General features: G+C 40.7%; 52 protein-coding genes and 1 pseudogene (2 of these 53 only partly in view). 45 read left to right on the forward strand and 8 right to left on the reverse strand.

Features of this window, described 5'->3' with window-relative positions; all coding sequences use genetic code 11:
• From AC3KZC_RS02705 to AC3KZC_RS02735, 7 genes are all read left to right on the forward strand, one after another.
• A protein-coding gene (locus AC3KZC_RS02705) for an ABC transporter permease subunit (protein ID WP_490578154.1) crosses the window boundary here: on the forward strand, positions 1–1,976 show its 3' portion. The gene continues 259 nt to the left of window position 1, outside the view; 1,976 of the gene's 2,235 nt are visible here — the last part of the coding sequence; the start codon falls outside the window, past its left edge; the stop codon is at positions 1,974–1,976.
• 15 nt (positions 1,977–1,991) lie between these two features.
• Positions 1,992–3,638 (forward strand): phosphate ABC transporter permease PstA, encoded by a 1,647-nt coding sequence (pstA, locus tag AC3KZC_RS02710; RefSeq protein WP_490578153.1) that lies wholly within the window; start codon positions 1,992–1,994, stop codon positions 3,636–3,638.
• Between the two features lie 32 nt (positions 3,639–3,670).
• Entirely contained in the window at positions 3,671–4,498 is an 828-nt protein-coding gene (pstB, locus tag AC3KZC_RS02715; RefSeq protein WP_490578152.1) for a phosphate ABC transporter ATP-binding protein PstB, read from the forward strand.
• Between the two features lie 109 nt (positions 4,499–4,607).
• Entirely contained in the window at positions 4,608–5,315 is a 708-nt protein-coding gene (gene phoU, locus AC3KZC_RS02720; RefSeq protein ID WP_490578151.1) for a phosphate signaling complex protein PhoU, read from the forward strand.
• 166 nt (positions 5,316–5,481) lie between these two features.
• Complete coding sequence (locus tag AC3KZC_RS02725; protein WP_490578150.1) at positions 5,482–6,159, forward strand: TIGR00153 family protein; 678 nt, start codon at positions 5,482–5,484, stop codon at positions 6,157–6,159.
• 38 nt (positions 6,160–6,197) lie between these two features.
• Complete coding sequence (locus tag AC3KZC_RS02730) at positions 6,198–7,466, forward strand: inorganic phosphate transporter (RefSeq protein WP_490578149.1); 1,269 nt, start codon at positions 6,198–6,200, stop codon at positions 7,464–7,466.
• Between the two features lie 143 nt (positions 7,467–7,609).
• Positions 7,610–8,521: a hydrogen peroxide-inducible genes activator gene (locus AC3KZC_RS02735; RefSeq protein ID WP_490578148.1), complete on the forward strand. Its 912-nt coding sequence runs from the start codon at positions 7,610–7,612 to the stop codon at positions 8,519–8,521.
• A 362-nt stretch (positions 8,522–8,883) separates the two neighbouring features.
• Here the strand turns inward: AC3KZC_RS02735 and AC3KZC_RS02740 are convergent, their stop codons facing one another.
• The 3 genes from AC3KZC_RS02740 to AC3KZC_RS02750 all read right to left on the reverse strand — a co-directional run bounded on the left by AC3KZC_RS02740 (position 8,884) and on the right by AC3KZC_RS02750 (position 12,954).
• Positions 8,884–9,756 (reverse strand): HDOD domain-containing protein, encoded by an 873-nt coding sequence (locus AC3KZC_RS02740; RefSeq protein ID WP_490578147.1) that lies wholly within the window; start codon positions 9,754–9,756, stop codon positions 8,884–8,886.
• A gap of 343 nt (positions 9,757–10,099) precedes the next feature.
• A complete protein-coding gene (locus tag AC3KZC_RS02745; protein WP_490578146.1) occupies positions 10,100–10,300 on the reverse strand; it encodes a hypothetical protein in 201 nt (66 codons plus the stop codon).
• A 146-nt stretch (positions 10,301–10,446) separates the two neighbouring features.
• Complete coding sequence (locus AC3KZC_RS02750) at positions 10,447–12,954, reverse strand: two-component system response regulator (RefSeq protein WP_490578145.1); 2,508 nt, start codon at positions 12,952–12,954, stop codon at positions 10,447–10,449.
• A gap of 171 nt (positions 12,955–13,125) precedes the next feature.
• On the opposite strand from AC3KZC_RS02750, the gene queA reads away from it, so the two are divergent.
• The 8 genes from queA to AC3KZC_RS02790 all read left to right on the forward strand — a co-directional run bounded on the left by queA (position 13,126) and on the right by AC3KZC_RS02790 (position 22,203).
• Complete coding sequence (queA, locus tag AC3KZC_RS02755) at positions 13,126–14,163, forward strand: tRNA preQ1(34) S-adenosylmethionine ribosyltransferase-isomerase QueA (RefSeq protein ID WP_490578144.1); 1,038 nt, start codon at positions 13,126–13,128, stop codon at positions 14,161–14,163.
• 221 nt (positions 14,164–14,384) lie between these two features.
• Positions 14,385–15,506 (forward strand): tRNA guanosine(34) transglycosylase Tgt, encoded by a 1,122-nt coding sequence (gene tgt, locus AC3KZC_RS02760; protein ID WP_490578143.1) that lies wholly within the window; start codon positions 14,385–14,387, stop codon positions 15,504–15,506.
• Between the two features lie 39 nt (positions 15,507–15,545).
• A complete protein-coding gene (gene yajC / locus AC3KZC_RS02765) occupies positions 15,546–15,881 on the forward strand; it encodes a preprotein translocase subunit YajC (protein ID WP_490578142.1) in 336 nt (111 codons plus the stop codon).
• 24 nt (positions 15,882–15,905) lie between these two features.
• Entirely contained in the window at positions 15,906–17,762 is a 1,857-nt protein-coding gene (gene secD / locus AC3KZC_RS02770) for a protein translocase subunit SecD (protein WP_490578141.1), read from the forward strand.
• A 9-nt stretch (positions 17,763–17,771) separates the two neighbouring features.
• Positions 17,772–18,716 carry a protein translocase subunit SecF gene (gene secF / locus AC3KZC_RS02775; protein ID WP_490578140.1) on the forward strand — a complete coding sequence of 315 codons (945 nt, stop codon included), beginning with the start codon at positions 17,772–17,774 and terminating at the stop codon, positions 18,714–18,716.
• Positions 18,717–18,842: 126 nt separating this feature from the next.
• Positions 18,843–19,364: a hypothetical protein gene (locus AC3KZC_RS02780; protein WP_490578139.1), complete on the forward strand. Its 522-nt coding sequence runs from the start codon at positions 18,843–18,845 to the stop codon at positions 19,362–19,364.
• 196 nt (positions 19,365–19,560) lie between these two features.
• Positions 19,561–21,324 (forward strand): GGDEF domain-containing protein, encoded by a 1,764-nt coding sequence (locus AC3KZC_RS02785; protein WP_490578204.1) that lies wholly within the window; start codon positions 19,561–19,563, stop codon positions 21,322–21,324.
• 81 nt (positions 21,325–21,405) lie between these two features.
• Positions 21,406–22,203 carry a substrate-binding periplasmic protein gene (locus AC3KZC_RS02790; protein WP_490578138.1) on the forward strand — a complete coding sequence of 266 codons (798 nt, stop codon included), beginning with the start codon at positions 21,406–21,408 and terminating at the stop codon, positions 22,201–22,203.
• A gap of 72 nt (positions 22,204–22,275) precedes the next feature.
• Here the strand turns inward: AC3KZC_RS02790 and suhB are convergent, their stop codons facing one another.
• Positions 22,276–23,079: an inositol-1-monophosphatase gene (suhB, locus tag AC3KZC_RS02795; protein WP_490578137.1), complete on the reverse strand. Its 804-nt coding sequence runs from the start codon at positions 23,077–23,079 to the stop codon at positions 22,276–22,278.
• A gap of 215 nt (positions 23,080–23,294) precedes the next feature.
• On the opposite strand from suhB, the gene trmJ reads away from it, so the two are divergent.
• The 13 genes from trmJ (at position 23,295) to AC3KZC_RS02860 (ending at position 36,257) form a co-directional block, all read left to right on the forward strand.
• Positions 23,295–24,044, forward strand: coding sequence for a tRNA (cytosine(32)/uridine(32)-2'-O)-methyltransferase TrmJ (gene trmJ / locus AC3KZC_RS02800; protein ID WP_490578136.1), 750 nt, complete (start codon positions 23,295–23,297; stop codon positions 24,042–24,044).
• A gap of 23 nt (positions 24,045–24,067) precedes the next feature.
• On the forward strand, positions 24,068–24,910 hold the full coding sequence (gene cysE / locus AC3KZC_RS02805) for a serine O-acetyltransferase (protein ID WP_490578203.1): 843 nt from the start codon (positions 24,068–24,070) through the stop codon (positions 24,908–24,910).
• Positions 24,911–25,077: 167 nt separating this feature from the next.
• Positions 25,078–25,566: a Fe-S cluster assembly transcriptional regulator IscR gene (iscR, locus tag AC3KZC_RS02810; RefSeq protein WP_490578135.1), complete on the forward strand. Its 489-nt coding sequence runs from the start codon at positions 25,078–25,080 to the stop codon at positions 25,564–25,566.
• A 23-nt stretch (positions 25,567–25,589) separates the two neighbouring features.
• Positions 25,590–26,804 carry an IscS subfamily cysteine desulfurase gene (locus tag AC3KZC_RS02815; protein WP_490578134.1) on the forward strand — a complete coding sequence of 405 codons (1,215 nt, stop codon included), beginning with the start codon at positions 25,590–25,592 and terminating at the stop codon, positions 26,802–26,804.
• Between the two features lie 66 nt (positions 26,805–26,870).
• Complete coding sequence (gene iscU / locus AC3KZC_RS02820) at positions 26,871–27,254, forward strand: Fe-S cluster assembly scaffold IscU (RefSeq protein WP_490578133.1); 384 nt, start codon at positions 26,871–26,873, stop codon at positions 27,252–27,254.
• 9 nt (positions 27,255–27,263) lie between these two features.
• Positions 27,264–27,587 (forward strand): iron-sulfur cluster assembly protein IscA, encoded by a 324-nt coding sequence (gene iscA / locus AC3KZC_RS02825; protein ID WP_490578132.1) that lies wholly within the window; start codon positions 27,264–27,266, stop codon positions 27,585–27,587.
• An 87-nt stretch (positions 27,588–27,674) separates the two neighbouring features.
• Complete coding sequence (gene hscB, locus AC3KZC_RS02830; RefSeq protein WP_490578131.1) at positions 27,675–28,202, forward strand: co-chaperone HscB; 528 nt, start codon at positions 27,675–27,677, stop codon at positions 28,200–28,202.
• Between the two features lie 21 nt (positions 28,203–28,223).
• Positions 28,224–30,086: a Fe-S protein assembly chaperone HscA gene (gene hscA / locus AC3KZC_RS02835; RefSeq protein WP_490578130.1), complete on the forward strand. Its 1,863-nt coding sequence runs from the start codon at positions 28,224–28,226 to the stop codon at positions 30,084–30,086.
• Between the two features lies 1 nt (position 30,087).
• Positions 30,088–30,426, forward strand: a complete 339-nt coding sequence (gene fdx / locus AC3KZC_RS02840; RefSeq protein WP_490578129.1) for an ISC system 2Fe-2S type ferredoxin — start codon at positions 30,088–30,090, stop codon at positions 30,424–30,426.
• A 162-nt stretch (positions 30,427–30,588) separates the two neighbouring features.
• Entirely contained in the window at positions 30,589–32,055 is a 1,467-nt protein-coding gene (locus AC3KZC_RS02845; RefSeq protein WP_490578128.1) for an NAD-dependent succinate-semialdehyde dehydrogenase, read from the forward strand.
• A gap of 113 nt (positions 32,056–32,168) precedes the next feature.
• A complete protein-coding gene (locus AC3KZC_RS02850) occupies positions 32,169–33,059 on the forward strand; it encodes an NTP transferase domain-containing protein (protein WP_490578127.1) in 891 nt (296 codons plus the stop codon).
• 23 nt (positions 33,060–33,082) lie between these two features.
• Positions 33,083–34,150 (forward strand): phosphotransferase enzyme family protein, encoded by a 1,068-nt coding sequence (locus AC3KZC_RS02855; protein ID WP_490578126.1) that lies wholly within the window; start codon positions 33,083–33,085, stop codon positions 34,148–34,150.
• 154 nt (positions 34,151–34,304) lie between these two features.
• Positions 34,305–36,257 (forward strand): LTA synthase family protein, encoded by a 1,953-nt coding sequence (locus AC3KZC_RS02860; protein WP_490578125.1) that lies wholly within the window; start codon positions 34,305–34,307, stop codon positions 36,255–36,257.
• Between the two features lie 288 nt (positions 36,258–36,545).
• On the opposite strand, the gene AC3KZC_RS02865 is transcribed toward AC3KZC_RS02860, so the two are convergent.
• Positions 36,546–36,791 (reverse strand): YfhL family 4Fe-4S dicluster ferredoxin, encoded by a 246-nt coding sequence (locus AC3KZC_RS02865; RefSeq protein ID WP_490578124.1) that lies wholly within the window; start codon positions 36,789–36,791, stop codon positions 36,546–36,548.
• 2 nt (positions 36,792–36,793) lie between these two features.
• A complete protein-coding gene (trhP, locus tag AC3KZC_RS02870) occupies positions 36,794–38,170 on the reverse strand; it encodes a prephenate-dependent tRNA uridine(34) hydroxylase TrhP (RefSeq protein ID WP_490578123.1) in 1,377 nt (458 codons plus the stop codon).
• Between the two features lie 305 nt (positions 38,171–38,475).
• Here trhP and ndk point away from each other — a divergent pair, with 305 nt between their 5' ends.
• The 10 genes from ndk (at position 38,476) to AC3KZC_RS02920 (ending at position 49,429) form a co-directional block, all read left to right on the forward strand.
• On the forward strand, positions 38,476–38,907 hold the full coding sequence (ndk, locus tag AC3KZC_RS02875) for a nucleoside-diphosphate kinase (RefSeq protein ID WP_009837787.1): 432 nt from the start codon (positions 38,476–38,478) through the stop codon (positions 38,905–38,907).
• A gap of 184 nt (positions 38,908–39,091) precedes the next feature.
• On the forward strand, positions 39,092–40,270 hold the full coding sequence (rlmN, locus tag AC3KZC_RS02880) for a dual-specificity RNA methyltransferase RlmN (RefSeq protein WP_490578202.1): 1,179 nt from the start codon (positions 39,092–39,094) through the stop codon (positions 40,268–40,270).
• 114 nt (positions 40,271–40,384) lie between these two features.
• On the forward strand, positions 40,385–41,869 hold the full coding sequence (gene pilW / locus AC3KZC_RS02885) for a type IV pilus biogenesis/stability protein PilW (protein ID WP_490578122.1): 1,485 nt from the start codon (positions 40,385–40,387) through the stop codon (positions 41,867–41,869).
• The gene (locus AC3KZC_RS02890) at positions 41,866–42,894 is read left to right on the forward strand and encodes a RodZ domain-containing protein (RefSeq protein WP_490578121.1); all 1,029 of its coding nucleotides are present in this window, start codon (positions 41,866–41,868) and stop codon (positions 42,892–42,894) included. Before pilW ends, AC3KZC_RS02890 begins: the two co-directional genes overlap by 4 nt.
• Positions 42,895–42,900: 6 nt before the next feature.
• Positions 42,901–44,019 carry a flavodoxin-dependent (E)-4-hydroxy-3-methylbut-2-enyl-diphosphate synthase gene (gene ispG, locus AC3KZC_RS02895; RefSeq protein ID WP_490578120.1) on the forward strand — a complete coding sequence of 373 codons (1,119 nt, stop codon included), beginning with the start codon at positions 42,901–42,903 and terminating at the stop codon, positions 44,017–44,019.
• A gap of 157 nt (positions 44,020–44,176) precedes the next feature.
• Complete coding sequence (gene hisS, locus AC3KZC_RS02900) at positions 44,177–45,451, forward strand: histidine--tRNA ligase (RefSeq protein WP_490578119.1); 1,275 nt, start codon at positions 44,177–44,179, stop codon at positions 45,449–45,451.
• Between the two features lie 9 nt (positions 45,452–45,460).
• Entirely contained in the window at positions 45,461–46,096 is a 636-nt protein-coding gene (locus tag AC3KZC_RS02905) for a YfgM family protein (RefSeq protein ID WP_490578118.1), read from the forward strand.
• A 10-nt stretch (positions 46,097–46,106) separates the two neighbouring features.
• Positions 46,107–47,282, forward strand: coding sequence for an outer membrane protein assembly factor BamB (bamB, locus tag AC3KZC_RS02910; protein ID WP_490578117.1), 1,176 nt, complete (start codon positions 46,107–46,109; stop codon positions 47,280–47,282).
• 131 nt (positions 47,283–47,413) lie between these two features.
• Positions 47,414–48,892 (forward strand): ribosome biogenesis GTPase Der, encoded by a 1,479-nt coding sequence (gene der, locus AC3KZC_RS02915; RefSeq protein WP_490578116.1) that lies wholly within the window; start codon positions 47,414–47,416, stop codon positions 48,890–48,892.
• Between the two features lie 135 nt (positions 48,893–49,027).
• A complete protein-coding gene (locus tag AC3KZC_RS02920; RefSeq protein ID WP_490578115.1) occupies positions 49,028–49,429 on the forward strand; it encodes a VOC family protein in 402 nt (133 codons plus the stop codon).
• 44 nt (positions 49,430–49,473) lie between these two features.
• On the opposite strand, the gene argE is transcribed toward AC3KZC_RS02920, so the two are convergent.
• Entirely contained in the window at positions 49,474–50,619 is a 1,146-nt protein-coding gene (argE, locus tag AC3KZC_RS02925) for an acetylornithine deacetylase (RefSeq protein ID WP_490578114.1), read from the reverse strand.
• Positions 50,620–50,804: 185 nt separating this feature from the next.
• Between argE and argC the strand changes: the two genes are divergently transcribed.
• The 7 genes and pseudogenes from argC to AC3KZC_RS02960 all read left to right on the forward strand — a co-directional run bounded on the left by argC (position 50,805) and on the right by AC3KZC_RS02960 (position 57,378).
• Positions 50,805–51,821 (forward strand): N-acetyl-gamma-glutamyl-phosphate reductase, encoded by a 1,017-nt coding sequence (gene argC / locus AC3KZC_RS02930; protein ID WP_490578113.1) that lies wholly within the window; start codon positions 50,805–50,807, stop codon positions 51,819–51,821.
• Entirely contained in the window at positions 51,814–52,575 is a 762-nt protein-coding gene (gene argB, locus AC3KZC_RS02935; protein WP_490578112.1) for an acetylglutamate kinase, read from the forward strand. Before argC ends, argB begins: the two co-directional genes overlap by 8 nt.
• A gap of 8 nt (positions 52,576–52,583) precedes the next feature.
• Entirely contained in the window at positions 52,584–53,504 is a 921-nt protein-coding gene (locus tag AC3KZC_RS02940) for an ornithine carbamoyltransferase (RefSeq protein ID WP_490578111.1), read from the forward strand.
• A gap of 9 nt (positions 53,505–53,513) precedes the next feature.
• On the forward strand, positions 53,514–54,722 hold the full coding sequence (locus tag AC3KZC_RS02945; RefSeq protein ID WP_490578110.1) for an argininosuccinate synthase: 1,209 nt from the start codon (positions 53,514–53,516) through the stop codon (positions 54,720–54,722).
• Positions 54,723–54,789: 67 nt separating this feature from the next.
• Positions 54,790–56,154, forward strand: a pseudogene (gene argH, locus AC3KZC_RS02950) (argininosuccinate lyase); the annotation flags it as partial.
• A 487-nt stretch (positions 56,155–56,641) separates the two neighbouring features.
• On the forward strand, positions 56,642–56,842 hold the full coding sequence (locus tag AC3KZC_RS02955; protein ID WP_490578109.1) for a hypothetical protein: 201 nt from the start codon (positions 56,642–56,644) through the stop codon (positions 56,840–56,842).
• A 20-nt stretch (positions 56,843–56,862) separates the two neighbouring features.
• On the forward strand, positions 56,863–57,378 hold the full coding sequence (locus tag AC3KZC_RS02960; protein ID WP_490578108.1) for a hypothetical protein: 516 nt from the start codon (positions 56,863–56,865) through the stop codon (positions 57,376–57,378).
• Between the two features lie 28 nt (positions 57,379–57,406).
• Here the strand turns inward: AC3KZC_RS02960 and AC3KZC_RS02965 are convergent, their stop codons facing one another.
• Positions 57,407–57,671 carry the 3' end of a capsule assembly Wzi family protein gene (locus AC3KZC_RS02965; RefSeq protein WP_490578107.1) on the reverse strand. The gene runs 1,184 nt beyond the window's last position, so the window shows 265 of its 1,449 coding nt (coding positions 1,185–1,449); the start codon falls outside the window, past its right edge; the stop codon is at positions 57,407–57,409.

Below are 57,671 nucleotides of genomic sequence, written 5' to 3' on the forward strand. Positions count from 1 at the left end.
TGATGGCATCGGGCGAAGTTTCATTTTATCAGGTTAAGGGTACTGAGCTGGGTGTTAAGTTAAGCAGCGTTGCTCTTGATGTGAATAAAACACCTGTTAGCTTTGCCAAATCGGCTCCTCATTTAGGGTTGTACGCCTATGGTTTTGACGATGGTCAAGTTGCTATCTTAAAGCCTTCTTTTAGAGTGACTTTTCCGGGCAATAAGCGAGTTATTACCCCTGAAATTAGCTATCCTGCAGGAGAGACGCTTTTTCAAGTAGATGAAAAAGAGCAAGCACTAAAATCATTTGCTTTTAGTCGCACAGATGAAAGCATTGCAGTGCTTGCGTTAACTGCAGACCGTCGAGTCGTTTTTACTCGTTTTATGGCTGAAGAAAACTTTATGTCTGGCGAATTAGAATGGGTGCCTGTTTATAACGAGCTTGAAGTCGATGGTAGGATCGATGAATTATTATTATCGCCGGATAATTCTCGTGCATTTGTGCGCTCAGCTAACCAAATATACATATTCAATACCCGTAATTCAGATGACATTGAGCTTATTCAGGTTTTAGCGGCTAATGCTGAAAATGCGAATTTAGTGACATCAAGTTTACTTGCTGGCGCTAACTCATTAATGCTTGCTAGTGATAATGGTGAAGTATCTCAGTGGTTTGAAGTGAACACTGACGCAGGTCGCGAGTTTAAAAAAGTGCGTTCATTTGCGACGCAAGATAAAAACATTGTGGGTATTTATCCTGAATATTACCGTCGTAGTTTCTTCACCGTAAATAAAACGGGTGACTTAGGTATTTATTACACTACCAGCCAAGCAACTCTGTGGCAGGGCAATATTGCTAGCGAAAAAATTAGTCATTACGCCATGTCGCCTCGTTCAAATGCAGCGATTTTAGTGGCGGGTAAAACGGTTAGTATTATTGATATTACTAATGAGCATCCTGAGGTCACTTGGTCATCGTTGTGGCAAGAAGTGTGGTATGAAGGTTACCCAGAGCCTGGTTATGTTTGGCAGTCTACTTCTGCAAGTGATGACTTTGAATCTAAATTCTCATTAGTGCCCATCTCATTTGGTACTTTAAAAGCAGCATTTTATGCCATGTTATTTGCAGTTCCAATTGCGCTTTCTGCAGCTATTTATACTGCTTATTTTATGTCACCTGCTTTGCGTAAAGTGGTTAAGCCGACAGTTGAAATTATGGAAGCATTACCGACGGTAATTTTAGGCTTTTTAGCGGGCCTTTGGTTAGCGCCTATTTTTGAAGAGCATTTGCCTGCGGTTATCGTGCTATTAATTGCCTTACCATTAAGCATGTTATTAACCGCTTATGGTTGGACTAAGTTACCTGAAAAAGTGCGTCATGTTGTGCCTGAAGGGTCGCATTCAATTTTACTTATTCCTGTGGTGTTATTAGTTGGTTTTGCTTCATTTGCTGTCAGCCCTACGATTGAAATTTGGATGTTTGGTGGCAATGTTCGTAAATTTTTAACTAACGAATTAGGTTTAACGTTCGATCAACGTAACTCTTTAGTTGTAGGTGTTGCGATGGGGTTTGCGGTTATTCCAACTATTTTTTCTATTGCTGAAGATGCGGTGTTTAGTGTGCCTAAGCATTTATCTAATGGTTCACTTGCATTAGGTGCAACCCAGTGGCAAACCTTAGTACGCGTTGTTTTACTTACTGCAAGCCCAGGTATTTTCTCAGCCATTATGATGGGATTAGGTCGTGCAGTAGGTGAAACCATGATTGTACTGATGGCAACGGGAAATACGCCGATTATGGATTGGAGTATTTTCCAAGGAATGCGTACTTTGGCGGCAAATATTGCAGTTGAAATGCCAGAATCAGAAGTGGGTAGTACTCACTACCGTATCTTGTTTTTAGCGGCGTTTGTCTTGTTTATTTTCACTTTCGTTTTCAACACAATTGCAGAGTTTGTTCGTCAGCAATTGCGTGAAAAATATAGTTCACTGTAATTAGGAGGCATGACAATGAAGTTATGGTTTAAGTCAGGTTCTCCGTGGATCTGGATGACAGGTGGCGCGGTCAGTATCAGTTTAATCTCGGTATTGGGGTTGTTAGTTTTAATTGCATGGCGTGGTTTAAGCTTTTTTTGGCCATCACCCGTGTACCAGTTTGAATTAGAATCAGCGGCGGGTGCTAGCAAAGTTATCGGTGAAATTTATGACCGTGAGCAAGTGCCAACATCGCGTTTAGTTGAGGCTGGAATTGACTTAAAAGGTCATACAGAAGAAACAATCGAGCGTGTTTTAATTAAAACAGGTAACCGTGAGTACGTAGATTTAGATTTTCGCTGGTTACTGAGCAGCGACATAATGAAACAAACAACGCCTGCAGGTTTGGGGATGTTTGAGCGCAGTAAAAATGGTAATTTTTACGGTTATGTTGAAAGCGTGGTTGAGCAAGGTCAGGTTGTTACAACCGATGTTAATGACAAGCTTGCAGAACTAGTAGAGCGTGCTGTTGCGTTAAACGATGAAGCCCTTGATTTACAAAACGGCGACATTGGCCATATCAATTATGAGCTTGAACGTATGCGCTTAAAAGAGCGTTCATTAGAGCTTAAAGATGAATTAACACCAGAGCGTATAGCAGAGTTTAAAGCAGAGCGTGAGCGCCTAGCGCAAGAATATGCTGTACTTGAAAAACAGTTGTTTGCGTTGCGTGCGCAGGCGAATCGTGATCAAGTTATTGTGCGTGATATGCGCGATGAACTTGTTACCATACCGCTTTATCAAGTACTCGATGTTACATTTCCAAATGATATGAGCTTGTTTGCTAAGCTTGGCCATTATTTTGTGCAACTCGGTAAGTTTGTATCGGATGATCCGCGTGAAGCTAATACTGAAGGCGGGGTATTTCCTGCTATTTTTGGTACAGTATTCATGGTAATGCTAATGGCAGTCATTGTTACGCCATTTGGTGTTGTAGCTGCGATTTACTTACATGAGTATGCGGCAAAAAATGCGGTAACAAAAATGATCCGCATCGCAGTGATTAACCTCGCCGGTGTACCATCGATTGTATATGGTGTATTTGGCTTAGGTTTTTTTGTTTATATGCTCGGTGGCAGTATTGACCAATTGTTTTATCCAGAGGCATTACCAGGCCCAACCTTTGGTACGCCAGGGGTGATTTGGTCTGCGCTAACGCTCGCTATTTTAACTTTACCTGTGGTTATTGTATCGACAGAAGAAGGCTTATCTCGTATTCCAAGTGCGGTGCGCCATGGTTCACTTGCTTTAGGTGCTACACAAGCGGAAACCTTGTGGCGTATTATTGTTCCTATGGCAAGCCCTGCTATTATGACGGGTTTAATTCTAGCAGTAGCGCGTGCGGCCGGCGAGGTTGCACCGTTAATGCTCGTGGGGGTGGTCAAAATGGCGCCTACTTTGCCAGTCGATATGAATTTTCCATTTATTCACGTAGACCGTAAATTTATGCACTTAGGTTTTCATATTTACGATGTGGGCTTTCAAAGTCCAAACGTTGAAGCTGCGCGTCCATTGGTTTACGCGACCGCTTTTTTACTGGTCTCAGTGATTATTGCATTGAATATAACGGCTATCGGTATTCGTAACCATTTACGCGAAAAGTTTAGAGCGCTTGAGCACTAAGCTAGTATCAAATTTGAAACAGGTATTAAATAATGATTACAGTTGCACCCCATGTTACTCAGTCGGCATCTAGCTTAAAATTAGACCTAGAAAACCTGACACCAGAGCAAATGGCATTACAAATTAAGAATTTAGATCTTTTTTATGGTGATAAACAAGCACTCAATAAAGTATCTATGATGATCCCTAAAGGCCAAGTAACCGCATTTATCGGTCCATCAGGTTGTGGTAAATCCACCTTGTTGCGTTGTATTAACCGCATGAATGATTTGGTTGATAATTGCCGAATTGAAGGTGAAATTCTGCTTCAAGGTGAAAATATTTATGATAAACGTGTTGATGTAGCGGCACTTCGCCGTAATGTTGGCATGGTATTTCAGCGCCCTAACCCATTTCCAAAATCAATCTATGAAAATGTGGTGTACGGTTTGCGCTTACAAGGGATTAAAGATAAACGTCAATTAGATGAAGTGGTTGAAAAATCACTTCGTGGGGCTGCGATTTGGGATGAAGTAAAAGACCGTTTGCACGACAGTGCCTTTGGTTTATCCGGTGGTCAGCAGCAGCGTTTAGTGATTGCCCGCTCAATTGCGATTGAGCCTGAGGTCTTATTACTCGATGAACCCACTTCTGCGCTTGACCCAATCTCAACATTGGTGATTGAAGAGTTAATTAATGACTTAAAAGATAAGTACACCGTAGTGATTGTAACGCATAACATGCAGCAAGCAGCGCGAGTCTCTGATCAAACAGCATTTATGTATATGGGTGAGTTGATTGAATATTCAGATACCAATACACTTTTCACTACACCAAAAAAGAAAAAAACCGAAGATTATATTACCGGTCGCTACGGCTAAAATAGGCCTAAAGCGCTACACTATTTAAGTAGTTGACTCCACGCATTAAGCTTCATAAATAAGCTTAATCGGTATGATGGAAAGCAGACAATTTTAATGAGAGTTGTAAATGGAACATAATATTAATAGGCACATATCAGGTAACTTTAACCAAGAGCTTGAAAATGTCCGCAATCACGTACTGAGCATGGGTGGTTTAGTTGAGCAGCAATTAAATTCGGCTCTTGATGCTGTACTCAATAACGATGCAGACTTAGCCCGAAAAGTACAAGAAGATGATATTAAAGTTAATGCGATGGAAGTCAGCATTGATGAAGAATGTACTCGTATTATCGCTAAGCGCCAGCCTGCCGCCAGTGATTTACGTTTAGTGGTGGCCATAGCGAAAACTATCGCTGATTTAGAGCGTATTGGTGATGAAGTGCGTCGTATTGCAAAAGTAGCATTAGATTCATTTACGAATGATCAGCAAGATTTATTAGTAAACATCGATAATATGGGTCGCCATGTATCAAAAATGCTACACGATGTGCTTGATGCGTTTGCTCGTATGGATGTTAATAGTGCTTTTATTGTCCATAAAGAAGATGCCAAAGTAGATCGTGAATACGAAGCGCTAACTCGCCAGATCATGACCTATATGATGGAAGATCCGCGTTCTATACCTAAAATAATGAATTTGATTTGGTCGGTGCGCTCACTCGAGCGTATCGGTGATCGCTGTCAAAATATCTCTGAATACGTTATCTACTTTGTTAAAGGCAAAGATATACGACATGTATCGCAAGCCGATATCGAAAAGGATTTACTCGGCTAACTCTATAAAAAGTAACAAATTAATGCATTGATGTCGATTGTGTACTAAATTAGGTGAGTCGTAATAATCGTTTATTGTGATCTAACAGTAAGAAAAGTCGTTCACAATCAGCATTTATACTGTAAAATTCGTGGTTGCGAAACTACTAGTAACTAAAGGGTAAGTTATGCCTGGTAATGCTTTTTTAGGTGTGTTTGCAAAATCACCTATTCAGCCAATAGAAGAACATATTCAAAAAGTGTATCAAGCCAGCGAGGTTTTGATTAATTTCTTTGAGCATGTTTTTAATAAAGAGTGGACTCAAGCCGAAGAGGTTCGTATTCAAATCAGAACACTAGAACGTGAAGCTGATGTGATGAAGCGTAATATTCGATTGCAGTTACCTCATGGTCTATTTTTACCTGTTGCCAGAACTGATTTATTAGAATTGGTAACTCAACAAGATAAAATAGCAAATAAAGCCAAAGATATCGCAGGCCGAGTTGTTGGTCGTGAAATGGATATTCCTTTAGAAATTCAAACGGATTTTATTGCATATCTCAGACGTTGTGTTGACGCAACTCATCAAGCTTCTAAAGCGATTAACGAATTAGACGAACTGCTAGAAACCGGATTCCGCGGTCGAGAAGTGACTTTAGTTGAAAAAATGTTAGTTGAATTAGATGCTATAGAGCAAGATACGGATGATATGCAGATTTCATTGCGCCGTAAACTTCGTCAAATTGAAGCTAGTTTAAATCCGATTGATGTGATGTTTCTATACAAAATCATTGAGTGGGTTGGTGAGTTAGCTGATATTGCAGAGCGTGTGGGTTCTCGTTTAGAACTTATGTTAGCGCGTTAATCCAACCCGTTTTAATTTAAAAGTAAAAAGGTTATTCAATGGATATCATTGCATCCTACGGTACTACTTTAATTATTATAGCCGCAGTTGTTGGCTTTATAATGGCTTATGGTATTGGCGCTAATGACGTTGCCAATGCGATGGGAACATCAGTAGGCTCCAAAGCATTAACGATTAAACAAGCAATTTTAATTGCTATGGTATTTGAATTTGCTGGCGCATATTTAGCTGGTGGTCAAGTTACCTCTACCATTCGAAATGGCATTATTGATTCTGCCGCATTTATAGATATTCCCGAATTATTAATACTGGGTATGATTTCGGCGCTACTTGCTGCTGGTACTTGGCTATTAGTTGCTTCGGCACTTGGTTGGCCTGTATCTACTACTCACTCAATTATCGGTGCCATTATCGGCTTTGCATTAGTTGCTGTGGGTTCTGAGGCTGTTCAGTGGGATAAAGTAATGGGTATTGTCGGAAGCTGGATTATTACACCGGCAATTTCTGGCTTTATTGCATATTTAATCTTTATGAGTGCGCAAAAACTGATCTTTGATACTGACGAACCATTAAAAAATGCAAAACGCTACGTGCCATTCTACATGGGCTTAGCGGGCTTTGTGATGTCGTTAGTGACCATCAAAAAAGGCTTAAAACACGTAGGTATACACCTTGGTTCAGTTGAAGGTTACTTATTATCTATCGCTATTGCTGTAGCTGTAGCTGTAATAGGTGCCATTGTTATCTCTAGAATGAAGATGGACCCACAAGCAGATCGCAAAATGCAATTTACTAACGTAGAACGTGTTTTTGCTGTGTTAATGATATTAACAGCGTGCTGTATGGCTTTTGCTCACGGTTCTAATGATGTTGCAAATGCAATTGGACCTTTGGCCGCTGTGGTAAGTATTGTTCAGCATGACGGTGAAATTGTTAAAAAAGCTGAGTTAGTATGGTGGATTTTACCGCTAGGTGGTTTAGGTATTGTTGCTGGTTTAGCTATTTTAGGTAAGAAAGTAATTAAAACCATTGGTGAAGGTATTACACACTTAACCCCAAGTCGCGGTTTTGCTGCTGAATTAGCTGCAGCGTCTACCGTTGTAATCGCATCAGGAACTGGTTTGCCAATTTCAACCACGCAGACTTTAGTTGGCGCGGTATTAGGTGTGGGTATGGCACGTGGTATTGCAGCACTTAACATGGGTGTTGTGCGTAATATTGTAATCTCTTGGGTTGTTACCTTGCCAATTGGCGCAGTATTAGCTATTTTTATCTACTATATTTTAACCGCTATTTTTGGCGTTTAATTAATACAACAGACTTTTAGCTTGAAAAGACCTCATTATTTATATTAGTGGGGTCTTTTTTTATGCTTAAGTGTTTAGTTCTTGCTTTTTACCCTGCTTTTTGTTTTTATCGTTTGAATATTACTTTTGTATCTAATTAAGCGATGAATCACCTTCCAAGTATCAAACAACTCCAATATTTATTGGCCGTACATCAACATCAGCATTTTGGCCGCGCAGCTCAGGCGTGTTTTATTGGCCAGTCGACTTTAAGCAGCGCAATTCAAACATTAGAAGAAACCTTAGGGTGCCAGCTGATTGAGCGAGAAAACCGCAGTTTTATGTTCACAGCAATAGGTGAAGAGGTGGTTGAAAAAACTAGAAAAATTATTGATGACACTATGAGCTTAAAAGAACTTACGCAAAGTTTTTTAACGCCACTAAATGGCACGTTAACGCTTGGGTTGATCCCTACAATTGCTAGTTTTATTGCTGCTGATTTGTATTGTTTTTGTCAGGAGCAGTTTCCTGATTTAGAGCTTATTTTAATTGAAGATACCAGTGAGCGATTACTTAATAAGCTAGAAAAAGGAGATGTTGATTTAGCCATTCTTGCGCTTCCTTTTAATACAGATAAATTTCATACCCAAGTATTAGCACACGATAGATTTAGTTTAGTAATGCACGAGGGTTACGATTTAGGGCAGGATGTTCATGACTTTAATCTATTGCCTAAATCGAGTGTTTTTTTACTCGAACGCGAACACTGCTTATCTGATCATGCTTTAAGTGCTTGTAATTTGACCCAGGAGCAATGCATCAATCCTTTTGAAGCTGCTAGTTTGCATACGTTACTGACAATGGTTGAAAACAAGCTTGGCGTTACGTTTTTGCCGCAATTGGCAATTAATGCAGGGATCTTAAAACATAAACCGATGCGAGTGATTGCAGCGCAAGAAGATGCGTATCGAGATATCGGTTTATTGTGGCGTAAAACAACGGGGCGAATTCGTGACTTTAGGTTGTTTTGTAATAAAGTTGAACCATTTTTTGTAGAAAAGTGCAGCGTCAAATAGTCTCAGTATATTTTTTTACAACCTCTTATAAAGGTATTTGTAATTATAAATTAGCGAAACCTTCTTCACCTGAACTTAAGTAATATTAAACCCTTTAAACGAGTGCGCTGTTTTTTAACATGCTGCGATTGTTTGGGTTTATATTTGTAGCTCAGGTGAGCGAACTTCAGTTGTTAATTATTATTACTAAGTAAGCTGAATAATAAATCTTTCTCAGACAGCCACTTTCAATGCTAACTAATAGGCTAGCTACTGATGCGTTAATCAGACTTTTTATCCTTGCAAACTTATGGCGAAAAAGTATAACTAATAAATCTAACCAGAATTCAATATTTTGGTAAATCTTTTATCCAGAATTTTGGTTATGTATGATATACATTATCAATTCCAGCTTGGTGAAGGATTTCACCTAAATCGAGCAGTTGAAAATCTTCTAAGTGAAGTACATCAAGGATTGCAACTGAATGTCTTTCCCATTCAGGATCAGGATTAACGCCATAAAGTAGTTCAGTAGCGCCAGCCATGTGCTCAGCTAGCTTTAAAATAGCAAACATCTCTTTTTCAGTTTGTTCTCCGGTAGCAAGCATAATGATAGGGCTGTGGTGGTAGGCGATAACACTGCATAACGAATGGTTGAGCCCCCATGTTTGAGCAATTAAAAACCCTAAAACCTCGTGAGAGGTATCAAATTGATCTTCTTCAAATTCTCCAATGATTAATCCCTCGCTATAAGCTTGGCGTAATAACGTAGGATAATCGGGTGATTGGGCTAAAATCAATGCCATTCCCGCATTATGAAATAGGCCTAGGGTATAACAATCGTCGGCAAAATTACCTCCAAGATCTAAATGTTGTGCTAAAACTAAGGCTGTATTGCCAATTTTAGTGGCGCTATTCCATAGTTTTTGAGTGAAAATATCTTCAGTTCCCTCACTTAAGGTAAAGCGTAATACAATGCTATTTACTAATTTAATGAGCCGATTTAGGCCTAAAAACATACAAGCGTGTTCAATCGTTGATATTTTTCTTGGGAGGCTAAAAAGAGGCGAGTTAACTACTTTGAGTGTAAACCCTGCAATACCCACATCCTGATTGATGCATGCAGCGATATCTTTTATATTCGGAACTTCTTTAGCTACTTCGTCTTGAATTTGTTTTAGCATATCAGGACGCGGGGGTATCGTGAAACCATCTAACGACGACTCAACTTTGGTCATATCAAGTGTTAAGGGCATAAAATAGAGTCCAAAAAATGAATGATTTACTTATGTAAAATTAATTCTAGTTTAAAAAAGAGTTTCCATATAAATAAACTATTAACTTAATGCTATCGAGTAACTAAGAAAATAAAATAGAAGTTGTTCAACTGCAAAATATCTAAATAATTGAACATGAAAGCTTGATTATCGTGGTTGAGAAAAGGATGTCCAACGTTGCATAATGGATAAAACTCCAGTTTGGTTGTTATTAGTAAAAGCGGGCATCTATAACTTTGAGGTATTTCTTTCTTTGCGCATTACGAGGGGAAATAAAAACCGTGAGTTCACGGCTTTTTTGGGTTTTGTTTAAGGTTGTTTTTTAGGTTGGAACCGTCAAGTGAGTCTCTTGTCTTAAATTGGGTAAAAATAATAAATACACTAAGACAACCAAGTTAAAGTATGGAATTGCACCTAATAGAGTAAAGGTAAGTTGTGGGTAACCTTTTGTTTTTGCGTTACTAAAACAAAAGTAAGTTATCAATAAATTTGCAATTAGCAATAATGTTACAAATAAAGCCATACAGTTCCCTTCCTTATAAATGTTAATAACATCCCAGTAAATTGGGCGAGTCAATTCATTCGTTATTAACTGATTTCAGATAGGCTCAGTATAGTTAAGAAAGTAAAAATGATGATACTAAAATAGTCTTTTAGAAAGGATAATTGTTAATTAAATGTTTTATCAGCATTTATTTTTTCAACGGCAAGGCTTAATCCCTCAAAAGGGAGTGGGCGTGAAATTAAATAACCTTGTGCGTAATCAACACCAATTTTTTTAAGAGAATCAAAGGTCTCTTTGTTTTCTACAAACTCGGCTACACATGTTTTTTGTAGTGAGTGACTGATATCCTTAATGGCGTTTACCAATGCTTTATCAATAGGATCATTAATCATGTCTTTGACAAAAGAGCCATCAATTTTAACTTGATTCGCAGGAAGTTGTTTTAAATAGCTAAAAGTACTAAAACCAGTGCCAAAATCGTCAATTGAAAAGCTGCAACCAAGCCGGTTGAGTTTTTCAATCATGAGTCGTGTCGCTGTTAAGTTGCTAATGCTGGCCGATTCGGTAATTTCAAAAACAATACGGGTCGGATCAACCTTTTGACTTTTAAGGGCCTCTTCAATCGTCGACACTAAGCCTTCATCGCTAAATGCTTGCGCTGAAAGGTTGATCGCAATTTTATTTAATGTGGTTGATTGGCCCGCATAAGCAATCGCTTTTTTTACTACACAGTGATCGAGCAGGTTAATGTCTGCAATAAGCTCTAAAGCAGGAATAAATCGATTAGGGAAAATCAGCTGTCTATCGATCCGCAAGCGAGAAAGGGCCTCAAAATAGGCTACTTTATTTTCTTTAAAGCCCCAAATGGGTTGAAAGTGAATTTCTAGCTGGTCTTGTAGCATGGCGCTTCGCACTTGATGCGCCCATGCCAGCTCGGCTAATTTTTTATTGCTATCGGCATCTTCATTGGTGTAGCAGTGGACTAAATTACGACCGCGATTTTTAGCAACATATAAGGCGATATCAGACTGTTTTAAACACTCGCTCGCATCGCTATTATTGGCGGTGATAAGCGTTAAGCCAATTGAGCAGCTAATTGAGTATTGCTGCCCAGGCGCTTGAAACTGGTAGTTTTCAACGGCATGACACAGCCCCTCTGCAACTAAATGCGCTTCTAAAAGCTCCACATTCTCTAAAATGACGGCAAATTCATCGCCACCAATTCTGCAAATCGTACTGCCTTCATGCAAGTTTTTCTGAAATATTTTAGCTATTTGTTTTAAAACGATGTCGCCTTGTTGATGACCTTGGCTGTCGTTAATAATTTTAAAATGATCAAGGTCGATATAAATTAAAGCATGTTGAGCGCTGCTGCTGGCTTGTGTTTTTTTACAAAGCTCATTGAGCTTTAAATCAAAATAGTAACGGTTATGTAGTTTGGTTAAGGTGTCATGATGGGCAAGGTGATGCAGTTGTAATTCGGCTTGTTTACGCTCATGAATATTATCAATACTAGCGGTAACGCCAACCGTTACTTTATTGACGATAATTGATTGCATGCGGCATTCAGCCCATACCGCATGGCCTTGTTGGTGCTGTAATTTTAACTCAAATTTTTGTTGTTGAATTTGGCTATGCATGATTTGGTCGACAGTATCTGTGACTAATTCTTGGGTTTCTGGGCTACAAAACTCAGCAAGTGGTTTATTAATAACTTGCTTGAGTGATAAGCCGGTTAGTTTTTCCCAAGCTGGATTAATAAATAAAATTAATCCAGCGCTATCAAGCTCTAAAACGACCGTATTAAGGTGCTGTAATATGCGTTGGTGGGCTGAGTAGAGCTCTTTATAGCGACTTTGGCTTTGGCTTAACTGCTCTACTTTTTCAGCAAATTCGGCGTAGCTTGCCATAAAGTCTTCACGCCTTGCCGCTTGATGGCAAATTCGATTGAGGAGTGATTCGTTATAGGGCGTTCTGGCAAAATCGGTTACGCCTGATAACAGTAATTGTTCTGCAAAGTCGGCTTCTTGGTTTTCAATAATCATGACGACAGCTTGGTTAGGTTTATTGGCTAATAAACGCTGCACTAAATTTTGAGCATCAATTTTATTATGGGTCGTATCAATGAGGACAATGGCAAAATGATGTTGCCCAAACAACTCAATGGCTACTTTTTCGTTTGTAACGTGAGTGATATGAAATGACTCACGTAAAAAGTAACTGATTTTTTCTGCATCGGCGACTTCAGGCTCAACCAATAAAAGCTCAAGTCGACTGCTTTTTGTTAGGTGGCTTGATAATACATTGGCTAAAACACGGGGTAATTTAGTGATCTGTTCATAAGGTAAAACGGCATCTATTCCATAAGCGCGGGCGGTTGTTTCGGCGATGCGCTCACAATAAGTGGGGGGCGTGAGTAAAATCGGTGTGTTTTTGGGTGTTTTTAATAACCCAGATCGCACCATGCGCGCAAAACGCCAGCCATCTATTTTGCCAATATCTAGGCCAGTTATGATTAAATCAACTGCATGTTGCTTTAACAGTGTTAAGGCAGAGCGGCTATCTCTCACTTCTAATAATTCGAACACATCTAACGGTAATAAGGCACGCTTGATCAAATTTCGTTGTTTTAAATTTGAGTTAATTAATAACAGCTTAAGCTGACCTGACATGTCTGAACGTACCTCGAATTGGCCTAACCACAAACTGGCAAGAGATTGGGCTTAGATTAATGCTATTTTGCCCCGCAGACAAGTCGATTGCGCCTCAAACGCAATTAACTTGATTTAGGGGTCTTGAGTCACTAGACTTGGCGCGATTTTAACCTATGAGGATGTTTTAAAATGCGTGTTGCAGACTTTAGCTTTGATTTGCCAGATGAGCTGATAGCTCGTTTTCCAAAAGAGGAGCGTACCAGTAGTCGCTTGCTCAAAATGAATGGCAATTCTGGTGAAATTGAGCACCGTATTTTTAGTGATATTATCAATTTTATAGGGCCTGATGATCTTTTGGTATTCAACAATACGAAAGTGATCCCTGCGCGGATGTTTGGCCAAAAAGCATCGGGTGGCAAAATAGAGGTATTAATCGAGCGGGTGCTTGATGAACACCGTGTTTTAGCACATGTCCGTGCCAGTAAGTCACCAAAAGCGGGTGCGTTACTGATTTTAGAAAATAGTGCTGAAGCGACCATGGTTCAGCGCCATGGTGAATTGTTTGAACTAAAGTTTCATGGTGATAATAACGTGCTTGATATTCTTGAGAATATTGGGCACATGCCTTTACCGCCTTATATCGACCGACCAGATAACGAAAGTGACCGTAAACGTTACCAAACTGTATATGGTGAAAAGCCAGGTGCGGTTGCAGCACCAACAGCAGGGCTTCACTTTGATGAAAAACTGATGGCAGATTTAAAAGCCAAAGGGATTGAAATGGCGTTTGTTACTTTGCATGTGGGTGCGGGCACGTTCCAACCTGTGCGTGTTGAGAGTGTGGATGAGCACATCATGCACTCGGAATACATTGAAGTGTCAGACGAAGTTGTTGCTGCAATTGCAAAAACTAAAGCCCGTGGCGGCCGTGTTATTGCAGTTGGTACAACGTCAGTGCGTTCGTTAGAATCAGCTGCTAAACAATCACAAGGTACATTAAGTAGTTATTTTGGTGATACCGATATCTTTATTTATCCGGGTTATCAATTCCAGGTGATTGATGCGATGATCACTAATTTCCATTTGCCTGAATCGACCTTAATTATGTTAGTGAGCGCATTTGCAGGGCAAAAAAATATTATGAATGCTTACAATGTTGCCATTGCAGAGCAATATCGCTTCTTCTCATATGGCGATGCGATGTTTTTAGAGCGCAAAACCAACTAAGTGATTAGTTAACTAATTGTTTTACCAAGGCAGTAAAAAAGCCTTGGTAAAAACTTCTCCTGAGCCCTTTAATTCCCTGTCAATGCCCTCATATCATTAGCAATAAATGTTCAAACCATGTAGAATCGCTCGATTATTTTTAACACGAATTACTTATTTTTTGGCAATAGCCAAGTAAACGTGAGCATAGTCGGACTGTTTTTCCGGCGTTCGAGGTTAGTATGAAATTTGAATTAGATTGTACCGACGGCAAAGCCCGTCGTGGTCGCCTTATTTTTGATCGCGGTATTGTAGAAACTCCTGCGTTTATGCCTGTGGGTACCTACGGCACGGTAAAAGGGATGACGCCTGAAGAAGTGAAAGAAACAGGTGCGCACATCTGTTTAGGTAATACCTTTCATTTAATGCTGCGTCCAGGTACTGAAATTGTAAAGTTGCATGGCGATTTGCATGATTTTATGCATTGGGATAAGCCAATTTTAACGGATTCAGGCGGTTTTCAAGTGTTTAGCTTAGGTGATTTACGTAAAATCACTGAAGAAGGCGTGTTGTTCCGCTCACCGGTTAACGGTGAAAAAATCATGTTGTCACCAGAGAAATCAATGGAAGTACAGCGTGACTTAGGTTCAGATGTGGTGATGATTTTTGACGAATGTACGCCATATCCTGCAACTGAAAAAGAAGCAAAAGATTCAATGGAATTATCATTGCGTTGGGCGAAGCGCTCAAAAGACGCACACGGTGATAATCCGGCGGCATTGTTTGGTATTATTCAAGGTGGTATGTATCCAGAGCTTCGTGCAGTGTCTCAGCAAGGTCTTGAAGATATTGGGTTTGATGGTTATGCACTGGGTGGTTTATCCGTGGGTGAGCCTAAAGAAGACATGGTGAACATTCTTGACCACTGTGCTCATAAAATGCCTGAAAACAAACCGCGTTATTTAATGGGGGTGGGTAAACCTGAAGATATCGTTGAAGCGGTGCGCCGTGGTATTGATATGTTTGACTGCGTCATGCCAACCCGTAATGCGCGTAATGGTCATTTATTCGTGACAGAAGGTGTTATTAAAATCCGTAATGCCGCTCATAAAACCGATCCTGGTCCACTTGATCCGCATTGCGATTGCCAAACGTGTAAGAACTATTCTCGCGCTTATTTACATCATTTAGATAAATGTAATGAGATCTTAGGTGCTCGTTTAAATACTATTCATAACTTACGTTATTATCAGCGTTTGATGGAAGGGTTAAGAAATGCGATTGCACTAGGTGAGCTCGATACATTTGTTGTCGATTTTTATGCAAAAATTGGCAAACCGGTCCCTGAGTTAAAACAAGTTTAAAACACATTAAAATTTAAAATTAAGTATAAAGAGGATGTTATGAGTTTATTTATGTCGAATGCTTATGCCGCAGATGCTCCAGCTGCAGCGGGTGGTGGTATGGAAATGCTAATCATGTTAGCAATTTTCGGTTTAGTTTTTTACTTTTTAATCTATCGCCCACAAGCAAAGCGCGTCAAAGATCATAAAGATTTGATGAGTGCAATTGCTAAAGGTGATGAAGTGCTTACCAGCGGCGGTTTAGTGGGTAAAGTTGCTAAAGTTGCTGATGATAAAGACTTTGTTGTGATTGCATTAAACGATCAAACTCAAGTTACCGTTCAAAAAGGTGCGATTTCAGCCGTGTTGCCAAAAGGCACAATGAAAGCATTATAAAAATAATAAAAAGGACGCAAAACAGTGAATAAGTACCCTCTATGGAAGTACTTATTGGTTTTAGTGGTACTGGCAGCGGGCTTGTTATATGCCACTCCAAATCTGTATGGCCGTGATCCGGCCATACAGATTACTGGAGCGCGCGGCGCAAGCGCAGATTTAGCCGTACTAGATAAAATCAATACCGTATTAAAAGACAATAAGATTGAAACTAAATCTGCTGTACTCGAAAACGACCAAGTATTAGTTCGTTTTAAAAATGTCGAAGCGCAACTTCAGGCGCAAGATTTGTTGCGCAATAGCCTAGGTGATGGCTATATTTCTGCAATTAATATGTCTCCTTCAACACCGCAATGGCTGAAAAGCTTAGGCGGCTCTCCAATGAAGCTCGGTCTTGACTTAAGTGGTGGTGTGCATTTCACCATGGAAGTTGATATGAAAACCGCGATAGAAAACTCACTTGAGCAAATGGATCAAGATTTTCGTAGTGATTTACGAGAAGAGAAAATTCGTTATAAAACGGTTCGTCGTGTTGCTGGTGCGGATGAAATTCAAATTTTATTACGTGATCAAGAAACAAAAGATCAAGCTGAGCGTTTCTTAAAAGATCGCTACCGTGATTTATTATTTGTTGATGACCGCAGTAATGAGTTTGGTTTAGTTGCCAGCATGACAGAGCAAAAACTTAAAGCAACGCGTGACTATGCCATTAAGCAAAATGAAACCATTATTCGTAACCGTGTTAACCAAATTGGTGTTGCAGAGCCAAACGTACAGCGCCAAGGTGCTGAGCGTATTATTGTACAGTTACCCGGTATTCAAGATACGGCGCGTGCTAAAGAGATTTTAGGTGCGACAGCTACGCTTGAGTTTCGTGAAGTTGATGAGTCGGCTGATGTGCGTGATGCCGTTGCAGGGCGTGTACCGCCTGGTAGTGAAATTATCATGGCGCGCCAAGGTTACCCTGTTTTACTGAAAAAGAATCTAATTTTAGCTGGTAGCCACATTACCGGTGCTCAGTCGGGTAATGATGAATACCAACGTCCACAAGTGAATATTTCACTTGATAGTAAGGGTGGCTCTAAAATGGCTGCTTATACTAAAAATGCGATTGGTAAGCGTATGGCAACCGTTTTCACTGAATACAAACCGTCAGGTAAAGTAGACGAAAATGGCAAAGCCTTACCGCCAATTAAAGTTGAAGAAGTTATCAACGTGGCGACAATTCAAGCACGCTTAGGCCGTTCATTCCGTATCACTGGTATTGATAACCCCGCTGAAGCGCATAACTTAAGTATGTTATTACGTGCAGGCGCACTTGTTGCACCAATTCAAATTGTTGAAGAGCGTACTGTAGGTCCAAGCCTTGGTGCTGAAAATATCGAAAAAGGTTTAACCGCTGTTGCGCTGGGCTTTATTTTTGTATTGGTACTGATGCTGCTTTACTACAAAGCGTTTGGTTTTGTGGCTAATTTAGCACTTGCGGCTAACTTAGTGTTAATTGTGGGTGTAATGTCATTAATCCCAGGGGCAGCACTAACGCTTCCTGGTATTGCCGGTATTGTATTAACCGTTGGTATGGCGGTGGATGCAAACGTACTTATTTTTGAACGTATTCGTGAAGAGTTAGCTGAAGGCCGTAGCCCGCAACAGGCAATTCATCATGGTTACGACAGTGCCTTTAGTACTATTTTTGATGCGAACATCACCACCTTGATTGCTGCAATTATCTTGTTTGCTGTGGGTACCGGCCCAATTGCTGGTTTTGCTGTGACACTTGCAATTGGTATTGTGACATCAATGTTTACAGCGATTGTGGGTACACGTGCTGTAGTTAACTTAATCTGGGGCGGTAAACGCCTGGATAAATTGTCTATCTAGGGGTTAATGATGCAACTTTTAAGAGTTAAAGACACAATTAATTTTATGTCGATACGCAAATTAACAATGGCATTTTCAGCTTTGTTAATTGTGATCTCTATTCTTTCAATGGCAATTCGTGGTCTAAATTTTGGTTTAGATTTTACGGGTGGTACAGCTGTTGAGGTTGGTTTTTCACAAGCTGCCGATATTGATAAAGTGCGAGCCGCACTTGAAAGTAGCGGTTTTGCTGATGCGTCAGTACAGCTGTTTGGTTCAAGCCAAGAGGTTTTGGTTCGTTTAGCACCGCGCGGTGCAGACGTGACAGCGGTGATGATTGGTAATGAAATGATGACTGCGATTCAACAAGTTTATCCTGATGCACAAATGCGTCGGATTGAATTTGTGGGGCCAAGTGTGGGTGAAGATTTAAAAGAACAAGGTGGATTAGCCATGCTAACCGCGTTGATCTGTATCCTTATCTACGTTGCGATGCGGTTTGAATGGCGTTTTGCGGTAGGTGCGGTTTTAGCGCTTGCGCATGACGTGATCATCACCATGGGGTTATTCTCTGTATTGGGTTTAGAGTTTGATTTAACGGTACTAGCCGCTATTTTGGCGGTAATCGGTTATTCACTTAACGATACAATTGTAGTATCGGATCGTATTCGTGAAAACTTCCGTAAAGTGCGTATTGATGACACCATTGAAATTATCAATATTTCACTGACACAAACCTTAAACCGTACCTTAATGACGTCAATGACCACGCTTGTGGTATTAGTGGCGTTATTTATTTGGGGTGGTCAAATCATTCATGGTTTTGCCACAGCGTTATTGATTGGTGTGTTCATTGGTACTTACTCATCAGTATATGTTGCCAGCTCAATCGCTATCAGCTTAGGGATCAGTAAAGAAGATTTGATCCCTGTTGAAGTTGAAAAAGAAGGGGCTGAGTTTGATAACATGCCATAATGGGTGTTATTAACTTGAAAAAGCCACTCATTGAGTGGCTTTTTTTTGCGAAAAAATGATATTAAAAGGTGCAAAGAAGGGATTAAATTGCAATAATGAGAATTATTATTATTTGGAGTGATGTTGATGAAAGCTGTAAGTGTATTAATTTTACTGGGTTTATTAAGTGGTTGTAGTGAGCCTGAAGTCGTGCAGGATGTTGTGGTTGAACAAGTACAGGAAACGCAATTACAGCAATATAAAGCCGCTACAAAGGCCTTAGTTGAGCAGATCAAAGCGCAACAGAATATGCATGAAATTGAGCTTAAAGCACAAGAATTAGTGACGATTTCTAAGGTTATTATTGATGATTTCATTTTAATTCATCCAAAATGTGAAACCTATCTTAATGCACTAAAAGATGCCGCTGACACAATTCCTACACTGCCTTTAGCTGACATTGAATCGGGTTATCATGCAGATGGCATGTTACCAGAATTTAACGACCCAAATTGTTATCATGCCAAAGATTTATTGGTTCACCCTGCGACAGTGCAAGCGATTGCAAAATTAGGATTTAATGAGCCTCAACTGCACGAACAAGCTCAAAATGAGTTGATTGAAGTGTTGGCGCACTTTTCGCAAGTCGAAATGGCGTTTAAAAAATAGCTGCCTGAGATTGCTTTATTATCCAGTAATGAGGTTATTTTACCTTCGGTTGTTGATAAAGCGTTGCCACAATATTTAATTGCCCTTTTATGTGGCTAAAGCAGTGCCATCTAATTGTCATTATTAGGTGCTAAATTCACGACACACAGTTGTCGTGGGGTAGTTAGTAGTGAAATTAAATGGCGCTCATTTGTTGATGCAGCTCTTAAAAGAGCAAAATCTTAGCACCGTATTCCAGCCTATTTTTGATTTAGCCAATAGTTGCATTCTAGGGTATGAAGCTTTAACTCGGGGGCCTAAAGATCACCCCCTCGAATTTCCCAATCAACTTTTTTTAGCTGCCGAGCAGCAAGGGAAAGTCTCTGAACTTGAACTGCTTTGCCGTAAAAAAGCGATTGAAAACTTTGCCATGCTTGGTTTGACTGGAAAGCTGTTTTTAAATGTAAGCCCAAGGACGTTACTTGACCCAAATCATCCAAAGGGTGAGACACAACACTTACTTGAGCAACATGGTCTTAATGCTGGTCAAGTTGTTATTGAAGTAACAGAGCAAGATGAAGTACCTAATCATCGCTTATTGCAGCAAACATTGGCTTATTACCGAGAGTGCGGCTTTTCAATTGCAATTGATGATCTAGGGGTAGGTCATTCAGGACTTAGAAAGTGGTCTGAGTTAGAGCCTAATATCGTTAAAATTGATAAATACTTTATTGATCATTGTCACCAAAGTATTGTTAAAAAAGAGTTTTTAAAATCCATCATTGACTTAGCTAAAGCAACAAATACACATGTTATTGCAGAAGGGATAGAGCACCAAGAAGAGCTCGATTTATTGACTACTTTGGGAGTCAGTTTGGCGCAAGGTTTTTTACTTGAAAGGCCGAGTGCAGATCCTTCACGTGTGTTTTCAATTGATTTTTTAGCTAAGCAAGCACGCAAGCAGCAAGGCCTGCCAGACGTTGAAGAGCAAACTATTGGTTTGTTGGTAGAGCAACAGCAAAGTATTTTTAAATCGACTCATTGTTCCACAGCGCAGAATTGCTTTGATAAAAATAAAGGGCTAATCAGTTTAGTTGTATTAAACGAGCAACAACAACCTGTTGGAATGCTGCATAGAGACCAACTTGCAGAACTGTTCGCTGCACCTTATGGTCATGCGTTGTATGACAAAAAAAGTGTCACGCGAGTGATGGATATGCAGCCTTTGATTGTAGATGCATCGGATACGCTTGATATGGTAAGTCAGCAAATTACCGATTGTGATTTTGATATTCGCCGTCACATTGTGGTTACTGAAAATCAAGTTTATTTAGGTGTAGTGCCACTTCGTAAAATATTAAAACACATTACAGATCAAAAAGTACGTCATGCACAGCATGCCAACCCACTGACCATGCTGCCAGGTAACGTTGCAATTACGCAAGCGATTGAACTTAGGATAAAAAAACAGCAAAACTTCTTTTTGGCTTATGTCGATTTAAATCACTTCAAGCAATTTAATGATTTATATGGTTATGCAAGTGGTGATGCAGTGATTAAGTTACTGGCAGAGGTTATTAGTGAAAGCTGTGATACCGTTACTTCTTTTGTTGGGCATATTGGTGGGGATGATTTTATGGTCATTTTCGATGGTACGGATGCATGGGACACTTGCCAGCTGATAATTAAAGAGTTTGAGCGACGATCGCACAGTTTCTTTACTCCTGAACATATCGCAGCAGGAGGGTACTGGGCGCCTAATCGAGAAGGTGAAAATCAGTTTGTACCTTTGTTGACGTTATCAGTGGGGTTAGTGAATCCTGATTTTGCATTCTGTGAAAATAGCCACCAAGTTGCAGCATTGGCTACAGATGCAAAAAAAGAAGCCAAGCGATATCGAGAAAGCTATTTATTTTTATGTCATCGGCGAAAGCCCACCACTCCAATTGTGAGGATGCGCTTGGCAAGCGGTGCCGATTAATTATTAGACTAATTATTACTTTACCTTTACGCAGTAACCCGTTAGTTTTGCAAGAAAGTTAAGCGCAGGGTAGTTGATAATATGAGATGTTTAATTGCTATGGTGCTGTCAGGATTGGTAATAATTACAGCACCCGTCGGGGCAAAAGTAGTCAATATTGCTCAAGAGCAACGCACTCTTTACCAGCGTGATCAATACCTGATTGAAGTATTAGAGCAAGCACTAAGAGCGGCAAATTATTCAGCCGAACTTAATTTTGTTGAGGTTCATCCACATCAGCAACGAACGTTATTAATGCTCAGTCAAGGCAAGGTTGATATCCACTGGGGGATGACCAGCTCTGCTCGAGAGCAGCTTGCTACCGCAATAAAAGTCCCTTTATTTAAAGGAATGATAGGTTGGCGGGTCCTGCTAATTAATCAAGAATACAGCACTCAATTTGCAGCAATTAAAAGTGCATCGCAACTTAAATCCCTCAAAGCACTGCAAGGGCATGATTGGCCTGATACAAAAATATTGACTCAAAATGGCTACAGCGTTTTAGCACAAGCAAATTACGAGCAAATGTTTAAGTTACTTGCACGCGGAAAAGGTGATTATTTTCCACGCTCGGTAATTGAAGTGCACTCAGAGCTTGCTGCACGAGATGATCTTCCATTAATAATTGAGCCGAATTTATTGCTCAAATATCCAACAGCATTTTATTTTTTTGTTAATAAAGAAAAAGTAGAATTGGCAAACGCACTACAAAATGGCTTAACAATCATGCTGAATAATGGCGAATTTGATGTTATTTTTGACCGCTATTTTTCTAATTTTTTAACTGATTTAAAACTAGATAAACGCACAGTGTTTGAGTTAGAAAGCACTCATTTATAATGTTACGATTGGTTTTATATAATAAAAAAGAGCCTTTTGGCTCTTTTTTATTGGCTTAATTTAAGCTGAAGATTAACGTAGTAATGCTTCAGTTAAATGTGGGCGCATTTCTTTTACCATGCTTTGTGATAATTTGGGTGCAGCACAAATAATGTTACCACTCACTTCGTAATTATTACCGCCTGCAAAATCAACGACCATACCGCCAGCTTCTTTAATTAGTAATAAGCCTGCAGCGCTTTCCCATGGTTTTAAACCAATAGCGAAATAACCATCAGCACGGCCTGCTGCAGCATAGGCTAAATCTAATGCTGGGCAACCTGAGTTACGAATATCAGTTGTGTGAACAAATAAGGCATTAAAGGCTTTGCTATAGGCTTCTAAATGATGTTTGTGACGGTAAGGCCAGCTAGTTGCTAAAACAGTACCTGCTAATTCGTTCGATTTGCTCACACGAACACGTTTACTATTTATTTGAGCGCCTTGACCACGGCTTGCAGAGAAAATTTCACCACGAATTGGATCATAAATAACAGCTTGTTCAGTACGGCCTTTTACTTTAAGTGCCACTGAAACTGCAAAATGAGGAATACCTTTAACGAAGTTAGTTGTGCCATTGATTGGATCAATAACCCATAAGTAATCGCTATCAGTTCCTTTGTGCTCGCCTAATTCTTCGCCTACTAAACTATGAGTAGGGTAGGCTTTTAAAATGGTATCACGGATAACCGCTTCTGCGTCTCTGTCGACATTTGTCACTAAATCGTTAGTGCCTTTTTGTGAGACTTCTAACTTGCTTAAATCTTCACATGCTCGAAGGATGACCTTACCAGCATTACGCGCAGCACGAACCGCAATGTTTAACATTGGATGCATAGAATTACCTATAGGTTGTAAAAGAACAATTCAAATCAATTAGCCGGCGTATTTTAGCGATTTTTATTGCAATGTAAACCATAATTGAATTTTTATTTCGGTTAACATTTGAGCAACTTTTTGTGGTTATGTGGTAATACCGTGAACTAGTTTGGCGATTTTTAATCGGCTTATGGTAGAATCCCGTCAGCGAATTTAGTCAAGGCTTAAAGTAAATGTTATTAAACGATATTAGAGTGGTACTGGTTAACACATCTCATACTGGCAACATTGGTTCAGTTGCTCGCGCTATGAAAACCATGGGATTATCTAAATTATATTTAGTTGATCCGGTTAATCAAATTGATAGTCATGCATCTGCATTGGCTGCTGGTGCAACCGACGTACTAGGCAATGCTGTGGTCGTGGATGATTTAGCCCAAGCTATTGCAGATTGTTCATTAGTGATTGGCACTAGCGCACGCTCACGAACCTTATCTTGGCCTATGGTTGAGCCGCGTGAATGTGGTCAAATGTTAGTTGATGGCGCAAGAAAAGGCCCTGTAGCGCTCGTTTTTGGTCGCGAAAATAGCGGTTTGACTAATGAAGAACTTCAAATGTGCCATTATCATGTTTGTATTCCAGCAAACCCAGAATATAGTTCGTTAAATCTTGCTATGGCTGTGCAAACGCTAACGTATGAAGTGCGTATGGCGTTTTTACAGCAACAAGAAAAGAAAGTGGATATTGATGAAACTGTCTATCCAAGTTCGCAGCAATTAGAGTTATTTTATCAACATTTACAAAATACCTTAGAAAATACCGGCTTCATTATTAAGCAGCATCCTGGGCTGGTAATGACCAAATTGCGTCGCTTATTTAATCGCGCTCGTCCAGAAGATGGTGAATTGAATATTTTACGTGGCATTTTAACTTCTGTAGATAAAATAGAGTCGCAAGCCACTAAAAACAACGAGCAAAAATAATAAGCGTTTTAGAGGCCTTAGATATAAGAGAGCCAACCATGTTTGCCAGAATCAAAGAAGATATTAATAGTGTGTTTGCGCGAGACCCCGCGGCTCGTAATTTCTGGGAGGTTTTTTTTAACTCTCCAGGCTTGCATGCGCTGTGGTGTTATCGTCTTAATCATAAGCTTTGGCTGTCAGGTTGGTTTTTTATGGCGCGTACTTTTTCTACTTTAGCGCGTTGGCTAACGGGTATCGAAATTCACCCCGCAGCACGGATTGGCCGGCGGTGTTTTATAGACCATGGTATGGGTGTGGTGATTGGCGAAACAGCCGAAATTGGTGATGATGTAACTTTATATCATGGCGTTACGCTTGGCGGGACTAGTTGGCAAGCGGGTAAACGCCACCCAACACTTGAAAATGGTGTGGTGGTTGGTGCAGGGGCACAAATTTTAGGGCCAATCACTATTGGGTCAGGCGCAAAAGTTGGCTCAAATTCTGTCGTGGTTAAAAACGTACCCAGCCAAGCGACAGTTGTTGGGATCCCTGGGCGTATTGTTACTGTACAGACAAATGAAAACACAGCTGAAGATTCGGCAAAGCAACAGCGAGCTGCTATTGCGGCTAAATATGGCTTTGATGCCTACGCTGTAGCGCATGACAACCCTGATCCGGTCGCCAATTCAATTGGTAAAATGCTCGATCATATTCATTTACTTGACGCTAAAATTAACGAGCTTAGTTGTGGCTTAAATAAATTAGGCGGCAATGTGTGTGAACAGCAGTTACCTGAACTTAATCTTGATGATCAAGATTTTTGCCAAGCAGAAAAAAAAGCTAAACAGCAACGCCAATCCTCGGATGATTTTGATCCTAAGATATAACAAAATGCCATCGTATAATACTTGACTAAATTAGTCAGGTATATACAATCACTCTTATGAATACTTGACTAAATTAGTCGGGTAATGATCGAAGCGAGATAATACTTGACTCTTTTAGTCAGGTTATTAAAATTCGCGGTCTTAAAATACTTATTAGTGAGGTCAACATGAAGTTAACATCTAAAGGTAGATACGCAGTGACTGCGCTACTCGATGTCGCTTTGCATACTAATGTTGGCCCCGTGTGTTTAGCTGAAATTTCTGAACGTCAGGAAATTTCATTGTCTTACCTTGAACAATTATTTGCTCGCCTACGTAAACAAGGCTTAGTTCGTTCGGTAAGAGGCCCTGGTGGCGGTTATTTGCTAGGCAAAGAAGCCAATGAAATTTCAGTGGGGGATGTGATAAGTGCCGTTGATGAATCTGTTGATGCAACGCGCTGTCATGGTGAAGGCGGGTGCCAAAAAGGCGTTCGTTGTTTAACCCACTCTTTGTGGTCAGATTTAAGTATTCGAATTGAAGATTTTTTAAACAATATTACATTAGCTGAACTTGTCGCCAAGCGCGATGTCCAGGAAGTGGCAATCCGTCAGGACAAAGCTGTCCAACACGCCCTTCAACAATTAGATAATATTCAAGTTAGCTGTCAACTCTAAGCAGGACTGGAGCACCAAAGAAAATGAAGTTACCAATTTATTTAGATTATGCAGCAACCACTCCGGTTGATCCGCGTGTTGCAGAAAAAATGATGCAATGCCTTACTATGGACGGCAATTTTGGTAACCCAGCATCACGTTCACACCGTTTTGGCTGGCAAGCTGAAGAAGCAATCGATCAGGCGCGTCATGATATCGCAGCACTTATTAATGCTGATCCTCGTGAAATTGTATTTACTTCAGGTGCGACTGAATCAAATAACCTTGCGATTAAAGGTGCTGCAAATTTTTACCATAAAAAAGGTAAGCACATCATTACGGCTAAAACAGAGCATAAAGCGGTTTTAGATACATGTCGTGAATTAGAGCGTCAAGGTTTTGAAGTAACGTATATGGACGTTGAAGAAAACGGCCTACTTGACTTAGATAAACTAGCTGCAACGATGCGTGACGATACCGTCCTTGTTAGTATTATGCACGTAAACAATGAGTTAGGTGTTGTACAAGACATCGCAACTATTGGTGAAATGTGCCGTGAGCGTAAAATTATGTTCCATGTTGATGGTGCACAAAGCGCAGGTAAAGTGGACGTTGATTTACAAGCTTTAAAAGTTGATTTCATGTCGTTTTCAGCACATAAAATCTACGGTCCTAAAGGTATTGGTGCACTTTACGTACGTCGTAAACCACGTGCTCGTTTAGAAGCGCAAATGCACGGTGGTGGTCATGAGCGTGGTATGCGTTCAGGTACTTTACCTACGCATCAAATTGTGGGTATGGGTGATGCGTTTCGTATCGCAAAAGAAGACTTTGCAACTGATCATGCACGCATTGAAAAGTTACGCCAACGTCTTATCGATGGTGTTATGGATATTGAAGAAGTGTATTTTAATGGCACGCGAGAGCAATCAGTGCCAGGCATTATCAATATTAGCTTTAACTATATCGAAGGTGAGTCATTGTTAATGGCGCTTAAAGATATCGCAGTATCATCAGGTTCAGCCTGTACATCTGCAAGCTTAGAGCCATCATATGTTCTTCGTGCGCTAGGTCGTAATGATGAATTAGCACATAGCTCAATTCGTTTCAGTATCGGTCGTTTTACGACGGAAGAAGAAATCGATTACACAGTTAAATTAATTAAAGAGTCAATTGGTCGTTTACGTGAAATGTCGCCACTTTGGGAGATGTTTAAAGACGGTATCGATTTAGACTCGGTTGAGTGGGCAGCCCATTAAACCTAAGGCGGTGTGATTAAGCAATGGTCACACCCAGCATGAATAGCAGGTATTGAGGTAATAAAAATGGCTTACAGCGATAAAGTATTAGATCACGTTGCAAATCCACGTAACGTAGGTGCGTTTGATAAAAACGATCCATCGGTAGCAACGGGAATGGTAGGTGCTCCTGCCTGTGGCGACGTAATGAAGCTACAAATCAAAGTATCTCCAGAAGGTATTATTGAAGATGCTAAATTCAAAACGTATGGTTGTGGTAGTGCAATTGCTTCCTCATCATTAGTGACTGAGTGGGTAAAAGGTAAAACTTTAGATCAAGCAGCTGAAATCAAAAATACCGATATCAGCGCTGAATTAGAGCTTCCACCAGTAAAAATTCACTGTTCAATTTTAGCGGAAGATGCAATTCAAGCAGCGATTGCAGATTACAAGAGTAAGCACAGTAAGTAAGAGATCACTATGGCAATCACACTGACAGAATCAGCAGTTAATCGCGTTCGTACTTTTTTAAAAAACCGTGGTAAAGGAATAGGCCTGCGTCTTGGTATTAAAACTACCGGCTGTTCTGGTCTTGCCTACGTACTTGAGTTTGTTGATGAACTCGCAGAAGGTGATGAAACGTTTGAACAAGATGGTGTCACTGTGATTGTTGATGCAAAAAGTCTTGTTTATATCGATGGCACACAATTGGATTTTGTTAAAGAAGGCCTTAACGAGGGTTTCAAATTTACCAATCCAAACCAAAGTGGTGAGTGTGGCTGTGGTGAAAGTTTTACTGTTTAGTAAATCGTTTGCCAGCTAGCAACCTTATCAAGCCCTCACCTTTAGGTTAGGGCTTTGTCCTTTTTGAAATGTGAATTAGGAAAATGAATGCGTTATTTTGACCTTCTCTCGTTACCTGTTGATTATCAGGTTGATTTAACCTTGCTTAATGCACATTATCTTGAACTTCAAAAAGTTATTCACCCAGATAAATTTGCCAATCATAGCGAACAAGAACAGCTCTTAGCCGTGCAAAAAGCGGCCGAAGTGAACGATGCATTGCAAACATTAAAGCATCCACTTAAACGTGCAGAATATATGCTCGCCGAGCGAGGGGTCGATATTCGCGCTGAGCAGCAAACACTGCAAGATCCAATGTTTTTGATGCAGCAAATGGAACTGCGTGAGGCGCTCGAAGATATTCGTGACGCAGTCGATCCTGAAGCAGTTATTGCTGATACAGAGCTGCAAATTAAGCAATTAATGAGCACCTTGCATCAAGAACTTTTATTACTGATTAGCAGTAACGAAGCCGCTGCGCAGCTAAAAGCAGCTGATGTAGTACGAAAATTAAAGTTTATCTACAAATTAAAAGATGAACTAGCGCGAATTGAAGATTCATTATTTGAAGATTAAAGAGTAAGTAAAAGCATAATTATGGCACTATTGCAGATTGCTGAGCCGGGGCAGAGCGCGGCACCTCACCAACATAAACTCGCTATTGGTATCGATTTAGGCACCACTAATTCATTAGTTGCAACTGTGCAAAGTGGCGAAGCAAAAGTGTTGGCTGATTTTGATGGTTCGACCATGTTGCCTTCGGTGGTTGCTTACACTGAACAAGGTATTGTAGTTGGCAGTAATGCGATGCAAAACGCAGTCGAAGACCCAACCAATACGCTGGTCTCAATTAAACGTTTTTTAGGTAAATCTCATGCAGATTTAACAGCCCGCTATCCTGAGCTGCCTTATCAACTGAGTGAGCAAAACGGTAGCTTGAGCATTGCGACCCGCCAAGGCGAAGTTAACCCAATTCAAGTATCAAGCGAAATTTTAAAGGTGTTAAAACAGCGCGCGACCGATTCTTTTGGTGGTGATGAGATTTTAGGTGCTGTTATTACCGTACCTGCTTATTTTGATGATGCACAGCGCCAAGGCACAAAAGATGCCGCTGAACTGGCTGGTTTAAATGTTTTACGCCTATTAAATGAGCCAACAGCGGCAGCTGTAGCTTATGGCCTCGACTCAGGCCAAGAAGGTTTAATCGCTGTTTATGACTTAGGTGGCGGAACGTTTGATATTTCTATTTTACGTTTGCACCAAGGTATTTTTGAAGTATTGGCAACCGGTGGTGATTCAAGCCTAGGCGGTGATGACTTTGATGCGTTACTTGTTGCGCACTTTAAACAACAAACGGGTGTGAGTGAGCTAGATGCTAAGACCTCGCGCTTATTCAGCAACAAAGCCCGCGCCTGTAAAGAAGCTTTAACTAACTACAATTCAATTAATGTAGGCCTTGATTTTAATGGTCAATCGCATGTTGTTGTGGTTGATAAAGCCTTGTTTAACGAGCTGGCAATGCCATTGGTGAAACAAACCTTACGCGCATGTCGTCGGGCATTAAAAGATGCTGAAGTAGAAAAAGAAGATATTCTGCAAGTCGTGATGGTGGGTGGGTCAACTCGCATGCCACTGGTGCGCAGTGAAATAGGTGCTTTTTTTGAAAAAGAGCCGCTCACTTCAATCGATCCTGATAGGGTTGTTGCCATTGGTGCCGCGATTCAAGCTGATGTACTTGTTGGCAATAAACCAGATTCAGAAATGCTATTGCTCGATGTATTACCGCTTTCGCTAGGTCTTGAGACCATGGGCGGATTAGTTGAAAAAATTATCCCTCGTAATACCACTATTCCTGTGGCACGCGCGCAAGAGTTTACCACTTTTAAAGATGGTCAAACTGCGATGTCGTTACACGTGTTGCAAGGCGAGCGAGAACTCGTAACTGATTGCCGTTCATTAGCAAAATTTAGCTTAAAAGGCATTCCACCTATGGTGGCGGGCGCGGCGCATATTCGAGTCACGTTTAAAGTGGATGCCGATGGTATTTTAAGTGTTTCTGCGATGGAAAAATCATCAGGTGTGCAAGCTGATATTCAAGTTAAACCGTCGTATGGTTTATCAGATGATCAAGTTACACAAATGCTGCGTGATTCAATGAGTTTTGCTAAAGAAGATATGCAAGCGCGAATGCTCAAAGAGCAACAAGTTGAAGCATTGCGCGTGATTGAGTCGTTAAATGCATCTTTAGATGAAGACAGCCAATTATTAAACGAAAGTGAATTAGCAGCGCTTCGCCTTGAAATTGCTGGGCTTGTTGTTTGTTACGAAACAGCAACAACACCTGACGAGCTTAAAAATGCAATTGAAAAAGTAGATAAAGCCAGTTCAGAATTTGCATCCTTACGTATGGATGCGTCAATTAAAAAAGCACTGCAAGGGCAGTCGGTAGACGAGGTTTAACATGCCACAAATTATTTTTCTTCCTCATGGTGAATTATGCCCAGATGGCGCAGTTATTGAGGCAAAAAGTGGGCAAACAGTGCTCGATGTAGCATTAAGAAATAATATTTCAATTCCTCATGCATGTGAAAAGTCATGTGCGTGTACAACGTGTCATATTATTGTGCGTGAAGGGTTTGACTCTCTAACTGAAAGTGATGAGCTTGAAGACGATATGCTTGATAAAGCATGGGGTTTAGAACCTGAGTCGCGCCTTGGTTGCCAAGCAATCATAGCTGACGAAGACTTAGTTGTTGAAATTCCAAAATACAACTTAAACATCGTTAATGAAGATCATTAATCATCTGAATTAATAATGTTTTGAAAGAAAAAACCGCTGCAAAGCGGTTTTTTTGTGCTCGACATAATCACATAAACTCAGGATAAAAGATTGCACTTGTATCAGCTCTATTAAGCCCCAATAATCATTGTATTGTGTTTTATCTCTCCTTTGGGTGCTCCTATGTTTTCACCAGCTTGCCAGCCGCTCGTTTTTACTGATTCAGTAATCGCCAATCAGCCTTATGTGACCCAGACGTGGATAACGGTGGATGACCCCGCTACAGGAAAGATTTTAACCTCTGTCAGTTGTGTTGATAGTTCTGGAATTGAAGAGGCGATGCAAAGTGCGGTGCATGGTTTTAGTGCACTTAAAGCGATGCATGTGCAGGCACGTAGTGATTTATTGATGCGTTGGTATCAACTAGTCATTGATAATATTGATGTATTAGCACAAATCATGACCCTTGAGCAGGGTAAGCCGCTGGCTGAAGCGAAAGGCGAAGTGAGCTATGGGGCTGAGTTTATTCGCTGGTTTGCAGAGGAAGGTAAACGTAGTTATGGTCAGCAAATTCCAAGTAATAATAATCACCAGCAGTTAAGCACCATAAAACAGCCGATTGGTGTGGTACTTGCTATTACGCCGTGGAACTTTCCGATAGCGATGATCACCCGTAAAGTAGCACCAGCCATTGCCGCAGGTTGTAGTGTTATTTTAAAACCTTCTGAATTCACGCCATTGTCAGCACTTGCTTTGGCGCAGTTAGCCATCCGTGCAGGTTTTCCTGAGGGAGCGTTTAATGTTGTTATCACTGAAGATGCACCAAAAGTGGTTAGTCAATTATTGGCCGACGAACGAGTCAAAAAAATCACCTTTACCGGATCTACGCAAGTGGGGCGTATTTTATTAGCGCAAGCAGCTAAAACGGTAAAGCGCACTTCTATGGAACTTGGTGGCAATGCGCCTTTTATCGTATTTGACAGCGCGAACCTCGATCAGGCAGTTGATGGGTTGATAAAAAGTAAATTTAGAAATGCAGGGCAAACCTGTGTGGCGACTAATCGAGTATTACTTGATGCGTCAATCGCTGAGAGTTTTACTGCTAAATTACTCACTAAAGTGGTGACCTTAAAAATAGGTAATGGACTTGCAAGCGATACCGATTTTGGGCCTTTAATTAATCAAGCAGCAAAGCTGCGTTTAATTGCAACCATAGAGCAGGCAATTTGCGACGGTGCAAGTTGGGTTTTTGGCGAAGCAGCATTTGCAGAGGCAAAATGCGCGCAAGATAATTTCCTCCCTGTGGTAGTACTCGGTAATATCAATGAAGACATGGCGATTTTTCATCAAGAATTATTTGGCCCTGTGGTATTGCTCAGCCAATTTGAGCATGAGCAACAGGCTTTGACCCTTGCAAATGCAACCGAATACGGTTTAGCCGCCTATTTTTACTCGCAAAATATTAATCAAGTACATCGTGTTGCCGAGTCTTTAGATTTTGGCATGGTGGGCATTAACGAAGGATTGATTTCTAATCCAATTGCGCCATTTGGCGGTATCAAACAATCAGGTCTTGGCCGTGAAGGTGGCCAAGCTGGGCTTGATGAGTATTTACAGCAAAAATACCTATGCCTCAATATCCAAGAGTGAAGGCAAGTCATTGTTTTTAATCTAAAAACAAAAAATAGAAACTTGTTCAAAAGATGCGTACAATAACTGCCCTAATTTGAATTGGTTGCGGTGACACCGCAGGGCAGTAAGACATGCAGGTACAAACACAACCGTTAACCTTGGTGATTTTAGCCGCTGGGTTAGGCAGCCGTTTTGGTGGCGCTAAGCAATTGGCTGAAATAGAAGGGCTTAATCGCACTATTTTTGAACTTAGTATTTTAGATGCAGCTCCTTATGTTAATAAAGTGGTATTGGTGGTTAATCAGACCATATTACCTATTATTGAGCAGCAAATATTACCGCGTTTGCCAAGCCACTTGCAGATTGAACTGGCTATTCAAGCGATTGAAGATGTGCCTGAGCAATTTCAACACCTTGCAGTTACTCGGGTAAAACCTTGGGGCACAGGCCATGCACTTCTTGCTGCAAAACCTTATGTAACGGGAAAAACCATTGTGATCACAGCTGATGATTATTATGGTCCTCATGCCTTTGCACAATTGGCTGCGCAACATCAAAAAAGTAATGATTGGGCAATGTTGGCTTATCCCATTTTAAATACCTTATCGAGCCAAGGTGGGGTCAATCGTGGAATATGCCAAATTAATCAGCACGGCTATTTAACCTCCGTTACTGAATATTTAAATATTGAACCTCAGAGCGGCCAATTAATGGGGCAAAATCCAACAGGCGAAACAGAGCCTTTACCAGATGATGCATTGGTCTCAATGACCTGCTGGTTGGTTGATGAGGCTTTGTTTAGCTTACTTGAAGCTGGATTTAATGCCTTTTTATTAGAGGCTGACAACGCTGTCAAAAGCGAGTATTATTTGCCGAATCAAATTCAAAAGGCAATTACTGAGCAGCTTGCTGCTGTTGCAGTAATTGAAGCCCAAGATAAATGGCTCGGTGTCACGTATCGGGATGAACTGGCAGCGATCACCGCTGAGTTAAATCAAATATTCAGGGATTCAGTGCGTTAAAACTGACATAAAGAGAATTCTAGATGTACCAAAAACAAGCAAGTATTTTATCTTCACACTTTGGCTTAGGTGAGCACGATATCAGTATTAAGCCAATTGGTAATGGTCATATCAATACCACTTTATTGCTGAAAAGCCCGCTCAAGCATATTGTGGTACAAAAACTAAATACCCATGTCTTCCCCGACCCAGCTGCACTAGTTAATAATGCGCGCCAAATTGAGCATCATCTAAGTGATAAAAAGCAGCACGATGCTTATCAATTAGAAGTGATTAAGCATGTTGCAACCACGGATGATAATTACCTAGTTGAAATTGATGGCGATAGCTGGCGTGCGCTTGAGTTTATTGGCCGCAGTTACAGCGAAGATGTGGTTGATAATCAAGAGCAAGCACAAATCGCAGCGAATGCATTTGGACAATTTGCTGCTGCACTACAAGATTTTGATGCTGAAAAACTGCATGCAGTGATCCCTGATTTTCATAACCTTGCCATGCGGTTAGATGCACTTAAGCGTGTAATTGATACAAACCCTGTTGGGCGACTAAGTGATTGCCAACACGAAGTTGATTTTTGTTTGGCGCAAACACAGTTATTACATGAGTTAGCTGAGCTTGTGCCGTTGTTACCGATTCGTGCTTGTCATAATGATACCAAAATCAATAACATGCTTTTTTGTAATAAAACGCAGCAAGCGAAAGCCGTGATTGATTTAGATACCTGCATGCCAGGGTATTGGATGTTTGATTTTGGCGATATGGTGCGTACTTTTTGTTCACCAGAAGCTGAGGACTCAACCAATCTTGCTGCAGTCCAAGTACGTGAAGATATTTTTCAAGCCATTGTTGATGGTTACGTCGCACCTTTGCAGCACATCATTACGTTACAAGAAAAACAAAGTTTTTGGCTAGGCGCAAAGGTTATGTGCTTTATGATTGGCGTGCGTTTTTTGACAGATTATATCGATGGCGATAATTATTTTGGTACTAAATACCCAACCCATAATTTAGACCGAGCGCGAAATCAGTTTGCGTTATACCGTGATTTATTACATAAAGAAGCCACATTACAGGCTATTTTGTTTAAATAAAGCACTAAGAATGTAAGTAAAATAAAATATATTTGTAACAAAAGGTTAACCCATTTAAAGTAAGCGGGTTAACCTTTTTTGTTGCCCCGACTTAAGCGTTACTTAAGACAAAATTGCTATGTTAACAACGATAAATAGTTAATGGGTGTGTAAAATGTTTCGTATTTTGTCTAGTTTTAAGCCTCTGTTTTATTTTTTTGTATTTGCGTTAATTTGGTTGTTTTTGTCTCGTACTGCGCTCACTATTTGGCAGTTTGAGCGCGTTATTGCGACGCAAGATTGGTTTAATTTTTTAGTTGGGGCGTTGCGCATTGACGTCAGTACAATCGCTTACCTATTGATTATTCCAACATTGTTGCAAATTACAGCAAACTTTTTCCACTTTCTTTCGGCCGTGATACGTCCTCTTATTTTTATTTGGTTAGTGTTAAGCGCATTCGTTTTAGTGTTTATGGAGTTCTCGTCTCCGGCATTTATTATGGAATACGATTTACGACCAAATCGATTGTTTGTTGAATATTTACTTTATCCGCAAGAAGTCTTTTCAATGCTGTTAACTGGCCACTTACTTGAGGTGATATTGGCAAGTGTTGGCTGCGCCCTTGTGATGTATTTCACTGTAGGTTGGATCAAAATGTGGTGTGCAAACCAACATGAACAACAAGCATTTTCACACAATGTGATTAGTGGTTTAGTGGTTGTGGTTATGGTTTTTTTAGCGGCCCGAGGCACGCTGCAGCATCGGCCAATTAATCCGTCACTGGCTTACTTTTCAACCGATCCGTTAGTAAATTCATTAACACTTAATTCGAGTTACAGTTTGGCGTTTGCAATTAAGCAATTGGGCAATGAAGCAAGCGCCAGTAAGATTTATGGCACCATGGATGAGGCCAGTATTATTGCCCATGTTCAGACTCAAACCGCTAAACCAATCAGCGCCTTTAAACACCCTGAGCTGCCTACTTTGGCTTCAAGGCCTGCGGTCTATCAAGGTAAACCGAAAAACTTAGTCATTGTGCTGCAAGAGAGTTTAGGCGCGCAATTTGTGCAAAGCTTAGGGGGTAAAGATTTAACCCCAGAATATGACAAATTACTGAATCAAGGTTGGTCGTTTGATCAACTCTACGCTACAGGGACTCGTTCTGTGCGCGGTATTGAAGCCGTTGTAACTGGGTTCACTCCAACACCAGCGCGTGCGGTGGTTAAACTTGATAAATCGCAACATAACTTTTTTACCCTTGCTGCGTTATTACAACAAGAAGGTTATAGCACCCAGTTTATTTATGGTGGTGAAAGTCATTTTGACAATATGAAAAGCTTTTTTTTGGGTAATGGCTTTATTGATATTGTTGATTTTGATGATATTGAACAGCCTGAATTTATCGGTTCTTGGGGCGCCTCAGATGGTGATTTATTCCGTCAAGCAAACAAAGAGTTACAGCAATCTCACCAGCAAGGAAAGCCGTTTTTTAGTTTGATTTTTAGTTCAAGCAATCACGATCCGTTTGAGATCCCTGCGGGGAAAGTACCAGGTATCGATGAGTCAGAGCGCTCACGCGACAATGCCATTCGTTATGCTGATTTTTCTTTAGGTGAGTTTATTGCAACCGCGAAAAAGCAAGCTTATTGGGATGATACGCTCTTTTTAGTGGTGGCCGATCATGATGCCAGAGTATTTGGCGCAAACTTAGTGCCCATCAAGTCGTTTCATATTCCAGGGGTCATTTTGGGTAAGGATATTGCGGCCAAACGAGATGCACGTACCGTTAGTCAAATCGACTTAGCGCCGACATTGCTGAGCTTAATGGGGATCAGTAGTGAAACCCCGATGCTGGGCCGAGATTTAAATCGTCGCGATATTAACGAACGTGCGATGATGCAATTTGATAAAAACTTTGCGTATTTAGAAGGTGATAACGTGGCTATCTTACAGCCCGAAAAACCTATTAGTTATTACTGTTATGATTACGTAACTAAAGAGTTAATAGCGATTACACAAGTGACGCCGCAGCTTGAAGCACTAGGTGAAGTTGCAAAAGCCCACGCCTTGTTTGGTTCACTGGCTTACAATAAAAATTGGTATCGCTTAGCAACCCAAGTGAACTAATCGCAATTTTTGGTAAATTTATATCTAAAACACCTGAACTCTGGATAATAAATCTATCTTCAGTGGCTATTTTCAACAATAACTACGTTGAGTTTACTTGCAATAGACCAGCTATTGACGCATAAACTCGCCTTGTTATCCCTGTAAATCTCCGGCTGGAGAGATTCTTGATTTTTATATAAATTAAATCAATACGTTACTAAATATCTTAACCAGAGTTCAGGTTAAAACAGAAGTGATACTTACTGCAAACGTAACAAAAAAGCACCGAGGCGCTTTTTTGTTTTATCACTCAATGAGTTTAACGTATTTTTGTGCCAGTTCATCAAGGCTTTCACGATGATCAGGATCAGGCTTGATGCAATCAATCGGACAGACACTGACACAGGTTGGGGTATCGTAATGACCGATGCATTCGGTGCATTTAGCTGGGTCTATCTGATAAATCTTCGCGCCCATATAAATTGCTTCATTCGGGCACTCAGGCACACACATATCACAGTTGATGCACTTATTATTAATCAGTAACGCCATGATTAAACACAGGCACTCGTTTTAAATGGGTTGCGGGTATCTTGTTCTTTATCAAGATTTCGCATTAAAAGGGCATGGCTTAAGTCAATTTCTGCAGGAATAGGGATTTGCACAATGTGACCCGATCCTTTGGCATCATCAATGCGCTCGCCTTTTTTGTTTTCCATATGATCTAACGTGAAATTGATATTGCCTTGTGGCGTCATTAATTCAAGTGAGTGGCCAGTACAAAATTTATTTTTTACGTCAATCTCAACTAAACCATTTTGGTTACGGCCAAGTATTTCACCCACAAATTGCTGCTGATCTGAAACAGAATGGCCATAATCATAGTTTTGATACGCTTGGTGATTGTGGCGTTTTAAAAAGCCTTCGGTATAACCGCGATGGGCTAAGTTTTCTAAGCTATGCAATAAATTTATATCAAAAGGACGTCCGGCAACCGCATCATCAATGGCTTTACGGTACACCTGTGCAGTGCGGGCAACGTAATAAAATGACTTGGTGCGGCCTTCAATTTTTAAACTATGCACGCCCATTTTTGTCAGTTGTTCAACATATTGCACTGCCCGTAAATCTTTTGAATTCATGATGTATGTGCCATGTTCATCTTCAAAGGCAGGCATGTATTCACCAGGGCGACCTTGTTCTTCAAGCATAAAAATTTCTTTGCTTGGCTCGCCTGCACCGAGCGTTGGAATGATCTGTTTTGGATCAAATTGATGCACCATTTCACCGGTTTCGGTTTCTTTTCCTGGTTTTACATCGTATTCCCAACGACACGCATTGGTGCAAGTACCTTGATTTGGGTCGCGTTTATTGATGTAACCAGAAAGTAAGCAACGACCAGAATACGCCATGCACAGCGCACCATGGACAAAGACTTCAAGCTCTGTTTCAGGGCAAAGGGTGCGGATTTCACCAATTTCTTCCAGTGATAATTCGCGCGATAAAATAACGCGTTCGATACCCTGTTTGGCCCAAAATTTCACTGTGGCAAAGTTAACCGCATTGGCTTGCACCGATAAATGAATTGGCATGTCAGGCCACTTTTCGCGCACCAGCATAATTAAGCCCGGATCTGACATGATCAAGGCATCGGGTTTCATGGCAATAACCGGCTCAATATCGCGTAAATAGGTATTCACTTTGGCGTTATGCGGTGCGATGTTCGATACCACATACAATTTTTTATTCAGTTGGTGGGCTTCCTTGATGCCCAAGGCGAGGTTGTCTAAATCAAATTCATTATTGCGTACCCGTAAGCTATAACGAGGCTGACCGGCATACACTGCATCTGAGCCATAGGCAAAGGCGTAGCGCATGTTTTTAAGGCTGCCTGCGGGAGACAGTAATTCTGGGGTAAAAAGAGTAGACATTATCATTCCTCACACATCGAACTGAGTACAAATCAGTTGCATGAATCGCCACCACTATGGTGACCTATAAAAAAGCGGGCAAGCGTAGCTCAATTGGACTTCATGGGATTTGCGCTAGATCATATTTTTGGCTTTTTCCCCGCCTTAGAAAAACTGTCATTTAGGGCTGTTACGATCCTTTTTGGCGATCGTAACGATCAAACGCGGATTTATTGCGCAAATATGATAGGCTTTTGCTTGAAAAAAGCGTATAATCCGCCGCCGTTGAATTTAAACAATCTTACTAATTAATTTGGAGCATAAAGATGGCTTTAGAGCGTACTTTCTCAATCATCAAACCTGACGCAGTTGCTAAAAACCACATCGGTGCAATCTATAACCGTTTTGAGTCTGCAGGTCTTAAAATCGTAGCATCTAAAATGGTTCACCTTTCTAAAGAGAAAGCTGAAGGTTTCTACGCTGAGCACAGCGCACGTCCATTCTTTGGTGCTTTAGTATCTTTCATGACTTCTGGTCCAGTAATGGTTCAAGTTTTAGAAGGCGAAAACGCAGTTCTTAAAAACCGTGAAATCATGGGTGCTACTAACCCAGCTGACGCACTTGCAGGTACTTTACGTGCAGATTACGCAGACAGCATCGACGAAAACGCTGTTCACGGTTCTGATGCATTAGAATCAGCTGCACGCGAAATCGCATACTTCTTCTCTGACGAAGAAATCTGTCCACGTACTCGTTAATATTTGATTAGGATTTATCCTTAAATCAAATAGATGCAGATCGTAGCAGTTAGAAAAGGGCCTTGCGCCCTTTTCTTGTCAGTATGCTAACACAAGCAATAACAATGTTTGTGTCAGCACATTGTGGTGTTATCAAGATGCCCTAGTGGCAGTAAGTTTTATCAAAGTGGTCGAGGTCTCTTCAATGAGCGAAGCGCAAGCAGTGAGTGGTATTGCACAAGGCAATACGACAAAGAAGAAAATTAATTTACTTGATTTGAACCGTGAGGGCATGCGCGAGCTATTTGTCTCTTTTGGTGAAAAGCCGTTTCGTGGCGATCAAGTGATGAAATGGATCTATCACTTTGGCGTTGATAACTTTGATGAAATGAGCAACATCAATAAAAAATTAAAAGCACGTTTAGAGCGTGAATGTGAAATTCGTGCTCCAGAAATTTCAGCCAAACAAGTGGCTGCAGACGGCACTATCAAATACGCCTTGTTATTAGAGGGCGGCCAAGAAGTTGAAACCGTTTGGATCCCTGAAAAAGAACGCGCTACATTATGTGTCTCGTCACAAGTTGGCTGCGCCCTTGAGTGTACATTTTGTTCAACCGCGCAACAGGGATTTAACCGTAATTTAAAAGTATCTGAAATCATCGGCCAAGTATGGCGTGTGGCTAAAGACATTGGTTTATACGGTGATAGCACCCGTCGTCCGGTTACAAACGTAGTAATGATGGGCATGGGTGAGCCATTATTAAATATTAATAATGTGGTGCCAGCAATGGAACTAATGATGGACGATTGGGCATTTGGTTTATCAAAACGCCGTGTCACATTAAGTACATCGGGCGTTGTGCCTGCACTTGATATTTTAAAAGAGCGTATTGATGTGGCGCTTGCTATTTCATTACATGCACCAGATAACGCATTACGTGATGTACTCGTACCAATTAACAAAAAGTACCCAATTGAAGAGTTTTTAGCGGCATGTCGTCGTTATATCGATGGTTCAAAAGCAAATAAAGACGTGACAGTTGAATATGTTATGCTCGATGGCATTAACGATAGTATGGAACAAGCGCATCAATTGGTTGAAACCCTAAAAGGCACGCCATCAAAAGTAAACTTGATCCCTTTTAATCCATTTCCTGGTAACGAATATGGTCGTTCAAGTAACAGCCGTATTGACCGTTTTTCAAAAATATTACAAGCAGCCGGCATTACCTGTATTGTACGTCGTACTCGTGGTGATGATATTGATGCCGCATGTGGTCAGTTGGTGGGGGATGTGGTTGATAGAACTAAGCGTTTGGCAAAACGCCAAATGCAAAAAGAAAATGAAATAGCGGTGACTATGGTATCAAACCAAAACAGCTAAGTTTTATCGAACTATTTTGACTTTATTGATTCAAAGCATTTGAAAAATAAATAGATGAAACAATAGGATGTTGGGTTAAACTCAACATCCGGACCTTAAAATAGAGAATTCGCGATGCGACATTTATTATTAGCCGTCAGTGTTTTGGCGATGACAGGATGTGTAACTGAAAGTGTTTACTTAGGCAGTGATAAACCCGTTGTAGAAAAAAGGATAAATAATGAAGACGCAGCACGAACGCGAGTGTCACTCGCTTTAAAATATTTAGCTTCAGGCGATAGCTCACAAGCAAAATATAATCTAGAACGTGCCGCTGGTTTTGCCCCTAAATTACCCGAAGTACATTACACCACCGCATATTATTATTCAGCTGTCGGTGAGGTCGAACTCGCTAAGAAATCTTACAAACGTGCCATTGAGCTTGATCCGAACGATCCAAATACCTTGAATAACTACGGTGTATTTTTATGTAGTAATGGCGAATACGATGAAGCTGAAAGCTACTTACTTGCGGCAATTGCGATCCCAAGTTATATTCGAGTTGCTGAAAGCTATGAAAACTTAGCCTTGTGTGCCATTGAAAATGATCGTTTTAGTGAAGCCAGTGATTTTTTGATGTCATCGGTTAAACACAGCCCGCTACGAGGTTCATCCCTTCTTAATTTATCAGCCTTATATTATGCCAAAAGTGATTTTCATAAAGCTGAAAACTTACTTGAGCGCTATGAGAATGCGGGCCGAGTTTCATCTCGTTCGTTATTACTTTCATACTTGATCCAAAGTAATATGGGGCACCTTGAGCAAGCAAATACGGTTGCCACAACACTCGAGCAAACTTATCGGACTTCTTACGAGGCCCTCATTGTGCGCGAGAATAAGCTTGTTGAAAGTGAATTTGAAAAGTTACGTGAGCAATACCGCAAAAGTGAACTTCGGAAGTTACAAAAAGATTTGGTTAAAGACGTTGAACAACCAAAAATTAAAATTGTAAAGCGTAAAGCGCCTTCTGAAGCAACTAGCCAAAATCAGGAGTCAGCATCAACCGCACCAGATAGCACTAAAAGCAAAGTAGTTATTAGTGCGCCGTTAATTGAAATTGCACCGGTTGAAAATAAAGTTGTTTTTAATGAGGCACCATTAAGCCCCACAGTCACCGCGGCACTTGATAGAGAAGCTGAGGCTGCGATTGTTGAGCCGCCAAAAGCTAAAAAAGTAAAAAGTGAGGTCGCTGCTTCGAATAAAATTGCGGATGTGATTGCAGATCGTAAAGAGCTTGGCTTGATAGAACCCCCATTCCATGTGGTGAAAAAAGGTGAAAACTTATTTAGTATTTCGGTTAAATACAATGTAAAACTGCAAAAGCTACTTGAGTGGAACGCATTAACTGAAGGTGACCAAGTTTACAGTGGCACTAAGGTGTATTTAAATGACCCTAATGTTTACCACCATGTGATAGAAGGAGATACTTTGTTTAGTATTTCTGTGAAGTACAATATTTTGATGAAAAAATTAGTGGAATGGAATGGGCTTGAAACTACTGCTTATTTAACTCCAGGTCGTAAAATTTTATTAGTGAATCCAAAAACATACTCATTATGATAGAACAAGAAGTTACGGATAAAACAGTCGAGGCTCCATTGCCGTTAGTTGGAAGCTTTTTAACCGCAGGGCGAGAAGCAGCTGAACTTTCAGTTGATGAGTTTGCGAAACGTTTAAATTTAAGTGCTGCGCAATTAACGAATCTTGAGAACAATCAATTTGCTCCTCTTGGGCCTGCCACTTTTGTGAAAGGGTATATTAAATCGTACTGTAAGTTTTTATCGTTAGATGAAAACTATGTACTGTCTTTATATGAGGCGCAAACCGAAGGCCCTACCATTAGTAAGATGCAAAGTTTCTCACGCCGTACAGAAAAAGAAGCGCATGATAATCGTTTAATGCTAGTAAGTTATGCAATCGTTTTATTGGTGATTGGTCTGTCGGCTTTATGGTGGTGGCAAAACCGTGATCTAGCGCCAGCTCATGTAACGAATGGGGGGGAAATTCACGATATTCAAGAAGTGGGCGAGATAGTTGAAACGACGTCCGCACTAGATATGACAATATCCAATAATGAGGATGTTGCGAGTGACCTTACTGAGTCTACGGAGTCATCAGAGCAAATAGCACCCCAAACGCAACAACCAGAGAAAATGCTTTCAGAGCAAGCGTTGTTAGAGCAAGCGTTGTCAGAGCAGGCTCAGTCAGAGCAACTTAGCTCAGAGCAACAAGAGTCCAGTTTAGGGGGGGATGCTGTTGAAGCAAATACAGAGAACGCAGCGGTATCAACAATCGTTCCTAGTGCGCCGCTTATTAATGAAAAGCCAGCACAAAATGGGGTGACTAAAATTGTAATGTATTTTAACAATGATAGCTGGGTTGAGATTTTTGATGCATCTGCGGCCCGTATTGCCTTTGGTGTTAAAAAAGCCGGTTACCCGATGACTGTTGAAGGTAAAGCGCCTTTTTCAGTTGTAGTAGGCAAGCCTCATGTTGTTGACGTTGAGTTTGATGGTGTAAAAATTGATATGTCAAAGTTCCCATCTCATCGTATTGCTAAGTTTAATCTTCCTTTAACAGAGTAAGTGATTATGTTTTCAGAATCTCCTATTGTTAGACGCAAATCTCGCCGCATTTATGTAGGCAATGTGCCTATTGGTGATGGTGCCCCCATTGCTGTGCAGTCGATGACGAATACCGATACTCTGAATGTCGAAGCAACCGTTAAACAAATTCAGGCGATTCAGGCCGCTGGGGCGGACATCGTGCGTGTTTCAGTGCCGACCATGGATGCAGCCGAAGCTTTTCGTAAAATTAAACAACAAGTTGATATCCCGTTAGTTGCAGATATTCATTTTGATTACCGTATTGCCTTAAAAGTGGCGGAATACGGAGTTGATTGCTTACGAATTAACCCGGGTAATATTGGCAGCGAAGATCGTATCAAAGCAGTTGTTGATGCAGCCCGTGAGCGCAATATCCCAATTCGTATTGGTGTGAACGGTGGCTCTCTTGAGCGCGATATTCAAGAAAAGTATGGCGAACCAACGCCAGAAGCTTTGCTTGAATCGGCCATGCGTCATGTGAATATTTTACAGCGTCTCAATTTTGATAACTTTAAAGTATCTGTCAAAGCGTCCGATGTATTTTTAGCTGTGGGCGCATACCGCTTACTGGCCAAAGAAATCGATCAACCGTTGCATTTAGGGATTACCGAAGCGGGTGGCTTTCGTTCTGGCTCAGTGAAGTCCGCTGTTGGAATGGGGATGTTATTAGCTGAAGGGATTGGGGATACGTTACGTGTTTCACTTGCTGCTGATCCGGTGCAAGAAATTAAAGTTGGTTTTGATATTTTAAAGTCGCTGCGTATTCGTTCGCGCGGAATAAACTTCATCGCTTGCCCAAGTTGTTCGCGCCAAGAGTTTGATGTTGTCGCCACCATGAATAAGCTCGAAGAGCGTTTAGAAGACATTATTACGCCAATTACTGTTTCGGTTATTGGATGTGTAGTAAATGGTCCTGGTGAAGCGTTAGTTAGTGATATTGGTTTGGCTGGCGCAAGCCGTCGTTCAGGCTTGTACATTAACGGCGAACGTCAAAAAGAGCGAATTGATAATAACAATGCGGCAGAGCAATTAGAGCAAAAAGTACGTGAGTATTTAGCGAAAAAAGAGCTGCAAAGCCCTATCGATATCAAAATCGTCGAATAATGCGTAAATAACACGACAAAGCGTTGCTTTGTCGTTTACGTTTTAGTCTAGATCGTTATAATTCTTTATTTTAGCGAAACCAAGTTGCGCAATTGCGCGCAAATATTAATCTTGGCAACGCAAATAACCCAGTAAAACAGTATTCATAGGATAATCAGTGGCCAAACAAATTCAAGCAATCCGTGGAATGAACGACTGCCTGCCAGGCGATACGCAAGTTTGGCAAAAAGTTGAAACAATATTACGAGATACCGTTGCCTCTTTTGGTTATCAAGAAATTCGTTTTCCTATTGTCGAATCAACCGATTTATTTAAACGCTCAATTGGTGAAGTAACCGACATCGTTGAAAAAGAAATGTACACCTTCGAAGACCGTAATGGCGACAGTTTAACGCTTCGCCCTGAAGGGACTGCGGTATGTGTGCGTGCAGGTAACGAAAATGGCTTGTTATATAACCAAGAGCAACGTCTGTGGTACATGGGCCCTATGTTTCGTCACGAACGCCCGCAAAAAGGCCGTTACCGTCAATTTCACCAATTTGGTTTGGAGTCATTTGGTGTTGCAACTGCCGATATGGATGCCGAGGTTATTTTATTAACTGCTCGATTATGGCAGGCCTTTGGTGTATCAAAATATGTGCGTTTAGAGTTGAATTCATTAGGTTCTAATCAAGCCCGTGAAGAATACCGAAATGCATTAGTGGCGTATTTAGAGCAGCATATTGAACACCTCGATGAAGACTCGAAACGTCGTATGTATTCAAATCCACTGCGCGTACTGGATTCTAAAAATCCGGATGTACAAGCAATTTTAGGTGACGCTCCTAAGTTATCAGAGCACTTAGATGCTGAATCTGCAGAGCATTTTGCAAATTTATGTGAACGTTTAGATGCTGCAGGCGTCGAATACCAAGTGAATGAAAAATTGGTTCGCGGCCTCGATTATTACAATCGTACGGTATTTGAATGGGTAACAGAAAGTTTGGGTGCACAAGGTACTGTATGTGCCGGTGGTCGTTATGATGGCCTAGTGGAACAACTTGGTGGAAAGGCAACTCCAGCGGTTGGTTTTGCTATGGGAATGGAGCGCTTAGTTCTATTAATCAAAGAGTTGGATTGTGTCGGTGATATTCGTCGTACTTCAGATGTGTATTTAGCTTCTTTAGGTGACAAAGCAAGTATTCAAGCGCCTGTCATTGCAGCGCAATTGAGAGAACAAGTGCCAGGCATTCGCATTATGGTGCATGCCGGTGGTGGTAATTTTAAAAAACAATTAAAACGTGCAGATAAAAGTGATGCCGTGGTTGCCTTAATTTTAGGTGATGACGAGTTAGCGCAAGGGCTTGTAACGGTCAAATATTTAAGAGAACACAAAGACCAGCAAACGCTTGAACTGAGCCAAGTGGCCACTTTATTAGCCGACCTGATATAGGAAGTTATAATGGAAATTTATTCAACAGAAGAACAACAAGCAGAAGCGATAAAGCGATTTTTCCGTGAAAACGGCACCGCATTGGTTATTGGTGTGGTATTAGGTTTAGGCGGATTATATGGCTGGAAAGCCTATAATCAGAACAAGGTTGAGTCTGCTGAGGCAGCTTCAGATGCGTATGAGAAACTTGTTAAAGCTGATGCGCAAAATAAAACTAATGTTCTTGCTGGCGCAGATGAATTTATTAAAAATAATAAAGATTCAAGTTACGCAGTATTAGCGGCATTTGTTGCTGCTAAAGAAGCGGTTGAAAAGAGCGACTTTGCTTTAGCAAAAGAAAAATTAACGTGGATCACGCAAAATAATAAAAACCTTGAGTTAAACGCAATAGCTAATACACGTATTGCTCGTATTGAGCTTGAGCTTAAAGAGTATGATGCCGCGTTAAAAACGTTAGCATTAACAATGCCTGAAGCGTTTAAAGCCAGTGTTGCTGAATTAAAAGGTGATGTATATCGTGCCCAAGGTGATTTAGCTCAAGCACGTAGCGCCTATCAAGCCGCCGCTGATGCGGGTGGTTTGACCAACAACGCCACATTACAAATGAAATTAGATGATTTAGCTGTCGACACGCCAGCACTATAAGGTAACTGCCATGAAAAAAATTACCATGGCGACCTTGGCATTATGCATGGCGTCGTTAGTTGGATGTTCTTCTAGTGATGATGAAGAAGAATTAGTATTACCTGAAATCGTAAATCAGTTTGAAACCAATGTGGTATGGCAAACATCTATTGGTGATGGCGTTGAACACTTTTTTTCGCGTTTAACACCAACAAGTTACAAAGATACGGTTTATGTTGCTGCGCGTTATGGTCAAATTGAAGCCTTATCACTGGCCGATGGCAAAGTGAAATGGCGTCAAGATGCTCGTAAGAAAATTGCTTTTTGGCCATGGGAGGATGACGATAGCGCCAAGCTATCAGGTGGTATTTTACAAGCTTACGGCAAGCTATTTATTGGCTCAGAGCATGGTGAAGTCATTGCACTTGATCGTGAAACGGGTGACATTGTTTGGCGTGTAAAAGTGCCTGGTGAGTCGTTATCAAAACCCGCTGCTGGCGATGGTTTAGTTTATGTGAATTTAGGTTCTGGCAAACTTGTAGCGCTGCATCCTGATACCGGCGATTTACGCTGGACTTATGAGCAAGAAGTACCTGCGCTTACGTTGCGCGGAATGAGCTCACCGGTATCGGCGAATGGCGGTGTATTAGTGGGTGAAGAAAGTGGCAAATTAGCCGTTTTAATTTCAGAAAGTGGCTTTGCTGCTTGGAAAGCCGACATTGCAATTGCTAAAGGTGCGTCAGAGTTTGAGCGTTTAGTTGATGTTGATACCCAACCTGTTGTTTCAGGCGGACAAGTATTTTCATTAGCCTATAATGGTAATTTAGCTGCGGTTGATATTCGAAGTGGCAATGTTATCTGGAAACGTGAATACAGTGGCTATCGTGAGCTTTCAGCTGATTTACAAAATATCTATTTGGTAGATACAGCGGGCACGATTTACGCACTTGATAAATCGTCAGGAATTGAGCGCTGGAGCCAACCTGCGTTAAATGGTTGGTATTTAACGGGTCCTGCGGTAATTGGTAATTACTTAGCATTAGGGGATCAAGAAGGATATTTACACTGGCTTAACAAACAAACTGGTGAACTAGTTTCTCGTGAAGAGTTCGATAGTTCTGGCTTTTTTGTTGAGCCTATCGTTGCGGAAGATAAGTTAATTATCTACACCCGTGACGGTGAAGTCAGTGCCATTGCGGCACCTTAAACTTAAGTTGTTATTATGTTGATACCAATCACATTTAATAACAAACCGCGTTAATCGCTAGCTTATTTTAGTTGATTGGTATTTAGGCTTCGCGTCGCGAAGCCTTTTGTTGTTTTTATAAGGGGTTGTTTATGCTTCCTGTGATCGCTCTCGTGGGGCGACCAAATGTTGGTAAATCCACATTATTTAATCGTTTAACTCGTAGCCGTGACGCATTAGTGGCCGATTTTCCAGGTCTAACGCGTGACCGTAAATACGGCCAAGCAAAGTATGATGAATACGAGTTTATCGTCGTGGATACTGGCGGAATCGACGGCTCGGAAGAAGGAATTGAACTTGAAATGGCTGAGCAATCATTGCTCGCTATTGAAGAAGCTGATGTTGTTATGTTTTTAGTGGATGCGCGTGCAGGGATGACTGCGGCCGACCAAGCTATTGCTAATCATTTACGCAAGCTCAATACCCAAAAAGCAATTTTTTTAGTTGCCAATAAAATTGATGGTTTAGATGCAGATTCAAGCTGTGCTGAGTTTTATCAATTAGCATTGGGTGAAGTGTATCAAATTGCGGCTTCTCATGGTCGTGGTGTGACTCAGTTATTAGAAACTGCGTTACAACCAGTGATTGCAGAGTTTAATCGCATTAATGGTGTTGAAGACGAGCAGGAACAAACAAATGAATTTGATGCGTTTGATGAAAATGCAGAAGAGCCAGATGAGTATCAAGAGTTTTCTGATAAACCTATTAAACTGGCAATTATAGGTCGTCCAAATGTAGGTAAATCAACGCTGACAAACCGTATTTTGGGTGAAGAGCGTGTAATTGTGTACGATATGCCTGGCACGACGCGTGATTCGATTTATATTCCGATGACACGCAACGACCAAGAGTATGTATTGATTGATACTGCGGGTGTGCGTAAACGTAAAAAAGTAAGCGATGTAGCCGAAAAATTCTCGGTGATTAAAACACTAAAAGCGATTGAAGATGCCAATGTGGTCTTGCTTGTGGTGGATGCCCGTGAAGGGATTAGCGATCAAGATTTAAGCTTGCTTGGTTTTGCATTGAATTCAGGCCGCTCACTTGTGATTGCAGTGAATAAGTGGGATGGACTTGATGAGTACGTTAAAACACGTATTAAAACTGAGTTAGACCGCCGCTTAGGTTTTATTGATTTTGCACGTATTCACTTTATTTCGGCACTACATGGAACTGGTGTAGGTCATTTATTTGAATCTGTTGATGAGGCATATCAATCAGCGACTAAGCGTATTTCAACAGCTATGCTACGTCGTATTATGGATATGGCACAATCCGATCACCAACCACCGTTGGTTTCTGGTCGCCGTGTGAAGCTAAAATATGCGCATGCGGGTGGGTATAATCCACCGATTATTGTAATCCACGGTAATCAGGTTCATGACTTACCTGACTCATATAAGCGTTATTTAATGAATTACTATCGTAAGTCATTAAAAATTATGGGCACACCAATCAAAATTGAATTTAGAGAAGGTGATAACCCGTTTGCTGGTCGTATTAATAAATTGACGATGTCGCAAGAGCGTCAACGCAAACGCATTTCAAAAATGCATACGACTAAAAAATAAAAAAAGCGCCGCAATGGCGCTTTTTTTATAACTTCTAATTTTCCTTGTTATGCCCTTAGGTAAACAAACACTAGAAAATGCTCATATTTTATGCTTAAGTAATTAAAGTAGTATGATGTTTTTTCAGGGGAAATAATGGAGTATCTCAGTACCGTAATCTATGTCGATGACGTTGAGGAAACCTTAGATTTTTATTATCAAGCATTTGGTATTAGTGCAGCTAAACTCCATGAATCGGGTCAATACGGCGAATTAAATACAGCTGGCGTGAGGCTTGCCTTTGCAGCCCACCCTTTAGCGCAATCACATTTTAAACAAAACTATATTCGCGCTCAGCCAAAACAGCCCGCACTGGGTTTTGAAATTAGTTTTCACAGTGATAATGTTGTCGCAGCATATACTAAAGCAATTCAAGCAGGTGCGGAGCCTTTGAGTCCGCCAGTCGAAAAGCCATGGGGTCATACGGTGGCTTACGTCCGATCAATTGAAGGGACACTGATTGCACTCAGTAGCGATATTGAACCTGAACTAGAATAAATGCCCATACATACATGCATTGGGCATTATGTTATTGAGATATCTTAAAAGCAGCTTTGTAAAATCAATTCTTTAATCATGGCCTGTGTGGGCTTAATTTTCTCTACCGCTAAATATTCATCTGGCTGATGAGCCTGCCTAATTGAGCCTGGACCCATTACAATCGTTTCACAGCCAAGCATTTGAATAAACGGCGCTTCGGTACAGTAATTTACAGCTTGTGCGGGTTGGCCAGAAATTTTCTCTGCAAGTTTCACTAAACTGTTATCGATCGATCCGGTAAATGCAGGGATAGGATCGTGTAAATCAATCACGTCAACAGCATTTGGGTACTTCGCATTAATATCTTTAATTGCATTGAGCAGTAAAGCTTGTAACTCAGGAATACTGATCCCAGGTAAAGGGCGGATATCAATATGCAATTCACAGCAGCCACAAATTCGGTTTGCATTATCACCGCCATGAATATGGCCAAGATTTAATGTTGGGTATGGAACTGCAAAATGCTCAATTGAATAGTTATTCTTAAGGTGCTGTTTGAGCTTCAATAAGTTACCTGTCACTAAGTGCATGATTTCTATTGCATTTAACCCCGCATCTGGATCGGAGCTATGACCAGCTTTGCCAATCACTCTTATCACGCTCGACATATGGCCTTTATGCATAAAAACTGGTGCCATATCAGTTGGTTCACCAATAATACAGCGGCTTGGTTTTAAATTAGGATGCTGACTGATTTGTTGCGCACCAGCCATGGTGGTTTCTTCATCGGCCGTGGCTAAAATAATTAAGGGTTGCTTAATTTTACTTAAATCGATTGAATGTAATGCATCAAAAATAAAAGCAAAAAAACCTTTCATATCGATGCTGCCTAAACCAAATAATTTGTCATCTTTTAATGTGAGTTTGAATGGATCTAAACTCCAGCGGCTTTCATCAAAAGGCACTGTATCAGTATGACCAGCCAACATTAGACCACCTTCACCTTGACCGAGTTTGGCGATTAAATTGAATTTGCCAGGAGCAAGTTCAAGTTCGGTAATTTCGCATTCAAACCCAAGTGATTGAGCCCACGTTGCAAGGTGATCAATGACACCTCTGTTACTTAAATTAAGATGTTCGGCAGTGGCACTGATTGAAGGACTTGCGATCAGATCTTGGTACATTTGTAAAAAATTTGGCTTAGCCATGAAAACCTCAAAAATAATTATGCAATATTATTGCATATTAATTTAAATCTATTTATGCTGCATAGCAATTGTCTTTGAAGACTAGCGTCGTTTTTTTGCAACATTTTGCCTGCAAAGTTGACGATAGCATTTTTCATAAAATAACAAAGCGAAATAATCGCATTATTAAAGAGTTTAGAGGTGTCATGAACGTAATTATTGTTGGAGCAAGTGGCTATAGCGGAGCGGAATTAGCAAAGTTGGTAGTGTCACATCCTAAATTAACCTTGGCAGGTTTGTTTGTTTCTGAACAAAGTTTAGATAAAGGAAAATTGCTTAGCGATTTATACCCACAATATGTTGGCGTCATCGATTTGCCATTGCAGCCTTTAACAAGTGAGGCTATGAGTTTCATCCAGCAAAAAGCGGATTATGTGTGTTTATGTACTGAGCATAAAGTCAGTGTTGATTTAGCTCCGCTATTTTTAGATATGGGTAAAAAGGTATTTGATTTATCTGGCGGATTTCGTTTAGAGAACAATCAAGATTATCAAACCTATTATGGTTTTACTCATGAAAACGAAGCGTTACTTGAACAAGCGGCTTATGGTTTAGCTGAGTGGAACAGTGATGCAATTGCAAAAGCACAATTGGTTGCTGTTGCGGGCTGTTATCCAACAGCCGCGTTAAATGCACTTAAACCGTTGGTTAATGCCGGCTTAGTGAGTGAGCAAAGAATTATTATCAATGCGGTTTCTGGTGTCAGTGGCGCAGGTCGTAAAGCCAATATTTCAACGGGTTTTTGTGAAGTGAGCTTAAAACCTTATGGTTTATTTAATCACAGACATAGCCCTGAAATTGAACGCTATTTAGGACATAAAGTACTATTTACGCCGCATTTAGGTAATTTCCCTCGTGGTATTTTAGAAACTATTTATGTTGATTTGAAACCTGGCGTAACAGAGCAGCAAGTCAGTGATGCTTACCAATGTTTAGCGGATCAACCGCTCATTCGTTTATTGGGCAATAAAATCCCATCAATTAATGGTGTGGTGAATCAAGCATTTGTTGATATTGGCTGGCAACAACAAGGCCAAAGCCTCATCGTAATGAGTGCTATTGATAATTTATTAAAGGGTGCGGCAGGCCAAGCGTTGCAGTGTATTAATATCTCAATGGGCTTAAGTGCAGCTTACACATTAGTAGGGTCATATCATGAGTAAGTGGGTAATTAAATTAGGCGGTGCGGTACTTAATATTGAAAACGCAGCGCAGGCACTATTTGCTGTGTTTGCAAAGCATCCAGATGATCAATTTATTGTTGTACACGGTGGCGGAGCGCTGGTTGATACTTGGTTACAGCAGGCTGGATTTGCCAGTGCTAAACACTTAGGTCTTAGGATCAGCCCGCGTGAGCAAATGCCTTATATTGTGGGTGCATTGGCAGGTTGTGCAAATAAGCAATTGATGGGTCAGGCGCTTGCAGTAAACCTTACACCAGTTGGGTTAAGCCTCTTTGAAGCCGGTGTAACGAGTACACAAAAATTAAAAGCGCTTGGGCAAGTTGGCTCATGCGAAGCAGGAAGCTTTAACTTACTTCCAACCTTATTAGAAAAAAATGTGTTACCAATTGTGAGCTCTATCGGTTTTGATCTTGAAGGCAATTGGTACAACGTCAACGCGGATGAAGCGGCTGCAGCAATTGCACTTGCTTTAGATGCGGAGTTGATTTTTATGACCGATGTTGAGGCGGTTTTAGATCAAAATAAACAGCCATTACATCAGCTAAATAGTGAACAAATAACACAGTTAATTGATTCTGGAGTAATTCTGGGTGGGATGCAGGTCAAGGTAGAGACAAGCTTACTCGCTGCCCAACATTTACGACGTGGCGTTTACATTTCTAGTTGGCAAAAGCCAGAAAATCTCAACGCATTGCTTAAAGGTGAGCATGTAGGAACCAAAATTACGCCATAGGACAAATGATGTTAAAACATTACTTACACGGATTAGAATTTGATAAGAAACAATTATTAGACATTTTAGCGTTAGCACAAAAAATAAAAGCGTATCCCAGCGATTTTAACCAAGCCTTAGCGGGTTTATCAGTGGTAACGTTATTTGAGAAACCAAGCTTAAGAACGCGTTTATCGTTTGATATAGGTATTCATAAGTTAGGTGGGCATGCGGTGTATCTTGACCAACAAAATGGTGGGATGGGTACCCGTGAATCAATCAAAGATTTTGCGCTAAATATCTCAACTTGGGCTGATTGTATTGTAGCAAGGGTCAATCAACACGGTACATTACGCGATTTATCTGAGCATGCCAGTGTCCCAGTGATCAATAGCTTATGTGACTTGTACCACCCATGCCAAGCCCTAGCCGACTTTATGACGATGCAAGAAGTGCACGGTGATGTCAGTGAATTAAAACTGGCGTATTTTGGTGATGGCAACAATGTTGCTCATTCATTAATGCTGCTAGCTGCAACGTTTGGCTCAGACTTTGTGGCTGTGTGTCCAAAAGGGCATTCGCCAGATGCGCAAATCGTAAAGCAAGCTGAACTGATCGCGGCCTCTAATGGTGCATCAATTCAAATTAGTGATCGTATTGAAGCCGCCGTTGGTGCCAATGTACTTTATGCCGATAGTTGGGTTTCTATGGGTGATAAAACGCCATTGTCTCAAGTTAAAGATCAATATATGCCTTATCAGTTAAACCAGCAACTAGTTGATTTAACAGGTGCAAGTACTGTTTTACATTGTCAGCCAGCCCATCGTGAAATTGAAATCACCTCACAAGTAATGGATGGTCCAGCATCGAGAATAATTCAACAAGCCGAGAATCGTATGCATGCGCAAAATGCCTTGCTTGTTACTTTATTAAATCCAAATTTTGTCTAAGGAATGAAAATGAGTTCAATTAAGAAGGTTGTATTAGCGTATTCAGGTGGTCTAGATACGTCAGCGATTGTACCTTGGTTAAAAGAGCATTATGACTGCGAAGTTATTGCATTTGTTGCTGATGTTGGTCAAGGCGCAGAAGAATTAGAAGGTGTTGAAGCAAAAGCGATAGCTTCGGGCGCTTCTGAGTGTTACATCGTCGATTTAAAAGAAGAAATGGTTGCAGAATATATTTATCCAACCTTAAAAACCGGTGCCATTTACGAAGGAACCTACTTATTAGGGACTTCAATGGCGCGTCCAATCATTGCAAAAGCACAAGTTGAAATTGCACGTAAAGTCGGTGCTGATGCGCTTGCTCATGGTTGTACAGGTAAAGGTAATGACCAGGTGCGTTTTGAAGGTTGCTTTGCAGCATTAGCACCTGATTTAAAAGTGATAGCACCTTGGCGTGAGTGGGATTTAACCAGCCGTGAATCATTACTTGATTATTTAGCTGAGCGCAACATTCCGTGCGCAGCATCGGCAACCAAAATTTATAGCCGTGATGCCAATGCATGGCATATTTCACATGAAGGCGGTGAGCTTGAAAACCCTTGGAATCAACCAAGTGAGCAAGTTTGGATGTGGACTAACTCACCAGAGCAAGCGCCCAATGAAGCCGAATATGTCACTTTAAGCGTTGAAAAAGGTCAAGTTATCGCGGTTAATGGCGAGTCGCTTAGCCCATATCAATGTGTGGTTAAGCTCAATGAAATTGCCTCAGTGCATGGTGTTGGTCGCGTTGATATTGTAGAAAACCGCTTAGTGGGTATGAAATCGCGCGGTTGCTACGAAACTCCAGGTGGCACAGTTATCATGGCTGCGCTGCAGGCCATTGACGAGCTCGTACTTGATAAAGCGAGCCGTAAATGGAAAGCCACCTTAGGCGGAGAGTTTTCGCATTTAGTATACGATGGTCGTTGGTTTACGCCGCTAAAAGATTCGGTACTTGCAGGTGCTGAGGCACTGGCGCAATGTGCCACCGGTGAAGTCGTTTTAAAGCTTTATAAAGGCCAAGTCACAGCGGTGCAAAAACAATCTCCAAATAGTCTTTATAGCGAAGCATTTGCAACTTTTGGTGCGGATGATGTGTATGACCAATCTCACGCAGAAGGTTTTATTCGTTTGTATTCGTTAGCAAGCCGAATTTCGGCATTAAACAAAAACACGAAATAGAAACGAAAAATAGTATCTAGGTGAAGCCATAGTGCTTCACCAGACTTTGGGATAATGAGGCAAACACATGGCATTATGGGGTGGACGGTTCTCAACAGGGCCCGATCAAGCATTTAAACAATTTAACGATTCTCTTCCTTTTGACTACCAACTCGCAGAACAAGATATTGAAGGTTCAATCGCATGGGCTGGCGCACTTGAGCAAGTCGGCATTTTAACTGCGGCAGAACTAGAGCAACTTGTTGCAGCACTAAATCAATTATTGAGTGAGGTTAACGAGCGACCACAGCTTTTATTAGAATCGGATGCAGAAGATATTCATTCTTTTGTTGAAGCGGCACTCATTGAGAAAGTCGGTGATTTAGGTAAAAAATTGCACACGGGCCGCAGTCGTAACGACCAAGTTGCAACTGATTTTCGTTTGTGGAGTCGTAAAACTGCGCAGCTATTATTGGTAGCTTTAGGGGATTTAAAACAAACGATTTTAGCGCTGGCAGAACGTGAGTTTGGCACTATTTTACCCGGATACACTCACTTACAGCGTGCTCAGCCAGTGTTATTTAGTCATTGGTGTATGGCTTATTTTGAAATGTTAAGCCGAGATGAAAGCCGTTTGCGTGGTGCCATTGAGCGACTCAATGTGTGCCCGTTGGGGTCTGGCGCACTTGCCGGAACAGCTTATCCGATCGATCGGCAACTTCTTGCCACTAATTTGGGTTTTTTATCTGCAAGTAACAACAGCTTAGATGCAGTGTCAGACCGAGATTTTGTGGTTGAGTTATTAAGCTGTGCGTCAATTTCAATGATGCATTTATCGCGTTTAGCCGAGGACATGATTTTTTATAATACAGGTGAGGCAGGGTTTATTGAATTAGCTGACAACGTAACGTCTGGTTCATCATTAATGCCTCAAAAGAAAAATCCTGATGCTTTAGAATTAATTCGAGGTAAAACAGGCCGTGTTTTTGGCGCATTCAGTGCCATGATGATGACGTTAAAAGCATTGCCGTTGGCCTATAACAAAGATATGCAAGAAGATAAAGAAGGCTTGTTTGATGCATTGCCGACATGGCTTGCTTGTTTACATATGGCTCAAGCCTGTTTGTCGGGTGTTAAAGTCAATGCAGAGCGTACCGAATTTGCCGCGCGTGGCGGTCATGCCAATGCGACAGAGCTTGCGGATTATTTAGTGAAAAAAGGCATTCCATTTCGCGAAGGTCATCATATTGTCGGCCAGCTGGTGCAGGTTGCGATTGCTCAAGGCAAGAGTTTAGAGCAATTAAGCTTATCGCAATTTCAAGCTGTGTGCAGCGCTATTGATGCTGATGTGTATCCGGTGCTTGAGCTTGACGCTTGCATTAATGCGCGTGTAGCAAAAGGTGGCACCTCAAAGCAGCAAGTCAGTCACGCAATAGCTACTGCAAAACAGCAATTTGTTTAAATTGTTGCGCAATTACTACTTGAGTTAAATAAAGCACACCTTGGTGTGCTTTATTGCATAAAAATAAGTGACAAAAATTTAAAATAGACTAAGTAACCAGAGCTCTGGATAATAAATTTATCTCCAGCGGCTACTTTCAACGCTAACGGCGTTGAATTTACTTACAATAGGCCAGCTATTGTAAGTAAATTCGCCTTGATAACCTTAAAAGTTTCCGGCTACAGACTTGAAAAAACATTTACCAATTCAATATCAATACGTTAGTAAATCTCTAAACCAAAGCTCAGGTTAAGTAAAAATAATTATCTAGCTAACCAACTGATAAATAAGATGTTGCATTTTAAAAAAACTTGGCCCTAAATTTGCTTTAAATGAAGCTGAAAGTTAAAAATACTTTTACGACGCAACAATCAGACAAAATTTTGACAGCTGAATTTGTTTGCCGGTTTTATTGATTCAATTTATAAGGAAAATAAAAATGCAAATTAATGCAAATAGTGGTGTATCGGCACTTGCTTATCAAAAAACACAAAATACTCAACCAATTCAATCGCAAAGCGCTAGCACAAACACCTTGCAGTCTGATAAGGTTACATTTTCTCAGCAGGCTCTGGAACTAGGTGGCGCACAACTACAACGTGGCGGTGGCATCATTTTAAAAGACAAAGTGCCTCAGTAAAGTAGGTATACCAATTTCTAATGGTTTGGACACAAAATTTAGCAGCTTATTTAGGTACGTTCATAGTCTGGGGCTTCTTGATGGCTTTTTTTTTCAATTTGCTTATGGGTTTTTTGCTGCAGACTGTAAGAGAAAATAGGCTGCTAATTATTATTTCAGGACTAATGTTTACGTCCTATTTCACATCAGATCATTTCTTTAATCTTTTTCCTGAATCGGATTATTACTTGACCTTTATAACTTATGATCTAGTTACTTTGGGGTGTATTTTACTCGTAATAGCATTTATTAAAGGAAAAACGCCTGCCAAAGATTACATCGTATTAGGATTACTAATAAACTCTTTATTATTCTTTGCAATGTATGTTGACATCAGGCTGAATGGAAATGTAGAGGCTTGGTGGTTATGGGGGATGTATTCTATTGGAGTAAACATAATTGATTTCATAATGATTTTTGTACTAATCACAAATAGAGATTTGTTAGGTTTGGTCAAGTTTAGAAATAGTTTAAAATTAAAAAAAGCGCTTAATTAGCGCTTTTTATTTATCTTGTAAACATAGATTAAAAGCGGTATTCCCAACTTGTACGCAGTGCACTGTTCTGTTCACTTTTTACTGTTATATCCGTTTCTTGCTTGCCAAATTGTGCTGAAACTTGCCATAAACCATTAAAGAGTCCTTGTTGATATCCCAACTCAATTTGATAGCGTTTTAGTGTGTTAGAGATTAAATCATCATTGGCCTTGTCTTGTTCAATAACGCGTAATTTAGCATAGGCCGCAATACCATTTGTTTGATGGTATTGCGAAGCAAGCGTCAGGCTTTTG

Source organism: Pseudoalteromonas sp. J2K-J031 (assembly GCF_058197095.2).

What these genes read in the sequence shown, in the direction of transcription:
- pilW (WP_490578122.1), top strand. Translation starts at nt 40,385, where the DNA reads ATGCGACATTTATTATTAGCCGTCAGTGTTTTGGCGATGACAGGATGT.
- AC3KZC_RS02735 (WP_490578148.1), top strand. Translation starts at nt 7,610, where the DNA reads ATGAATCACCTTCCAAGTATCAAACAACTCCAATATTTATTGGCCGTA.
- iscR (WP_490578135.1), top strand. Translation starts at nt 25,078, where the DNA reads ATGAAGTTAACATCTAAAGGTAGATACGCAGTGACTGCGCTACTCGAT.
- AC3KZC_RS02940 (WP_490578111.1), top strand. Translation starts at nt 52,584, where the DNA reads ATGTTAAAACATTACTTACACGGATTAGAATTTGATAAGAAACAATTA.
- iscU (WP_490578133.1), top strand. Translation starts at nt 26,871, where the DNA reads ATGGCTTACAGCGATAAAGTATTAGATCACGTTGCAAATCCACGTAAC.
- iscA (WP_490578132.1), top strand. Translation starts at nt 27,264, where the DNA reads ATGGCAATCACACTGACAGAATCAGCAGTTAATCGCGTTCGTACTTTT.
- AC3KZC_RS02850 (WP_490578127.1), top strand. Translation starts at nt 32,169, where the DNA reads ATGCAGGTACAAACACAACCGTTAACCTTGGTGATTTTAGCCGCTGGG.
- argB (WP_490578112.1), top strand. Translation starts at nt 51,814, where the DNA reads ATGAGTAAGTGGGTAATTAAATTAGGCGGTGCGGTACTTAATATTGAA.
- AC3KZC_RS02730 (WP_490578149.1), top strand. Translation starts at nt 6,198, where the DNA reads ATGGATATCATTGCATCCTACGGTACTACTTTAATTATTATAGCCGCA.
- AC3KZC_RS02745 (WP_490578146.1), bottom strand. Translation starts at nt 10,300, where the DNA reads ATGGCTTTATTTGTAACATTATTGCTAATTGCAAATTTATTGATAACT.
- hscB (WP_490578131.1), top strand. Translation starts at nt 27,675, where the DNA reads ATGCGTTATTTTGACCTTCTCTCGTTACCTGTTGATTATCAGGTTGAT.
- AC3KZC_RS02780 (WP_490578139.1), top strand. Translation starts at nt 18,843, where the DNA reads ATGAAAGCTGTAAGTGTATTAATTTTACTGGGTTTATTAAGTGGTTGT.
- der (WP_490578116.1), top strand. Translation starts at nt 47,414, where the DNA reads ATGCTTCCTGTGATCGCTCTCGTGGGGCGACCAAATGTTGGTAAATCC.
- argC (WP_490578113.1), top strand. Translation starts at nt 50,805, where the DNA reads ATGAACGTAATTATTGTTGGAGCAAGTGGCTATAGCGGAGCGGAATTA.
- AC3KZC_RS02920 (WP_490578115.1), top strand. Translation starts at nt 49,028, where the DNA reads ATGGAGTATCTCAGTACCGTAATCTATGTCGATGACGTTGAGGAAACC.
- phoU (WP_490578151.1), top strand. Translation starts at nt 4,608, where the DNA reads ATGGAACATAATATTAATAGGCACATATCAGGTAACTTTAACCAAGAG.
- AC3KZC_RS02725 (WP_490578150.1), top strand. Translation starts at nt 5,482, where the DNA reads ATGCCTGGTAATGCTTTTTTAGGTGTGTTTGCAAAATCACCTATTCAG.
- ndk (WP_009837787.1), top strand. Translation starts at nt 38,476, where the DNA reads ATGGCTTTAGAGCGTACTTTCTCAATCATCAAACCTGACGCAGTTGCT.
- AC3KZC_RS02785 (WP_490578204.1), top strand. Translation starts at nt 19,561, where the DNA reads ATGCAGCTCTTAAAAGAGCAAAATCTTAGCACCGTATTCCAGCCTATT.
- AC3KZC_RS02890 (WP_490578121.1), top strand. Translation starts at nt 41,866, where the DNA reads ATGATAGAACAAGAAGTTACGGATAAAACAGTCGAGGCTCCATTGCCG.
- AC3KZC_RS02750 (WP_490578145.1), bottom strand. Translation starts at nt 12,954, where the DNA reads ATGTCAGGTCAGCTTAAGCTGTTATTAATTAACTCAAATTTAAAACAA.
- AC3KZC_RS02855 (WP_490578126.1), top strand. Translation starts at nt 33,083, where the DNA reads ATGTACCAAAAACAAGCAAGTATTTTATCTTCACACTTTGGCTTAGGT.
- AC3KZC_RS02815 (WP_490578134.1), top strand. Translation starts at nt 25,590, where the DNA reads ATGAAGTTACCAATTTATTTAGATTATGCAGCAACCACTCCGGTTGAT.
- AC3KZC_RS02955 (WP_490578109.1), top strand. Translation starts at nt 56,642, where the DNA reads ATGCAAATTAATGCAAATAGTGGTGTATCGGCACTTGCTTATCAAAAA.
- AC3KZC_RS02860 (WP_490578125.1), top strand. Translation starts at nt 34,305, where the DNA reads ATGTTTCGTATTTTGTCTAGTTTTAAGCCTCTGTTTTATTTTTTTGTA.
- trhP (WP_490578123.1), bottom strand. Translation starts at nt 38,170, where the DNA reads ATGTCTACTCTTTTTACCCCAGAATTACTGTCTCCCGCAGGCAGCCTT.
- suhB (WP_490578137.1), bottom strand. Translation starts at nt 23,079, where the DNA reads ATGCATCCAATGTTAAACATTGCGGTTCGTGCTGCGCGTAATGCTGGT.
- AC3KZC_RS02960 (WP_490578108.1), top strand. Translation starts at nt 56,863, where the DNA reads ATGGTTTGGACACAAAATTTAGCAGCTTATTTAGGTACGTTCATAGTC.
- pstA (WP_490578153.1), top strand. Translation starts at nt 1,992, where the DNA reads ATGAAGTTATGGTTTAAGTCAGGTTCTCCGTGGATCTGGATGACAGGT.
- rlmN (WP_490578202.1), top strand. Translation starts at nt 39,092, where the DNA reads ATGAGCGAAGCGCAAGCAGTGAGTGGTATTGCACAAGGCAATACGACA.
- ispG (WP_490578120.1), top strand. Translation starts at nt 42,901, where the DNA reads ATGTTTTCAGAATCTCCTATTGTTAGACGCAAATCTCGCCGCATTTAT.
- bamB (WP_490578117.1), top strand. Translation starts at nt 46,107, where the DNA reads ATGAAAAAAATTACCATGGCGACCTTGGCATTATGCATGGCGTCGTTA.
- trmJ (WP_490578136.1), top strand. Translation starts at nt 23,295, where the DNA reads ATGTTATTAAACGATATTAGAGTGGTACTGGTTAACACATCTCATACT.
- secF (WP_490578140.1), top strand. Translation starts at nt 17,772, where the DNA reads ATGCAACTTTTAAGAGTTAAAGACACAATTAATTTTATGTCGATACGC.
- AC3KZC_RS02790 (WP_490578138.1), top strand. Translation starts at nt 21,406, where the DNA reads ATGAGATGTTTAATTGCTATGGTGCTGTCAGGATTGGTAATAATTACA.
- AC3KZC_RS02905 (WP_490578118.1), top strand. Translation starts at nt 45,461, where the DNA reads ATGGAAATTTATTCAACAGAAGAACAACAAGCAGAAGCGATAAAGCGA.
- hscA (WP_490578130.1), top strand. Translation starts at nt 28,224, where the DNA reads ATGGCACTATTGCAGATTGCTGAGCCGGGGCAGAGCGCGGCACCTCAC.
- tgt (WP_490578143.1), top strand. Translation starts at nt 14,385, where the DNA reads ATGAAATTTGAATTAGATTGTACCGACGGCAAAGCCCGTCGTGGTCGC.
- queA (WP_490578144.1), top strand. Translation starts at nt 13,126, where the DNA reads ATGCGTGTTGCAGACTTTAGCTTTGATTTGCCAGATGAGCTGATAGCT.
- yajC (WP_490578142.1), top strand. Translation starts at nt 15,546, where the DNA reads ATGAGTTTATTTATGTCGAATGCTTATGCCGCAGATGCTCCAGCTGCA.
- AC3KZC_RS02865 (WP_490578124.1), bottom strand. Translation starts at nt 36,791, where the DNA reads ATGGCGTTACTGATTAATAATAAGTGCATCAACTGTGATATGTGTGTG.
- AC3KZC_RS02740 (WP_490578147.1), bottom strand. Translation starts at nt 9,756, where the DNA reads ATGCCCTTAACACTTGATATGACCAAAGTTGAGTCGTCGTTAGATGGT.
- pstB (WP_490578152.1), top strand. Translation starts at nt 3,671, where the DNA reads ATGATTACAGTTGCACCCCATGTTACTCAGTCGGCATCTAGCTTAAAA.
- AC3KZC_RS02845 (WP_490578128.1), top strand. Translation starts at nt 30,589, where the DNA reads ATGTTTTCACCAGCTTGCCAGCCGCTCGTTTTTACTGATTCAGTAATC.
- fdx (WP_490578129.1), top strand. Translation starts at nt 30,088, where the DNA reads ATGCCACAAATTATTTTTCTTCCTCATGGTGAATTATGCCCAGATGGC.
- argE (WP_490578114.1), bottom strand. Translation starts at nt 50,619, where the DNA reads ATGGCTAAGCCAAATTTTTTACAAATGTACCAAGATCTGATCGCAAGT.
- AC3KZC_RS02945 (WP_490578110.1), top strand. Translation starts at nt 53,514, where the DNA reads ATGAGTTCAATTAAGAAGGTTGTATTAGCGTATTCAGGTGGTCTAGAT.